Here is a 57,108-nt window from a genome sequence, read left to right on the forward strand (position 1 = left end):
TGAGGCATTGCCGCCCAGCGCCATGCCATAGAACAAGCGCACGCCAGAGATATAGCCGTAGACCAGCTCCACGCGATGATTGAAAAAAGACTGATTGATCGCGAATACCGACACGGTTTTAACCCGCATGTTGGCCGGGGTGTAGGTCGCGTCCGCCCATGTGCCGGCCAGCGTCAGTTGGGCGTCATTGGCAAAGCCGATGCGCGTCAGGTCGTAGGTCAGGTACAGATTGACCGACGTGTTGTAGCTGGGGTTTTGCCCGTTATACACCTGCTTTTTGGCGTTGTTGCCGAGCACGTCATAGGTGTATCCGTTATACGAAGTGGCCGTGATGCCGATGCCATGTTCGGCCAGTTCCTTGCGCAGCCCCCACAGGTCAGGTTTGATGCGCGAGCAGATTGATACGTTCTTGAAGGCTACTTCGGCGCGGGTCAGCAGCTTTTCGTACTGCGCGCACTCGGGCGCGGCAGGCGTGTCGGCGGCCAGCGCATGCTGGGTAAAAGCGAGGGCGGCGAGGCTGACGGCTAACGGATACTTTGCGTAAAACATAGTGAGAGGTTCCCATCCTTAAATTATTTTTTGAGGACGACGCCAAGATGTTTTTGGTGGTCGATGGGAATACTGCATTTTCATCACCAGCGGATGGGGCCAGCGGGGACTATCGATAGGGCCAGTGCTTGCCAGCTTTGGCTAAAAGCCCCTCACCCTAGCCCTCTCCCGGAGGGAGAGGGGATTGAATGGCGGTGAGCTTGCGGCCGAGTGCGGTCAGCTCCCTCACCCTAACCCTCTCCCGGAGGGAGAGGGGACAGATTGGCGGTGATCTTGTGGCCGCGTGCGGTCAGCCCCCCTCTCCCGGAGGGAGAGGGGATTGATTGGGGGTGATCTTGCGGCCGCGTGCGGTCAGCCCCCTCTCCCTCTGGGAGAGGGTTGGGGTGAGGGTATTGGCTCGCTAATGAGGCAATCGACTCAACCGCGCACAGTGCCGGGGCGTTTGGCATTAACCACCCGGCCCAACTCGACAATACCCGGCGCAATCAACGCGTGCGCAATAGACCCAAAACCCAGCCGCAAACTGGATTGCACCAACGTGTCGGGCTCATGGCAAAACGCATTGCCCGGATCGAACAACACGCCTTTGGCCGCACCTGCGTAATACAGGCTGAGCAAATCGTGCTGCCCCGCCAGCTTCAGCCACAAGGTAGCGCCGCCGCTGGGCATGGCGAACTCGGCATCGGGCAAGGCGTCACGAAGGGCATTGGCCAATGTAGCGGCGCGCTGCTGGAGGTTCTCCCGCGCCTGCTGCAGCAAGCGGTCGTAGTGCCCTTGCTGGATGAACAGCGCTGCCGTGATCTGGTTGTTGCCCGGAATCTGGCGAATCATCAGCCGCTGTAACTTACGCAGTTGTTCAATAACGGGGGCCGGAGCGACGATGTAGCCAATGCCCAGCCCCGGCGATAACAACTTCGACAGGCTACTGAGGTAAATCACCCGCTGCGCCGAGTCGATGGCTTTAAGCGCTGGCAGCGCACGACCGTCGTATTCCGTCTCCGGGTCGTCATCGTCTTCGAAAATAACCTGATCGTGCAATTGCACATGCTCAAGCAGCGCCTGGCGCCGACCTTGGCTCATGGTCACGCCGGTCGGGCATTGATAGGCAGGTGTGCAATACAGGTAATCGCAGCGGGCCAACGCCGGGGATACTTGCATTCCCTGCTCATCGACGGGCAGCGACAGCACCTGCGCACCTTCGTGGGTAAACGCATTACGCGGGTCCCGAAAACCGGGTTCTTCAACCCCGACCACGGTGCCGCTGCGGGCAAACAGACGGGCCAGCAAGTAAAAGCTTTGCTGGCGGCCCAAAGTCAGCAGCACTTGATCATGGGTGGCGGCAATTCCGCGTCGCGGCAGTACCCGGCGGATCAACTGGTCGATCAGTTGGCTGGTGCCGACGCTTTCACCTTCTTGCCACCAGCGATCCACCGCCTTCACTTCCAGTGCCTGACGGCTGCATTGACGCCACTGCGTGAGCGGAAATTGTTTAGGGTCGAACTGCCCGTAAATAAACGGGTAACGCACGTCCCGCCAGCTTGGCGGGCGCTCGGCCCACACGATCTGCGGATCGCAGGCCAACATGCGGGACGCCCAGTCAGGTGGCTGACAATGCTGGTCGGCATTGGGCTGGGCATTTTGCGTCGGGGTGATGGCCCCGCACACGAAGAACCCATCGCGGGGGCGCGCGTCCACATAACCTTCCGCCACCAGGCGTTCATACACCAGCATCGCAGTGTTGCGCGAAACGCCGGTCAGCATGGCCAGGTCGCGGCTCGACGGCAGCCGCGTGCCGCCGGGCAAACGGCCTTCCAACATGGCTGTGACGAAGGCGGTGCACAGTTGCACCTGCAAGGGTTCATCGTGCTTGCGCACTGTGGGCAGCAACTGGCGCCACATCAAATCATGCTGGCTTGTGCGCATAAAAATCCCTAAAGCTCAGAAGGGGAGCGCCACCCTAACCCAAGACTCTTTTGCAGGGCTATGTAGTCCTTGATCAACTGGCCATCACTGTGAACCCGGTCCTGCTCGGCACGGTAGCGGGTGCGTTCGGCGTCGAGCCAGTCCAGCACACTGCTGGTGCCCGCACGGTAACGTTGATCGGTCAGTTGCGAGGCGCGCACGGCACTGCTTTCGACCCGGCCCAGCGTGGCTCGGCGCTGACGTTCATTGCCATAGCGGGCCAGTGCCACGTCAGCATCGCGCAATGCGCTGAGCACGCTGCTGCGGTAGTGGGCCAAGGCTTCATCGCGTCCGGCTTCGGCCTGATTGACCTGTGCCTGTACCCGGCCAAAATCCAGCCAGTTCCATTGCAGGTACGGCACGCCCAAGGCACTGAGGTTGTCTTTGCGCAGCAGATGGCCCGGTTCGCTGGCGCTGAAACTCAGCGCGCCAAACAGGCTGACTTTAGGAAAGGCCGCGGCCTTGCGTTCGCCGATTTGCGCCGTGCTGGACGCCAGTCGACGCTCGGCGGCGCGAATGTCCGGGCGCTGTTGCAACAGCTGGGCGGGATCGCCAATGTCGACGGTGGCGGGCAGCACGGGCAGGGCCGTTGGCTGTTGCAAACGGCTGTCCAGTGCACCGGGCGGCAGGCCGCTGAGTACGGTCAGCTCATCGAGGGATTCAATCACCTCCAGTTCCAATGCAATGGACGCGGCCCGGGTGGTTTCTACTTGGGTGGCAATGCGTTCGCGATCCAGCTCCGACGCCGTGCCTTGGCTCAGACGTTGTTCGGTGAAGTCGAGCAATTGCCGCTCAAGGGCTTCGGACTCGCGGGCAATATGCAGGCGCTGCTGCTGATCGCGCAGGCCGATATAGGCTTGGCCAACTTCGGCGGCCAGTTGCACATGGACGTCCGCCAGGTCGGCCTGAACCGCATCAGCTTCGGCGCTGGCTGCTTCAACGGCACGGCGGCCGCCGCCGAAAATATCCAGCTCCCAACTGGCGTCAAACCCGCTCAGGTACAGGTGTGTGGCGTCGGTGTTTGTGTCCCCGGAGCCGGTGTACAACGCCGCCGCTGTGGCCGAACTTTTAGGCAGTAAATCGCTGCGTTTTTCCGACAGTCCGGCACGGGCCTGCCGCACGCGCGCTGCCGCGGCGTGCAGGTCGGGGCTGTTGCGCAGGCTGCTGTTGATCAGTTCATCGAGCAGCGGATCGTTAAGGCCGCGCCACCACTGGGCAACCTGCGGCGTACTGGCCCGAGTGCCGGGTACCTGACGTTGAAAGGCCGTGCCTTGCAGGGCGCTGTCGGGCGCGGCGTGGTAGTCCGGGCCAAGGGTGCAGCCCACCAGCAACAACGGGCACAACAGGCTCAGGGATTTGCTCGCGATCATGGTCAGTGTCCTGTGCTCAAAGGCGTACCGGCAGGCGGTTTTTTCAGAAAGAGGGCGAGGGGCAGGCACAGCAGCAGCGCGATGCCGAGCACGTAAAAGGTTTCGCTGTAGGTGATCACTTGGGCCTGTACCTGAATTTGCTGGGCCAGTTGGCCCAAGGCTTGAAGCTGGGCATGGGCAAGGTCACCGTGCTCAGCGAAAAAACCTTGGGCCGATGCCGCCAGCTGGGTCTGCGCTTCCACGGACTGCACGCTGACGGCATCGCGCAGGCTGTCATCGTGAAAGCTGCTGCGCCGTTCGATAAACGTCCCCAGCAACGCCAGCCCCACTGAGCCGCCGAGGTTGCGCGCCATGTTGTAAATACCGGCCGCTTCGCCCGCTTCATGGGCGGGCACGCAACTCATTGAGGCCTGATTGAGCGGCATCATCGCCAGCACTTGGCCCAGCCCCAGCAGCAGTTGGGTGCGAGTGAAATTGTCGCCCACGCTGTCAGCCGTCAAGCCGGTGGCCAGTAAGCAACTGCTGGCCAGACAGCCGAGGCCAGCCATGACCAGCAGGCGAGTGTCTACGCGGCCGATCAGGCGCGGCAGAATCGGCATCATCAAAAAGGCTGGCAGGCCCGACATCAGCATCACCGCGCCCGATTGCTGAGCGTTGAAGCCCGCGATGTTGCTGAGAAACTGCGGCAGCACAAAAGCCACGCAATACAGCCCGCAGCCGACCACAAAGACAATCGCAATCACGCTGGCAAACCGCGGGTTAAGCAGCAACTTGAGGCGCACGATGGGCGTTTGGGTGATTCTCTGTGCAAACAGCAGCAGGGCGATCCCGGCCACGGCCAACAGGCTGAGGGCGATGATGTGCGTAGACTCGAACCAGCGCTCGCGGTTGCCTTCTTCCAACACTACAGTCATGGCGCTCAGACCCACGGTCAGGCCAATGATGCCCAGCCAGTCGGCCTTGATAAACGCCTGCCAGTCGCTCGGGCTTTTTTTCAGGCCATGACTGAGCATCACCAGCAGCAAGGCGCACACCGGAATGTTCAAAAAGAAACACCAGCGCCAGCTGAAGTTTTCAGTCAGCGTGCCGCCCAACACCGGGCCCAGCAGCGGCCCGAGCAGAACGATCAGGCCGAATATCGTCATACCGATGGGCATTTGATGGCGCGGCAAGCGGGTCGCCACCAGTACTTGCGCCGTGGGGATCATGGCGCCGCCCGCGAAGCCCTGGCCGAGTCGGCCGATGACCATTTGCGGCAAGGTTTCGCTGATGCCGCACAGCACCGAAAACAGGCTGAACAACATCGCGTTGCCGATCAGGAAATTGCGCAGCCCGAACACCCGTGTCAGCCAGGCAGTCAGCGGAATCATGACAATTTCAGCCATCAGGTAGCCGGTGGAAATCCACGTGCCTTCAGTGCCCGAGGCGCCAATCTGGCCCTGAATCTGCGGCAGGGCGGCGTTGGTGATGGAGATGTCCAGCGTGGCCATCAACGCACCCAATGCCCCGGCGAAGACCACAATCCAGTCGCTGGTGCTGGCGTTTGCTCGGGGCGGGAACAGCGCTGCGGTGGCAGCCGCCGGGTTAGCCACGATGGGTGTCGACGTCGACCGTGGCCGACAGCCCCGGCATCCATTCGATGCTGGCGTCGGGCGAAGCCTTCAGGCGAATCCGTACCGGCACCCGCTGGACGATCTTGGTGAAATTGCCGGTGGCGTTATTGGACGGCAACAGCGCGAACTGTGAACCGGTACCGGGGGAGAGGCTCTCGACCTCGCCTTCAAACGCAACCCCCGGCCAGGCATCAATGTGCACCGCCACAGGTTGGCCGGTGTGCATACGTTCGATCTAGGTTTCCTTGAAATTGGCGGTGAGGTACATCTCGGTGAGCGGCACGATGGTCATCAGTCGCGTGCCGGGTTGCAGGTATTGGCCGACCCGCACCGAACGGCTGCCGACGCGGCCAGCGAGGGTGCTGTAGACCACTGTGTCCTGCTCATCGAGCTGGCTTTGACGGTTGCTGGCCTGAGCGCTGGCCAGTTGCGCGCGGGCCTGTTCAATGGCGGCGCGCTGGGTGTGTAACTGGCGTTGAGCAACGTTCAGCGCGGCGGCCTGCGCGGCGCGTTGGGCGCTGGCTTGACGCAAGGCATTGCGCAGCTCGGCCATGCGCTCCTGAGTCTCGGCGCCGCTTTGGGCCAGCGGCGCGTAGCGTTTGACCTGCGCAGCCGCGTACTGCTCGTTGGCGTTTTCGCCTTCCAGTTGCGCATGCACCTGAGCAATTGACGCGCTGTGCTGTTCAAGCTCGGCCTCGCCGCGGGCGATGTCGGCTTCGGCGGCGCGAATGGCCGCCTCGGCTTTCTCCCGCGCCGCCTGATAAGGCCGCACATCGAGGCGCACCAACGGCTGGCCGACGCTGACGGTTTGGTTGTCCGTGACGTACACCTCGCTCACCGTGCCCGACACCTTGGCCGCCACGCTTAAGCTGTCGGCCTGCAAGTAGGCATCGTTGGTGCTTTCAATAAACCGTCCGACGCTCCACCAGTGGGCGCCCCACAGCGCTGCTCCCACCAGTGCAGCCAGCCCGAGCCCGCCCAGCAGCAGTTTTTTCACCGGCGTACGCGATTGCCGCAGCTGGGTCGATTCGTCGAGCGGTTGATGTGCGGTCATGGCGATCTCAATTGTTAGCGGTTGTAACAATTATTACGATCGGTAAAATTATGTCAATCGATATAAATTGAGGCACACTCTTGGCTTCATCGATCAAGGAGAAGCCCATGACCACCATTCACCGGCGCCGACCGGCCAGCGAAGGCGGCTATACGTGTGGGGATGAAACCAGTGCGCGGATTGTCGAAGCCGCGCTCAATCTGTTTGGCGAGCGGGGCTACGAAGGCGCCTCGACCCGTGACATTGCCGAGCGGGCGGGTGTGAATGCGCCTGCGTTGAATTACTACTTCAACAACAAGGAAGGCGTGTACCGGGCCTGTACCGAGTACATGGTCGAGCGCACCTGGGATTATCTGGCGCCGACCATTGAAGCGGCTCAGGCGCTGTTGGGCACGCGACCGGATAGCGAACAACTGATCGAAAGTTTCTGCTCCGTGCAAAGCAAAATTGCCGAATTCATGCTGCTCTCCAACCGCACCACCAACTGGCGCAAGTTCTATGCCCGTGAACAGGCAGGCTTAGGCCCGAGTGCGGGTGAAGAACAGGTCGATCAGCGCATTGGCCAGCGCATTATTGGCGTCACCAGCGGCATTATTTCGCGGCTGATGGGGCCGGGCGCCAGCGCTGATGAATGCACCTTGCGCGCCATGACCCTGACCGGGCAGTTGCTGCCGTTTCACCTGACCCGCGCCAGCGTATTCAAGTCGCTGGGCTGGGACGTCATGACGCCGGAGCGTTATGCGCTGCTGATGGGCATCGTGCGCGAACAGACCGAAACCTTGCTGCGCGGACTTATTCGCCAATCCAACAACATTTAACCACGGCCTTTCCAAGGCACCAGTTTGCGTTCCAGCCAGCGCATGCCCAGGTCGAACAGCAGCGCCAGTAGGCCAATCACCAGAATGCCCATGATCACGACGTCGGTGGCCATGAATTTGGACGCGGTCAGCACCATAAACCCCAAGCCCGCAGTGGCCGCGACCATTTCTGCCGCCACCAGCGTGGTCCAGCCAAAGCCGATGGCGATGCGCATACCGGTCAGTATTTCCGGCAACGCGGCGGGCATGATCACGTACTTGAGCACTTGCCCGCGGCTGGCACCCATCGAGTAAGCGGCATGAATCTGTTCAATCGCCACCGATTTGACCCCCGCTCGTGCGCTCAGTGCCAGCGGCGCGAACATGGCGAGGTAGATCAGCAGCACTTTGGAGCCTTCACCAATACCCATCCAGATCACCACCAGCGGCAAATACGCCAGCGGTGGCAGCGGCCGGTAAAACTCCACCAACGGGTCGAACACCCCGCGAGCGACCCGGTTCACGCCCATCAAAATGCCCACCGGAATCGCCGTCAGCACCGCCAGCAGGAATGCGCCAAAGACCCGCAAGGCACTCCAGCCGATGTGGGTCAGCAGGCTGGCATCGGCAAAACCGTCGCGGCTGACTTCCAACACCTGCGCCCACACGGCCTGGGGTGAGGGCAGAAACAGGGGCTTGATCCAGCCACTGTTGGTGGCGATCCACCACAGGGCGAGCACACCTATGACCGTGACCAGACTCAGCTTCATGCTCGATCCGTTGCCCGGCGCACCATATTGCTCGCCCGGTTTGGCCGGGGCAGCGCGGCGCAGTTCGTTGAGGGTGCGCATTACCGCGTTGCGTTGTTTCTCGTCTAACAGGCTCATTACGCGGCCTCCTCGTCGCCGTGGATGATGCTCAGGATTTGCTCGCGCAGGGCGATGAAATCCGGGCTGGATTTGACCGCGCGGGCATCGCGGCAGTGCAGGAAACGCTGGCCAAAATCGACCTTGAATTCATGGGTGATACGCCCCGGACGCGGCGACATGATGATCAGCCGTGTGGCCATGAACAGCGCTTCTTCGACGTCATGGGTGATGAAAAACATCATCTTTTGGGTGCGCTGCCAAATCTCCAGAATCAGCTCCTGCAAGCGCTCGCGGGTCAGTGCATCGAGCGCGCCCAAGGGTTCGTCGAGCAGCAGCATTTTCGGGTCATTGGTCAGGGCGCGGGCGATCCCGACCCGCTGTTGCATACCACCGGACAGCTGATAAGTGGCGTGATCGCGAAACTCGGCGAGGCCGGTCAGGTGCAGAAAATGCAGAGCGCGCTCTTCGCGTTCGGCCTTGGCGATGCCGCGCAGTTTGAGGCCGAAGGCGACGTTGTCGATCACATTGAGCCAAGGCAACAAGGCGTGCTTTTGAAACACCACCCCGCGTTCGGCCCCCGGCCCGGTCACTTGATCGCGCAGTTCGGTGCCGTTGAGGTCAGCGGGCACCTGACCGTGGTAATCGCCCAGGGTGATGATCCCGTGGCTGGGTTGAATAAACCCGGCCATCAGATTGAGCAGGGTGGTTTTGCCGCAGCCGGAGGCGCCGAGCGCGACCACAAAATCACCGGCGGCAATGTCCAGATTGACTCCGGACAGGGCGCGCACCGGCTGGCCTTTGTGCTGCCCCGGATACAGCACCGAGACATCGTGAATTTTCAGGCTGAGGGTCATGGGGTGTTCCTTCTTCAGCGTTTGAAAAACCTCGTAGCAGCTGCCGAAGGCGGCGTCCGGCGGCAAAGCCGTCGTAGAAGCAGGCAGCGCGATATTTCAGTTAAACCCGACATGCAGGGTTTACGATTGCTGCGCAACCGGACGCCGCCTTCGGCAGCTGCTACGAGGGTTATATTCATTCGGGCGTTATTGAGCGGCTTGCACAAACGTCGGGTTGATCGCCGTGTTGTAGTCCGCCAGCAGTGCCGGGATTTTCTTTTGCGCTTTTAGAAACTCCGCCGTCGCACTCAATGCCTTGGCAGCACCGCCGCCCAGCCAGGTAGCGCTGGCCTGTTCGGGGGCCAGCGGGAACTGATACAGCGCCAGCACCGGCGGTACTTCCTCGGGCTTGGCCCCGGATTGGCGAGCGACGTTTATGACCTGCGCCGAATCAGCCGTCCAGGTTTTCGGCGCCTTGACGTAATCTGCCGTGCTGCTTTGCAACACATTGGTAAACGCCTGCATACCGGGGCCGTTGGCGGCGGCGAACGCCTTGTCCACCACCAGACCGTCAAACGTCGCCTTGCCCCAGTCAGTCAATTGGCCCGAGGTGAGCAGCACATGGCCGCTTTGCTTGAGGCGGCCCAGCGCCGGGTCCCAGATAAACGCGGCATCAATGTCCCCCCGTTCCCACGCAGCCGGAATGTCCGACGGTTGCAGGTTGATCACCTTGACCTTACCGGTCAGGCCGAACTGCTCCAGCGCAAACAGCGCGTGGAAGTGAGTGGTCGACACGAACGGCACGGCGAGGGTTTTGCCGGCCAGATCCTGCGGCGCGACGATGCCGCTGCCGTTACGCACTACCAGCGCTTCGGCGTTGGCGATGTTGTCGAGAATCCAGAACAGTTGCGCGTCGACCCCGCGACTGACCGCGGCAGCAATCGGGCTGCTGCCGGCCACGCCGATCTGCACGTCGCCCGAGGCCATGGCCATCATCACGTCGCCGCCGCTGTCGAAGTTGCGCCATTGGATGTCCCAGCCGGTGGCCTTCTCGAACTCTTTTTCTGCAATGGCGTTCTTCCACGGCGCAAACATGCTTTGCACGCCAATAGTGACGGTCTGTGCCTGGGCGTTAGCCATCAAGGCCAAGGCTGTGAGCGGCAACAAGGCAGCACGACGAATCCATTTATTCAGGGGCTTGAGCATGGTGTGGCTCCGGGACTGAGGACGGTTGATGTCAGCCCGATCTTAGGCGGCGGCCCAAAGCTTGCTTTAGATCCAGTTGCGCCGATCTGTGGTGCCAGAAGTGCTTGAAGGCCTTGTGTCGCAAGGGGTGTGGCCGAGTGGCTGCGTTAGATGGGTGCGTCATGGCGGGAGCTTGCACCATGCTGGAGCGTTATTTTCGGCCCTTTGAAGCAGGGCGTGGCCTACAGGAGCAACTGCGCGAAAATTTGCTCAGCGCGATCCTGGACGGCGCTATGCCGCCCAGTGAACCGATGCCCTCGTCGCGCGCGTTGTGCGAGCTGCTCAAGGTGTCGCGCAATACCGTGGTGCTGGTCTACGAGCAGTTGGTTCAGGATGGTTATTTGATTCCATCGGATCGTCGCGGCTTCTTCATCAACGAAAAATACCTGCGCCAACAACTCAACGTCAGCCTCAAACCGGCGACGCAGAAAATCTTCGAGCGCCCCGACCATGCACCCGACTGGGAAGCGCGTTTGCAGAGCAGTTCGTCGCAACTGCGGGCGATTGTTAAACCGCGCAATTGGCGCGAGTACCGCTATCCGTTTATCTATGGGCAGGTCGAGGCAGACGAGCAGACGGCTGCGCGTTGGCGTGACTGCACACGTATCGCCAGTACCGGCGCGCACATGCGCAGTTGGGTGGACGATCAGGTGATGCTCGACGACCCGTTGCTGATCGAACAGATCGTGCAGCGTGTGTTGCCCAAGCGCGGCATCAGCGTGTCGGCGCAGGAGGTGATGATCACCATTGGCACGCAGAACTCGCTGTACATGCTGGCGCAACTGTTGGGCCGGCCGGGGTTGGTGATGGGGCTGGAAGAGCCGGGGTATGTGGATGCGCGCAACATCTTTGGCTTGAGAGGGTGTGAGTTGAAAGCGCTGCGTATCGACCGCCAGGGGTTGGTGGTCAATGAGCAACTGGAAGGTTGCGAGATGCTGTTTTGCACCCCCAGCCATCAGTCCCCGACGGGCGTGACCATGCCGCTGTACCGTCGGCTTGAATTGTTGGCGAGTGCGCGGGAACGGGATTTTCTGATCATCGAAGATGACTACGAAAATGAGCAGAATTTTTTGGGCAGTAATCATCCGGCGCTGAAGAGTTTTGATGACAGTGGCCGGGTGATTTATCTGGGCAGCTTGACCAAAAGTGTATTGCCGGGTGTGCGCCTGGGGTTTATCGCTGCGGATGCAGAGCTGATCCATGAACTGCGGGCCTTGCGTCGGTATATGTACCGCCATCCGCCGTCGAACAACCAGCGTACGCTGGCGTTGTTTTTATCCATGGGGCATTACGACGCCCATGCCCGACGCTTGCGCGATCGGCTGGCGCGTAAGTGGCGGGTAATCAGCCGAGCGATGGCTGAGCATTTGCCTGAGTTCAATGCCAGTGGCATGGCCGGTGGTTCGTCGTTGTGGGTGACTTGCCCGCCGGGGGTGGATGCGTGGGTGTTGCAGCGGCTGGTAGCCCGGCGCGGGGTGTTGATTGAACCGGGGGATATTCATTACCTGAGCGAGCCAAGGCCGTTGAATTGCTTCCGGTTGGGGTTTGGGGCGATTGCTGAAGAATTGATAGAGCCGGGGATTGCGGCGCTGGGTGAAGCGTGGCGCGAGCTGAAAGCCCCTCACCCCAGCCCTCTCCCAGAGGGAGAGGGAGCTTGATGGGCTTTTGCTTCTAGTCCCCTCTCCCTCCGGGAGAGGGCTAGGGTGAGGGGCTCTTGATCTGCTTATGCTGAGGGACTTGCTTTAGCCTTACAAAACCTCCCGCCCCAACGTCTCTCTCAACACTTCAAACATCGCATCCAGATCCGCCCGCCCAGTCACCAGCGCCGGGGCAAAAATAATCGCATCCCCGGTCGTTTTGACATGCAGCCCGGCGTCATACAGCGCCCTCTGCACCCGCGCACCTTTGGCCCCCGGCGCATCCCCCGGCGTCAGCTGTATTCCGCTGAGTAACCCATACCCGCGCAAATCACTGACCTGTGCCAACCCCCTCAAACCGCTCAGTGACTCCAAAAAGTACGGCGACAAGAGCGCGCCCTTATTGAACACATCCTCATCCCGGTAAATATCCAGCGACGCCAACGCCGCCGCGCAGGCCACCGGATGCCCCGAGTAGGTGTAGCCGTGAAACAGCTCTGGGCCGCCACCTTTGCTCGCATTGATCACGGTGTCATACACCGATTCATCCACCGCCACGGCGCCCATCGGGATCGCGCCATTGGTCAGGGCCTTGGCCATGGTGATCAGGTCGGGTTTGACCTCAAAACTCTGCGCGGCAAACGCCTTGCCGGTTCGACCAAACCCCGTGATGACTTCATCGAACACCAGTAAAATCCCGTGCTTGTCGCAGATTTCACGCAGCCGTTTGAGGTAGCCCGCAGGCGGAACATAAACGCCAATGGACCCGGCAATCGGCTCCACAAAACACGCCGCAATGCTGTCGCCGCCGTGCATGGCGATGATCCGTTCCAGGTCCGCTGCCAAGTCCGCGCCCTGTTGCGGTTCGCCCAGTTGGTAACGCTGACTTTCTTGCCAGGTGTGGCGCATGTGGCTGACATGGGGCAGCCCACCAGCGGCAAAGGCCTGGCGGTTGCGCATCATCCCGGACAGGGCCACGCCGCCGAAGTTAACGCCGTGATAGGCCCATTCGCGGGACACAAAACGGGTGCGCTGGGCTTCGCCGCGGGCACGGTGGTAGGCCAGGGCAATTTTCATCGCACTGTCCACCGACTCGGAGCCGGAGTTGGTGAAGAATAGTTTGTTCAAACCTTCGGGCAACAGCTCGCTAAGGCGTTCGGCCAGCTCAAACGATAGCGGTGAAGCTCGCTGAAAGTGCGGGGTGAAGTCCAGCGTCAGCAGTTGTTTGCACACCGCTTCGGCAATCTCGGTGCGGCCATGGCCTGCGGCGCTGCAAAACAGCCCCGAACTGCCGTCCAGCAACTCGCGCCCTTCGTCGTTCCAGTAACGCACGCCCTCGGCGCGGACAAACAATTGCGGCGCCCGCTGGAACTCGCGGTTGTCGGTGAAAGGCATCCATTGGTGGTTCAGATTCGTCGCCATGCGGGTCTCTCCTGAGGATAGGTCTGGGCGGGCCAGTTGCTCGCAGACTAGTCACGGCCCCGGTCAATCCTTAGATCCAGATGGGGCTTTCGATGGGGCCAGTTCTGGCACCATCGAAAGCCCTGTCTGGCTCTAAGTCCCCTCGCTACAGCGCTCTACAGTGGCGCCATCAAGCAGCCTGGAGCCGCGTATGAACCCTGAAATAAGCTGGGCCCTCAGTGCCTGCTGTGTGCTGGTGGCGGCGGTTGTTCGCGGGTTGACCGGCTTTGGTTTTGCCGCCATTGCGGTGGTCGGGCTGGCGATGCTCGGGTCGCTGAAACAGGCGGTGCCGCTGGTGTTGTTTCTGGAAGTCGCGTCCAGCGTGATGCTGTTGCGCAGCGCCTGGCGCGAGGCGCATTACCCGTTGCTCAAACGCCTGCTGCTGGCGGCCGCCTGCGGGGTGCCGTGCGGCATCTGGCTGTTGACCGGTATCGACAGCGGTGGCCTGACAGTCGGCGTGTACCTGCTGGTGGGACTGCTGGCGATTCTGGGGCTGGCGCGTATCCGTTTGCCGATGGGTGAAGGGCGTGCCGGTGCCTGGCTGGTGGGCAGCAGCAGCGGCGCGCTGATTGCCGCGTTCTCCATTGGCGGCCCCTTGGTGGTGGCGTGGCTCACGCATAGCGGGCTGCGGGCCAGCACGTTGCGGGCGACGTTGATCATGTTCTTTTTTGCAGTGGACAGTGCGGCGTTATGCGGCTTGGCGGCGGCTTCAGCTATCCCCGCAAGCACCGGCTGGCAAGCGCTGTGGATGCTGCCCGCTTTGTTGCTGGGATTGTGGCTGGGCCAGCAGTTATTCGTGCGGATCCCCGCTGAACAGGCTGCGCGTTTTACCCAATGGCTATTGCTGGTGCTGGCAGGCGTGGGCCTGTTGGGCCGGGCGTGGTCCTGAATGTGTCCAAGGAGCTGTGTATGACCCCGACTGTATTTATCACCGGCGCGACGTCCGGTTTTGGTGAAGCCTGCGCCCGCCGTTTTGCGGCGGCGGGCTGGTCGCTGGTGCTGACCGGGCGCCGGGCCGAGCGTTTATATGCCTTGGCCGATGAGCTGTCGGCACACACCGAGGTATTGCCGCTGGTGGTGGATGTGCGTGACCGCGCCGCGATGGAGCAGGCGATCGGACAGTTGCCGCCCGCATTCAGCACCTTGCGCGGCTTGGTCAACAATGCCGGGCTGGCACTGGGAACTGCGCCAGCCCCTGAGTGTTCGCTGGATGATTGGGAAACCATGGTCGATACCAACATTAAAGGCCTGCTGTACAGCACGCGTTTGCTGCTCCCACGTTTGATCGCCCATGGCGCGGGGGCTGGCATCGTCAATTTGGGATCGATTGCGGGCAACTGGCCGTATCCCGGCAGCCATGTGTATGGCGCGAGCAAAGCCTTTGTGCGGCAGTTTTCACTGAACCTGCGCTGTGACTTGCAGGGCACCGGGGTGCGCGTGACCAACCTGGAACCGGGGTTGTGCGAGAGCGAGTTTTCACTGGTGCGCTTTGCCGGGGACAAGGCCAAGTACGACTCAGTCTACGCCGGGGCACAGGCGATTCAGCCCAAGGACATTGCCGAGACGATTTTCTGGCTACTCAACCAGCCGGCGCACATCAATATCAACAGCCTTGAACTGATGCCCGTCAGCCAGTCGTGGAGCAATTTTGCGATTGAGCGAGCTTAGGAATAAACAAACGCGCTGCGGTGCTTTTGCACAAAGTCTTCCCAGCGCACGGGCTGGCGGCCGGTGATTTCAGGGAAGTTGTCGAAGGTTTCTTCAACACCGGGGATCTGCCGCGCGGCCATGCGGGTGAAGTTGTCGTGTACGCAGGTCATGTAAGCCATTTCGGCCCCGGCGGCGCGCATGTTCTCCAGAAACACATCCGGCGATTGGGCGTCGTAGCGAAACGGCTGGCCGAGCACACGGGTCATGATGGCCGCGATGTCGCCGTAGGATTGCACGTCGTAACCCAAACGGTAGGTTTTGCCGCCGTGTTTGATTGGATGCAACAGAGTCTGCGCCGCAACACAGGCAACGTCTTCGCCGTCCACCCAGCTGAACCGGGCATCGCCGGTGTATTGCTCAATCACCCCGTTCTTTACGGCTTGGGTGCCGTCGTAGCTGAGCAGGTTTTGCATAAAGCATTCCGGGCGCAAATGGGTGAACGAGAAGCCGCACCATTCGATATAGCGTTCTACGAACTGATGCCAGGCCCAATGGCCGATGGTGGTGTCGTCCCGCCCGCAAGCACCCAGATGCACGATGTGCTGCACACCGGATTTTTTCGCCTGGTCGAGAAACGCTTTGCTCTGTCGCAGCATGTCGACGGTATAGCCGGTGACGAGAAACGCGCGGTCGATGCCTTCCAGCGCCGGGGCCAGGGTTTCTTCCTTATCGAAGTCGAGCATGACCGTGCGGATGCCGAGCGCTTCGAATGGTTTGGCCTTGGCCGCAGACCGCACGGCGGCCACCAGGGTGATGGTGTCGTCCGCCAGCAGGTTGCGCAGCGTGTCGCCGCCGATCTGGCCGGTAGCGCCGGTGATTAATACGGTGGGTTTATGCGAAGTCATACATACGCCTTTTGGGTCGTCAAAATCGAGACGTGTGAGGTTACTCGGGAATACAGGCGCTATTTGCGATACCTTTTACCGAATCACATGAACTGAATTCATCAATAGGTAAGGGTATGTTTTCATCCGAGCGCTTGAAGGGGATTGATGTGTTTGTCTGCGTCGCGGACTCAGGCAGTTTTCGCGCCGCGGCCGAGCGTCTCAATCTGACGGCATCGGCCATCAGCAAAGCGATCGCCCGTCTTGAAGGGCGGTTGCAGGTACGTTTGTTTGAACGCACCACACGGCGCTTGGCACTGACCGATGCGGGCACCGCGTTCTATCGAACCTGCACCGGGGTATTGGCTGAACTGGAAGAGGCCGAGCTGGCCTTGCAGGTGGAAAACACCGAGCCGCGGGGTCGAGTGCGCATAGATTTGCCCGCCGCGTTCGGCCGCTTGCTGGCATTGCCGGTGATTCTGCGCTGTGCGCAGGCCCATGCTCTGTTGTGGCCGCATATCTCGTTTTCGGATCGCTTTATCGACCCGGTGGAAGAGGGCGTCGACATTATGGTGCGGGTCGGTGGGCCACAGGTGTGGTCGGCGGCGCTGGAGCATCGTTACCTGGGCAGCGAACGGCATGTGTTCTGTGCGGCCCCGGCGTATTTGAGCCTTCACGGCACACCCACGACTGATCGTGAGCTGGAGCAGCACCAGTGTGTCGCATATGGCCTGGCAGACGGGACGGTCAGCCCGTGGCGATTTGCGGGCAGCCGAGCGGGGGAGGTTGAGCGACGGGTCATGCCTGCGCAGTACATCGTGGGCGACGGCGAAGGGCAGGTGATGGCGGTGTTGGCGGGGTGCGGCATTGCCCAATTGCCGACCTGGCTGATCAAGCAGCCTCTGGCCGATGGCTCATTGGTAGAACTGCTGCCGCATTTGGCCAGCGAGGGATTGCCGATCCATCTGGCGTGGCCCAAAAACCGTCAGCATCTGCCTAAAGTGCGAGTGTTGCTCGATGCGTTAACTCAGGGATTAACCGGCGGAATCCAAACTCCGTAGCAGCCGTGGGCCTTTTACTTTCAGATAGATCGCGTGCTCGGAACTTGCGACGATTGCATCGTCGAACGCAGCCTCGCATTACTCGACAGCTGCTACGAGCATGCTCCGTAGCAGCTGCCGAAGGCTGCGTTCGGCTGCGTAGCAGTCGTAAACCCAGGCACACAGTGGATCCCGTTTTGCGACCGCTGCGCGCTCGATCGCAGCCTGCGGCAGCGACTACAACGGCAAAACCCGGTCATTGATGACGTTTTTCATCACCAGCGTCGACACCAGCCTTTGTACGTTGGGCAGTGAGGTCAGGGACTCATCATAGAGCTGCTGAAACGCTGCAAGGTCTTTGGTGATGACTTGCAGCAGGTAGTCCGGATCATCAAACAACCGCTGTGCTTCGACGATCTGCGCCACGTCCAGCAACGCCGCTTCAAAGTCGGTAATCGCCTGACGCGTCACTTCGCGCAGGGTTACGAACACAATCGCGGAAAACCCCAGACCCAGCTCTTTGGGGTCCAGCAAGGCGCGATAGCCCAGAATCACCCCCGATTCTTCCAGTGCCCGTACCCGTCGATGACATGGCGAAAGACTTAAGCCCACCCGCTCAGCCAGTTCCGTGAGAGAAAGTCGGCCGTCCGCGTGCAGCTGCGCAAGAATCTTTCGGTCAATTCTGTCCACTGGCAATAACCTTCTAGTTGGATGCGGGGGCTGAGGAATAAACGAAAGATAATCCTATCAGCATTTCCCTATTCTTCTATCCATAGCGTGCGCACCCCTGGCGACACGCACTGGGCTTGTAGAAGGCAGGTATCCCGTGACTTTGCACATAGTCGCCGCATTTTGGGCGGTGTCGTTTCTGTTCATCATTACCCCCGGCGCCGACTGGGCTTACGCCATTTCTGCCGGGATGCGCGAGCGACGCGTCGCCCCTGCGGTGGCGGGTTTGCTTTCGGGGCATTTGCTGGCGACGTTGATTGTGGCCGCCGGTGTGGGCGCGTTGCTGGCCAACAGCCCGATGGTCATGTCGCTGCTCACGCTGGCGGGCGCCCTGTATTTGCTCTGGCTGGGTGTGGGCATGATTCGCCAGCCCTCAACCCCCGCGGAAGGGCAGGTAGAGGGCGCAGATTCATGGTTTCGCTGGGCCTGGAAAGGCACCTGCGTCAGCGGCATGAACCCCAAGGTGCTCTTGCTGTTTCTGGCCCTTTTACCGCAATTTACTGACCCGTTATCGACCTGGCCGATCCCGGCGCAAATCCTGGCGCTGGGCTCGTTGCATGCCTTGAGTTGCGCGGTGGTATACCTGCTGGTGGGCTTTGGCGCTCAAGCCGTGTTGCGCACCCGGCCCAGCGCTGCGAGGGCTGTGAGCCGGGTGTCCGGGGCGATCATGATCGTTATTGCGCTGATATTGCTGGCGGAGCAAGTGCTGCGTTGATTACAGGACGTGAAGGCCCAGCCCCGCCAGCAACATGCCCGCCTGGGCCTTGGAAATGATCGCGCCCTTGAACAGCTTCGCATCGGTGAGGCGCAAGCCATGCAGACTGGCTTCGCGCAAATCGGCCTGATCAAAGCGTGCGTTGTTGACCCGCGCCAGCGACAGGCTGCCCCCTTCAACAAAAACCGCCTGACGGAAATCGCAATAGCTCAGGTCAGCCTCGGCAAAGTCCAGCGTGCGCAGTTCGGCCTTGTAGAAGGAGATGCCCGACAGGATCGCACTGCGCAACACGCACTCCTTGAACACCAGACCCAGGGTTGAGGTGTCGACGAAGTTGGCGCCGGTCAACTTGCAGCCCTCGAACAGCGCGTGAGCCAGCTTGCTGCGTTGCCAAAGGGTGTTGTTCAAATCGCAATTAACAAACACCGCTTCTTCCAGCGTGGCAGCACGAAACACCGCTTGGGCGGCGCGACAGCTTTGCCAATGCGTATTGGACAGGTCGGCGGCCGTCAGGTTGGTGTCACCAAACAGGCAGCGCTCAAAGCGTGAACCGGCAAGGTTCACGCGGGACAAGTCCTGCCCACTGAAATCGATGCCTTGAAAGCAGAGGGGCTGGCCAGCGTCTTTAATGAAGTCCGCGAGTGCGGTATCACCCAGTTCAGAGGCGTCGACCGTGACGTAATGGTTTTCAGAAAGCATGACGCCTCACAAGAGATTCAATTAAGCGGCGGCCATAGTGAGTTACCGAGTGCGAATCATCAATATTGATAACCCGCGCGATGTGTGAGCAAGAATCCTTGATCCGCGTCTGCACAGCTCGCTTCACGGCCCTGTAACATGGTCCACCGGCCTGATACCTGAATAGAGAAGCCTTCATGCAAAAAGCGGCGATATTGACCCTGGTTCTGAGTTTCGCCAGCGCCTTCACCAGCACGGGCGCGTTGGCCGCTGGCGATGCCGTGGCGGGAGAGAAGCTGTACACGAAAATGTGCGGCGGCTGTCACAGCATCGGCGAAAACGCCCGCGATGGCTTTGGCCCACAGCTCAATGGCGTGATTGGCCGCGCGGCCGGTTCTTCACCGACCTACCTGTACTCTGACGCCATGAAAAATTCCGGCGTGGTGTGGACGAAAGACAAGCTGGCAGCCTACATCGAGGCGCCGAAGAAAGTGGTGAAAGGCACGCGGATGATTTTCTGGGGCATCAGTGACCCGGAGAAAATCGACAACATTCTGACCTATATCGAGCAGTTTCAAGATCAGTGATCACTGAATGTCTTTCAAGTAATCCCTGAGATGGGTCACGGGTGCGCTCAGTTGTTCAAGCGTTTGGGCGCGGGTGACCTCGTTGGCCAGCTTGAGCAGCTCGCGGCCCATCACCGTGTTCGGGCCGCCGAGCGCATTGAGCGCCACATCAAGGCATTGATTGAGCTTGAACTGAATGGCGCCCACCTCGCCGTTACGCGACAGCAAGGCAAACACTTCGCGCTGGTACTCGCCCATCACCGGATCGTCGCGCAACAGCGGGCTTGAGCCTTCAGGCTCATAAGCCAGTTTGAAGGCATAAAGGGCGGCGGTTTCCAGATGCGAATCCATGGGTGCTACTTAACCTCTGATGCAATGTGAGAAGCACGCTGGAAACATCAACGCTGAGACCATCACTTCTCAAACCACTGCTGGAATTTCAAGCGGTGACGAGCATAGCCGACTGTTGCAGGGTTTTGAAGGGCGGGCGCCTGCAAGCGCTCACCATTACACCGCAATAAATGCCAACGGCACATCGCGCACCTGCACCGGCGCAACCGGCTGATAATGACCGTCGTTGGTCAGTTCGTGCAGCAGCTCTTCACGCAGTTGATGAAACTCAAAACTGCTGCGCTGGCGGGGATGCGGCAAGTCGATGTTGACAACTTGTTTGATCTGCCCTGGTCGCGGCTCCAGCACCACGACCCGGTCAGCCAGGAAAATCGCTTCTTCAACATCGTGGGTCACCAGCACCGTGGTGATCTTTGAACGCGCCCGAATCGCCAGCAGTTCGTCCTGCATTTGCTGACGAGTGAGTGCATCCAAAGCACCGAAGGGTTCGTCCAGCAGTAAAATCCGCGGGCTGGCCACCAAGCCACGGGCAATCGCAACCCGCTGCGCCATGCCGCCCGACAATTGATGCGGAAAGGCCCGCGCAAAATCATTCAAGCCCACCAATTCAATAAACGCTGCCACCCGCTCTTGACGCTGCGCAGGGCTTAGCACGGCGTTGACCAGCCCCAGGCCGATATTGTCGGCAACGCTCAGCCACGGGAACAGGCGGTGCTCTTGAAACACAATCCCACACTCGCTGCCCACGCCCTTGACGGCCTTGCCATCCACTTCAATAGCGCCGCGAAACTCAGTGTCCAGCCCCACCAGCAAACGCAACAGGGTCGATTTTCCGCAGCCACTGGAGCCCACAATGGCCACAAATTCGCCCTCGGTTATGTGCAGGTTAAAGTCGCGGATGGCTTCAAGCTCCAGACCATCCACTTCGAACGATTTACCCACTTGGTTGAAGCTGACGATTGGTGCGTTCATGCGTGCCTCCAGCGAGTGGCGCGGGTTTCAATCATTTGGCCAATGAGGTTGAGGGCGGCACCGGTCACACCCACCAACAGCATGCCGCTGAAGAGGGTGTCCATGCGCAGCAGTTGTTGCGCGCCGATCATCAAGCTGCCGATTCCGCCGTTGGATGGCATGAAGTATTCGGCGCCGATGGTGCCCAACCATGCGTAGATCAAGCTCAGGCGTAGCCCGGCGAATATCCCCGGTGCAGCGCCGGGCAAAACCAGTAACCGCAAACGCTGCCACAGGTTCAAACGCATCACGAGCGCCGCCTCGCGCAACTGGGGGGAGAGGTGAGACACGCTGCGTTGAGTGGCAATAAACAGCGGAAAAAAAGCAGCCAGAGCGACGAAGACCCCCTTCGACAACTCGCCCAGACCAAACCATGCCGTGAGCAAAGGCACCCACGCAAAAATCGCAATTTGGCGCAGTGCCGACAGGCTCGGGCCCAGCAGTCGCTCGCAGAAAGGCGACAACCCCAGCAACACGCCAACGCCAAACCCCAAACTGCCCCCCAACAACAAACCGCCAAGGGTGCGTTTCAGGCTCAAGCTCAGCGCGGTGAGCAAACTGCCGTCGGCCAAGCCATGCCAGGTGCTTTGCAATACGGCCAGCGGGCTGAGCAAAATCTGCGGATCCACCCATTGCAGCTCAACCGCCACCTGCCACAGCGCAAACAACGCCAGCGGCAGCCACCACGACTGCGCACGCTGCCAGCCGGTGTAACGCGGGCCACGGGTCAACTGAGCGGTGGCGGTATGGGGCCAATGCACCCATTTTTTGTCCAGCCAACCGATGCCGCGATCCATCGCCACACCCACCACACCGATCACCACGATGCACACAAAGACGATGTCGAGCATAAACAGCTGCCGTGCATACACCATCAAGTAGCCAATGCCTTCACTGGACGCCAACAGCTCCACCGCCAATAACGACGTCCAGCCGGTGGCCAATGCCAATCGCACCCCGGACATAAAGCCGGGCAGGGCCGCAGGAATAATCAGGCGGGTGAGTTGCAGGTGCAGTGGTAAACGCAACACCTGCGCTGCTTCGCGCAACTTGGGTTGCGCGTCACGCACGCCCACCAGCGTATGCAGCGTCACGGGCACCACTATCGCCTTGATCAGCACCACCAGTTTGAGCACTTCACCAATGCCGAAAAACACCATAAACAGAGGAATCCACGCCAGCGTCGGAATTTGCGCCAAGGCGCTGAACGAGGGCAGCACCCAGCGCTCAGCACGACGGCTCAACCCCAATGTGGCGCCCAGCAGCGCGCCAAGGGTCACCCCCGCCAGCAGACCCACACACAAACGCTGCAGGCTGATCGCCAAATGGCTCCATAACTCACCCGAGCCCAGCTCCAGAGCGCTTTGCCACACCAACGACGGCGCTGGCAGGATCTGCTCGCTCATCCACTGATTACGACTGGCAAGCCACCACAGTGCCAGCACACTTATCGGAAGCAGCCACAGTATCAACCGCTGACTGAACGTAGGTAACCAAACCTTCAACCCGGATAGCGGGGCGACCAAGGGCAAATTGAGCAGCGAAGCCTTAGCCATCGCAGACCTCCGTTGTCGGCTGTGCGGGCAAAACCAAACGGGTTTTGATATTTCCGTTTGATCTATTAATTAACGTTACCCCTGCCTATCAGAGATAAAGACTGTTCTTTATGGCGTGTCTTTGCCTGCGCTTCCAATGCATTGAATGAATATTTTCAGTGCATTTCATGCATGCCGAGCCAGCAGCCGCAGGCTAGAACGCTTATTCCTTTTGGTTACTAAGTTGTGAATTCTTAGTATTTATTGATAAAAAAATCTTATGCCTACTTTTGCTCCTCAACGCCCCCGCTATCAGGAGCTGCACCCATGTCGATCCCTTTTCAACGCGCTTTACGCCACCTTGTCGCCCCCGTGCTGGTGAGTGTGCTGGGCAGCTTGCCCTTGCTGGCGCAGGCTGATCCGCTCACCCGTATCCGCATTGCCGTGCCCGACTTGAGTGCCGGTAGCCAACACAGCGGTGGCGGCGTCAGCGACGTGTTGCGCAGCCAGCAACTGCTGGAAAAAGCCTTCGCTGATGAAGACGTGACCATCGACTGGAAATATTTCAAAGGGGCTGGCCCCGTTATCAATGAGGCATTTGCCAATGGTCAGGTGGACTTCGCTTACCTTGGCGACCTGGCCGCAATCATCGGCAAAGCCAATGGTTTGGATACTCGTCTGCTAAGTGCAGCGGCCCGCGGCAACAAACAGTATTTGGCCGTGGTGCCGGGTTCAGGGATCAAAACCCTGCAAGACCTCAAAGGCAAACGCGTGGGCCTGTTTCGCGGCACCGCCACCCAACTGTCATTCGACGCGGCCTTGGCCAGCGTTGGGCTGAGCGAAAAAGACCTGAAGGTCATCAACCTGGACTTCAATGCTGCCGTCGCTGCACTGGCTGCCAAACAAATCGACGCCTCTTGGGGCGGCTCCAACTTAAGTTCCCTGCAAGCCAAAGGCCTGGCCGAAATCCCGCTGACGACCAAAGACATCAATAACGCCGGCAGCATTCAAAGCGTGCTGGTGGCTTCTGGCGCGTTTGTCGATGCTCACCCGCAAGCCGTGGCCAAGTTGCTCAAAACTCAGGAGCAAGCGGTGCAATGGCTGACCGACGACGCTAACAAGCCGGCCTACATCCAACTGGTATCAGGGCTGGCCAGTTACCCGCCACAGATTCTTGAGCAAGACCTCAAAGATCAACCCTTCAGCGAAGTCTTCCCCTCACAGCTAGACCCGGTGTTCCTCGCCACCCTGCAAGACTCCGTGAACCTGGCCGTGCAACAACGGCTGATCCGAAAACCGTTCCAGGTCAGCGAGTGGGTTGCACCCCCGCTGGCAGCTGCAGCCCGCTAATCCTTGCCAAAAAACCGTCAAACACGATGAGGTTCCTACAATGAGCACTGCCGCATTAGCTACTAAATCTGACGTAACTGCGCTTGAAATCCACCCGGTTGCGGGGCGCATTGGCGCTGAAATCCGCGGGATAAAGCTGTCTGGGGAACTGGATGCCAACACGGTCGAAGCCATTCAACAGGCGCTCCTGACCCACAAAGTGATCTTTTTCCGCAACCAGACCCACCTCGACGATCAAAGCCAGGAAGCTTTCGCACAGCTATTGGGCAAGCCGATTGCGCACCCAACGGTGCCTGTACGGGATGGCACCCAGTACGTAATGGAACTGGACGGTGCCCAAGGCCAGCGTGCCAATTCGTGGCACACCGACGTGACGTTTGTGGATGCCTACCCTAAAGCGTCGGTGCTGCGTTCCGTGATAGCGCCGGTCTCTGGCGGCGACACTGTGTGGGCAAACACTGCCACGGCTTACGCCAAACTGCCCGCTGACTTACAAGCACTGGCCGACAAACTCTGGGCCGTTCACAGTAATGAATACGACTACGCCAGCGCAAAGCCTGACGTCTCAGCTGAAAAGCTTGAGCGCTATCGCAAGGTGTTTACTTCCACGGTGTACGAAACCGAGCACCCAGTGGTGCGCGTCCACCCAGAGAGCGGTGAGAGGAGTTTGGTGCTGGGGCATTTTGTGAAGCGCATCAAAGGTTACTCACTGGTCGACTCGGCGCACCTGTTCAACCTGCTGCAAAGCCACGTGACCCGCTTGGAAAACACGGTGCGCTGGCGCTGGAGCACCGGCGATGTGGCGATCTGGGACAACCGCTCGACCCAGCATTACGCCATAGACGACTACGGCACCCAAGAACGTATCGTGCGACGCGTTACCTTGCAGGGCGACGTGCCCGTGAGCGTCCAGGGGCATCGCAGCCAAACCACCAAAGGCGTTTGAATAATCCAACTCAACCCTGGAGTCGCTGCTGCAGGCTGCGAAGGGCTGCACAGCGGCCCTTTTATTAAAGAAGGCCCTAATGAGGGCATTCTCGCAGCCTGTTCAGCGATGACACGGATTTACCACACCCCGATCTTCACCACTTTCTCGGTCTCGGGTTCGCCATAGCGAAAGCTCTCGGCTCTACGGTCCACTTCTTGATGGCTGATGGTGGTACGCCGCTTCAGCCCGCGCAGCCAGTCAAACAAATACCCCGCATGCTGCTCGCGCACCGCTGCGTAGGCAGGGTCTGCGCCAAGGTCATTCAGTTCCTGTGGGTCATTGTCCAAATCAAACAACTGCGCCCGGAAGCCGTCATAGGCCAAATACTTCCAACGCTCACTGCGCACCATCGTCATGCGGCAGCGATCAATGGGTTGGCCCAGACGTTCGCGGGCCGGGGCCTGGAAGGCGTAGTCGTATTCGCTGATTGCATACTCGCGCCAGGCCGGATTGTGCCCATGCAGCAACGGGATCAACGAGCGACCCTCCAACCGATGCTCGGCTCCGGTGATACCCAGCGCCTGTAAAAAGGTCGGCAGCGCATCGATGGTTTCGGCCAAGCGCTCATCCACAGTGCCTCGCGTCGCATCAGCCGCAGCACGCGGGTCGCGCACGATTAACGGCACCCCCACGGCGGGCTCCAGCAAAAACTCCTTTTCGCCTAAAAAGTGATCGCCTAAAAAATCCCCGTGGTCGCTGGTAAACACAATCAACGTATCGTCCCAACGGCCCGTGCTTTGCAGCAGATCAAACAGGCGGCCCAATTGATCGTCCACTTGCTTGATCAGCCCCATGTAAGTCGGGATCACGTTCAGGCGTACTTCATCGCGGGAGAAGTTCTGGCTCTCTTCGTGCTGACGAAACGCGGTGTACACCGGGTGATCGCTGGCCTTGGTCGGGCGAATCGGCGCCAGAACGTGTTCGTGGCCATACAACGCGTGGTAGGGCGCCGGGGCGATATAGGGCCAATGCGGTTTGATGTACGACAAATGCAGGCACCACGGCTGTTCGCCTTGCTCTTGTATGAAGTCGATGGCGCGGTCAGTGGTGAACACCGTTTCTGAATGCTGCTCCTGCACCCGAGCGGGCAGGTGAGCATTGCGCATGTGCCAGCCGCTCAGCACCTCGCCATCCTCTGCGGCGCCCGCGTTGGCCCAGTCGTGCCAAGGGTTGGCACCGTCATAGCCTAGATCGCGCAGGTAATGGGTGTACGGTGCGCTGTCACGCTTGTCATCAAACAGCGGACTATCGGGGTAAATACCGTCATGGCGGGCGTAGGCTTCAAATCCTACTTCATTGAAAATTTCAGCTTGCTGGCTGTCAGGGTCGATAGCCAAACGCTGCAAGGCATCGACGTTCGCAGTTGCATGGGTTTTGCCCACCAGCGCAGTCCGAATCCCGTGGGGGCGTAGATAATCGCCCAAGGTCAACTCTTCCAACGGCAGCGGCACAGCGTTCCAGGCCACCTGATGACTGCTGACATAGCGTCCGGTGTAGGCCGACATACGTGATGGCCCGCAAATCGTACCTTGGGTATACGCCCGGCTGAAACGTACGCCAGCCGCAGCCAAACGGTCGATATTGGGTGTGTGCAAATGCGGGTGGCCGTAGCACGACAAGTAATCGCGGCGCAGTTGATCGCACATGATGTACAGCACGTTTTTAACCGGTGGGAGCTGTGGCATGAGGGGTCACCAATGATTAACAGAGGTGATCGATTTCGGACGAGCACAGCCTCAGCGACAAGCGCATTTGGTGAATGGTTTTTATGCAATGCGCGCATGCCGATCTGACGCACACCGTGTCAGTGATGCCGCAGGTTAAATCGCGAAGTTCTCTAGCCCGCACACGTCGCTGTTATCCAGCTCTTTGATGTGTTCGATCATTGCCTGAGCCAACGGCGACAGACGCACGCCAGCGCGGCTGACGATGCCGTAGCGGGTGTAGAGCGCGTCCTGTTCTTCGGCCAGTTCATCTACCTGCAAACGCACTAAATTGCCACTGGCGTACAAAAAGACATCGCTGTAAGCCCCACAAATACCAATGGCGTCGCTACTCAGGACGACGCTCATGAGGCTAAACGGGCTTTCGCATTCCACGTTGGGCGCGTAATCCGGGCGGCCACTGAGCTGCACCAGCACTTTGCGCAGGTTAGGCGGGCGAATGGTGATGGCCTGTGGGTAACTCAGCAACTCGGCGGCGCTGACGCTGCCCCGGTTGGCCAGCGGGTGGCCGGTGCGGCAGCAAAAATACCATTTGCGCGGACGTAAACGCTGAGTGACATAGGCTGGGTCAGCTTCGAATTGACGTGTGTCAGCGACGAAAAACTCAAACTCCTCGCTCAACAAACGCTTACTCAAGCTTTGCCAATCGTCCACCTGAAACTGCACCCGCGCCTTGGGGTAACGCCCGATAAAACGCCCTATAGCTCGCGGCACCAGTCCCGATGCAGGCGCCGGGCCACAACCAAATTGCAGTTCCCCAGCCTCCAGCCCATTGAACTGGCTGATCTCATTGGCCATTTGCCGCGCCCCGCTGACCAGTCGCCGCGCATGTTCGAGCAGCACTTGGCCTTGCTTGGTGGGTGCCAGGTCTTTGCGTCCGCGATCGACCAAGGGGCAACCCACGCTGTGTTCGAGCGCCTGAATGCTGCGGCTAAATGCCGATTGCGAAAGGTTTACCGTCTGAGCGCCCGCAACAAAGCTGCGCTGCTCGGCGAGGGCAATGAAGTGTCGAAGTTGGCGCAGATCGATATGCATTTTTCACATCAAAAATATCGGGGAAATGCATTGGCTATGCACTAGGTGGGTTCCTTATAAAGGCAATCTCTTATGCAGTAAATATCTTTCAATGCATAAAATAATAACTTTTAGGAATATGCAGAGGTGTGTATTTCGCCCTACAGGAGCCGCCCATGAGCCCGTCCCATCTCGCCTTGCCGTTACCCCTAAGGCGTATTAAACGCCTGCCGCTGGCGCTGTTTATGGCGGGTTGTGCCACAGGTTCGATGGCCTGCGCAGCGGATCAAACCCCGGCCAATGACACCGCGCCAGCGGCCAAAACCACGCCGGCCAAAGCCGACGGCAGCCAATTGAAAACCGTCACCGTGACGGCTCGGCGGCGCGAAGAAAGCGCACAAAACGTGCCCACGCCTATGAGTGTGCTCAGCGGACAAACGCTGGAAACCCAGCGCATTTATCGCATTCAGGATTTGCAGCAACTGGTGCCCAGCGTGAACGTCGCCTACATGCACGCTCGCCAGTCCAGCGTGTCGATCCGCGGGCTAGGCAACAACCCGGCGAGCGACGGTCTGGAAGGCAGCGTCGGTTTGTATATCGACAACGTCTACCTCGGGCGACCGGGCATGGCCGTATTCGACCTGATGGACATTGAACAGCTGGATGTTTTGCGCGGCCCGCAAGGCACCTTGTTCGGCAAAAACACCACGGCCGGGGTAATTAACATCACCACCCGCGCGCCCACTTTCACGCCTGAGGGCAACATTGAAACATCGGTGGGCGAAGACGGTTATTTCCAAACCAAAGGGACGATTTCCGGCCCGCTTACCGATGAACTGGCCGGACGCTTTTCGGCGTACCGCACCCGCAGCGATGGCGATATAAAGAACGAATTCGACGGCAATAAGCTCAATGGCGGCGCTCGCGAGGGTTTTCGCGGGCAGTTGCTGTACAAGCCCAATGAAGACTTCAACTTGCGCTGGATTGGCGATTACAACGAAGAAGACTCCAGCGCCGGCACCCGCCCCTTATTCAGCACCGGACCCACCATCAACGGGGTCAACCGGTTTGAAGCCCGCGCGGCCGCTGTGGGGGCAACGCTGGTGGACGGATCGCACCGCAAGGTCAATCTCGATAGCCAGCAAGCCGTCACCGTGTTTCAAGGTGGCACTTCGGTGGAAGCCAATTGGACGCTGCCGAGCGACTTCACGCTGACCTCCGTCAGTTCCTACCGCTGGTGGGATTTCACCCCCCGCAACGACGATGGGCTGGATGTACCCGTGGCCTATAACGCAGGGGTATCGGTGAAAGACAAACAGTGGTCGCAAGAATTTCGTCTGGCATCGCCAACAGGCGGGGATTTCGACTACGTAGTGGGCGCGTATTACTTCGGCTCAGATCTGGATAACAAATCCTTCAACCTTTATGGCCCCAAGGCTGATATCTGGAACGGTACACCAGCGGGCGCTCTGGACAATGTCAGCACACTGGGCAAAGGCCATATCGAGACCAACAGCTTCGCGCTGTTTGCTCAAGGCACGTGGCACTTGACCCCACAACTGGATTTCACAGCGGGCTTACGCGGCACCTATGAAGAAAAAAGCGCATGGGTGACCCGCGATGCGCCTGTCGGTGGCGCCAGCGTTACCGGGGCCGCCGCCATTGCACGTCAGGCGCGGGTTGGCGCTTATGACTCCGGCGATTTAAACCAATACAGCACCAGCCCCTCGGGCCTGTTGAACCTCAGTTATCACTTCAACGACAACCTGCTGGGCTATGCCACTTTGAGCCACGGCGAGAAGTCTGGAGGGGTCAATTTGACGGTCGGTTCGGCGCCCACTGCCGGAGCCGATTCGCTGCTGATCGGGGCCGAGCGCGCCAATAACCTTGAGTTGGGCTTAAAGAGCACGCTGTGGGATCGCCGCTTGCAGCTCAACGCCAATCTGTTTTGGACGCAGGTCAACGGCTACCAAACCACCGCGTATGACGACTCTACCCGTGCGCAATACCTGACCAATGCCGGTTCAGTGCGCTCACGCGGGGCAGAATTCGAAAGTACGCTGATCCCCATACGCGGACTGACACTCAACATCAACGGCTCCTACAACGATGTGCGTTATCTCTCGTACAAAGATGCGCCGTGCCCGCCTGAAATCAGCCTGCAACCCGGCGCACCTGCCTCGTGCGACTTGAGTGGCCATCAAGTGGTCGGCGCCTCCAAATGGATCGCCAATGCCAACGGCGAATACAAGTGGAACCTCACTGACAGCCTCGAAGAATACGTCACCGCAAGTTACGCATTCCGTTCCAAAGCGGTGGGCACGGTCGAGGACTCCGACTATGCGCAGATCCCCAGTTACGCCGTGGTCAACTTATCCACGGGCCTGCGCGGTGACTTTCACCAAGGCCAGTGGGACGTCTCCCTGTGGCTGAAAAACGCCTTTGACAAAACCTATTACACCACCCTCTGGAGTGCTGGCAATGGCGGCTATGAAGGCCTGCTCGGCACTCCCCGCACGCTGGGTGTCACAGGCCGCTACGACTTCTAACTGACCAAGGAAGCTCACCATGCAACGTACTCACTCTGTTTTGTCGCTGCTGATTGCCAGCAGCGTGTTCAGCGCAGTTGCTGGCGCCCAAGGGGCACAGCCGTTCCCTCAGTCAACCTGTTCACTGAGCGGTGTACTTTTCCTCTAACACAATCACGTGGGTTCCTGAGCAGGGTGCAGTCCCAGAGTGACGTCATCAATCAGTGCTTTGGCCATCTCGCTGAGATAGTGCGAAGCCCAACGCATGGCGGTTGCTTCGTGGCCATCATCGACGGCGCCCATAAACGAGAGGGTGTTGACGCAGTTCATGAGCAGGGAGGCGTGTTCCAGCGCTTCCACGCTTGAAACCCCGGCGTTGACCGAAAACAGACGTTGATCCTGAGCATTGCACTTGCCGAACGTGGCACCGCCAACGGTAGGCATCAAAAGCGAAGGGGTCATTGCACACCCCCTGTTGCGGCAAGGGCGTGAATTTTGGATGGAATGAGGGCGTCTTTCATTTGGCGTAACTCCTGTATGTGAGGGAGCTGCCACAGTTCGCCGCGAAACGAATAAGGGTGGCAGCTGTGCGCGGGTTCGCGGACCGGGCATACAGGACCCCGGCAGACCCGAAGGTCTCCCACGCACAGCCGCCATAAAACAGAGTAGCGGGCACAAAAAAAGCGCCAGCAATCGTTATGGGGGCGCCTATGCGCCTGTATATGCTCGGACCGCGACGTCCGGTCGCTGAATGTGCAGCGACTGGCGGAGATTACCGCTCGAATTTCAAAACTGCAACCGTGGGTTGACCGGGTGTGTGGGTGAAGCAGACGAACACGCAACTGAGAGCTCACACCCACGTACTAGAACCAACGCCGAATCTGACGGATGCGGCGGTATTCACCGTCAAGGCTGTACTAATGGCGGAACTCAAGCCTATTAGGCTTTAGCTTTTAAATCGTTCGCCAACAAAAAGCCCGTCTTTATGACGGGCTTTTAAATTAGGCCAGTGCAGCCAGGACATTCTCAGGATCATTATGTATTGCCCGTAGAAGTGCTCGCGCTGGGCCTTCAGGCGCTCGGCGCCCTTGCTCCCAATTCCTCAGGGTCCCGACAGCCACGTCGATTCTCTTGGCAAAATTTTCTTGTGTCAGACCAGTGGCTTCACGGATAGCCTTTACCTGGAGTGCGTCGACATGGAACTCACGCGATGGCTGACGCTCACCACGGTCAATCTCATCCATCTCGGCCATGCTTTTGACAAGACGATCGAAGAGATTCTTTTCCATCATTTCCACCCTTGGTTAATGCTTCGTAGTAATGCTTTCTCTTTTTTCGTCAAGGTATCCTGGATACCCTTTCGATAGATCAGCAACATTCGTATGTGGCTTGCAGAGATCACGTGGTAGTAGATGATCCGTACGCCACCACGTTTCCCTTTTCCTTTCGCAGCCCATCGGATTTTGCGCAACCCGCCGGTTTCCTCTATGAGGTCACCCGCTTCGGGATGCTCGGCTAGGTAATCCTGCAGCCTCCCGTATTCTTCATCCACAAGGTGATCGCTCAGATCCTCAGTGAAGAATGATGTTTCTATGAAGATCATTGCCTTCCTTGTGTGTGCGTCATTGGCGTAGTCGGATTCTATGCCGTTGCTCAAATAGCCGCAACTTTTAGCTCATCAATTTTGTATTACATATCAAGCATGCAGTGGGGCAGCTTTGATTGGATGCTTGATGCGTTCGGCCTTCGCTTTTCGATGGCCGCTAAGCTTTCAGACCAGCCGCAAGTCTCGACTAAATATCTGAGGGAGTGTTTGATGCGGCCCAAAGTGCTTTTGCACAGTGGATGAACTGAGCGCCCCAGATCTTTGGCGAGGGGGAGACGGGTTAAATCGCAGGCACAAAAAAACCGGCGCTAGTGGCCGGTTTTTTTGTATTCAAGGTGCATTGAGCGGCACCTTGAGATCTTTGTTTGGTGCCCGAGGGAGACTCGTGTGTTCTATATAAAACGTGGCTTGTAGAGAGATTGGTCGGTCGGGGATACAGATAGGGATACATGGCCGCATTTGCTGGCGAAGTACAAAGTTCTATTCGGCAGTTGCAACCTCTCTGCTAGCTTGGCGTCATTGAACTGATGGTTCTGGTATCTCATTTCTACAAGGTGTTGCCGTACAGTGGCTCCGATGGGCACTCGGTCGGCAATCATCCATAGCCAGGGGCCTAAAGCCCCAGCGGATTAGTCTAGGGCTCGGGGAGCCGAGATAGAGTCTTAGGGCCAGTCTTGAAGGGGGTCAACGATAGCCCCAGGCTGCCTTCTGCTCTATAGGTTTTGGAGTCATTCAGAACAAGAAATTACATCTTGTGACCTGTTTTTATTGAGTTGCTCGCTGTTGTCGGGCTTAGTGAATGAGGTGTATTTTGAATTTCGGAAACTTAGCGTGGTGTGCACCTAACTTAAGCAAGGAGCAACAGCATGGATTGGCCCCCGGTTTTGAGAGAACTGCATTTGTATGGTGGTGGACGCGTTCTGAATGGGATGGATCAAAAAGCAGATCTCAGACCCAGTATGATTAGTGGGAAATCCGCAAGCTTTAAAATTAAAAGCTTTGGAAGTTTTTATGGCGATATAAAGCGCTTAGGGTTACAGGTTGTCGGGTGTGATTTTTTTCATACGGAAGAGCAGGCAAATAGTTTTGTCCCTCCAGAGTGGCGGTCTATCAATCCAGTAGCCTCTCTTGGGTGGCTTTGTACGGATCAAGGGCATGCTTGGTCTTTTATAGCAAATGCCGCATTCTTACAAAACAGTGGGTTGTTCTATGATATGGCTTCTCGTATTTCCCACCAAATAAGGGCTTGTGAGTGGAGGCTTCGACAGCTATCGGAAGCATACTCTGATCAATTAAGTGGGCGTCTACTCTCGAAATCTTTTAAAGCTAATGAGCGCTTTCTTGATGGCTACACTTCGTTGTGCTATCTGGCTCTACAATCATTTCTGGTAGATGCCTGTACCCTAAGAGATTATCTTTCTGAGTTTTATTATGAAGCAACGATAAGGAAGAATGATTCTTCTGTGCCAAAAATTACTGCATTAAGTGGTCTGTTAAAGACTTGGCGGTCTCAGCCACCTCAGGATAAAGCAGGTAAAGAACTGAGAGCTTCATCTCTGTCTGGTAGTTGGCTCTATGAGCTTGGCGCGTATCGCGATTTGGTCGTACATGTCGCTCCTTTAGCAAATGCAGGAAAAACTCTGTTAGCTTTTACGAAAACTATAGAGTTTCAGGGAGAGCTATTGCCTGCTGTGCAGTTACCTATCCCTTTGAAACCTGCTGAGGTAAAGAGTAGTCGCGCAACTGGGCAGTACTTTGATGACCCTGATTTGAATTTTGCGCGAAGTCTTAATTTTGTTAAAGATATGGAGTCTTCTAGGGATGCGCTTGAATATGCTCATATTTCTATGCAGCAGCTTGGTGCGCTTTGTAGTTCGATTTCTGATATATCTCCCTTCGCTCCTGAAGTTCCGATCATCAAGCCATTAAACTTAAAAATTACAAAGGGGTGACTCTGTCTCCATTTAGTTTTAGTGTGGGTGATATTTGTCACGTGGTTGAGGGCGCGAGCATCGAGAGACTAATCGCGGTCGAATTACGGGAAGCTACGATTTTTTGATCGAGTGTTTATCAACAGCTCTGCGAACAATGCAGCTATTCACTCGTTGGGGTTTGTAACGTTTTTGTGAGCTTAGCCTGAAGGATGTAGGTGCCAGATTCTGCCGGGGGCCCCTGAGGGATTCTAACCAATACGGGGCAGAAAACCCGCGGGATTTTTTTAGCAGCAGGTCACCCAGCTTATTGAAATTTCAATCGTTGAAATTGAAAGGTATTGAAGAAAAGAGGAGGGGGGGGGTCTTAGCCCGTAGCAGGGCACTGGATATGTTGCGGATAGTGAACACCTAGGTGAGTCAACTGGGTCAACCGGTCAAGTGTGGTCAACAAACTTTGGAACCCAGCCACTAACGATTTCCTGCGGGTTTCCTGCCCCGTACCTAGTAATAAGTTCCAGGGGCCCTCGGTACTTTTGACGCGCCGGGAGTGCCTCTGCTTTTATCGCTGAAGGCACTACCTGTTGGGGGGCTAGGGGCTGGTCTCTCGAAAGCTATGTTACGAGTGTTACGGATGTTACTGGTCAGAATAGGTATATGATTTTTAAGGGTTTTTAGTGGTTACACGGCTTTGAGTAGTACTCGTAGGTAAGTGTTACAAGAGCTGCGGGTGTTACATGTGATCTCCTCTAGGAATGGTCGCTATCGACCCCAAGCTTGTAGTTGGCCAGATACAGCAGTCGGCCGATTCTGTTGAAAAAGTCGCTCATCCAAAACTGCCTCATGATTAACCGGTGAAAACGTCTTTTTTGCACGCTGCTGCGTGAAATCTGTGTCTGGAAACCTCAGCCGAAAGTAAAGATTTCAATCTCCGACGCGTACTTTTCAGCGGCGGAAACCATGGCCGACTTTTTCAACAGAATTGGCCAAAAGCAGTCAGTCAGACATGCTTAAGGGTATGGTCGTATCACATTGACCAATCTGCATTGTCGGAAGTCTAGTAAGATGCGGCCACGAAGCCTGATCGAAATCGGGCTGCCCCGTCACGTCACAGATGGACTTCTATGTCGCTTAGGAAAGAGATAACCGAGGTGTTTACGCCTCGGCGCAGCGAAGTAAACGTGAATATGTATGTGCATCGACCAAGGCTTGAGCTGGAGCTTTCGCGTGCATTCAAGAGAAATTCCCATACGCTCATTTTTGGGGAGAGTGGCAACGGCAAGTCATGGCTTTACAAAAAAGTCCTTGAAGATGACGGGATCACCTACGTGATCGTCAACTGCGCGAACGCTGCACGTATCAAGTCCCTGACCGCCGAGATTTGCAACTGCCTTATTGCTCCAGGCACTGCCGTAAGTCTGGGATACAACGTGGAGAAAGTGGCAGAACTTTCTGCGGCTTTTTTAAAAGGTGGCCTGAAGCAGAGTGATCATTACGACTTCACTCAAGAAGAACCACTACTCAAGGCCTTTAAGCTTTACGCGTCTGCAAGCAATACGAAAAAAATTATCGTTTTGGACAATCTAGAGTCGATATTCAGCTCTGAAGATTTAATGGATGAGTTGTCGAATATCATCATCCTTTTGGATGATAGTCGATACGCCGAATGCAACATAAACTTTCTCGTTGTTGGGGTTCCAAATGGGGTTCTCCAATATTTCCGTGAGATTAAAAACGCTGAATCCGTCGCAAATAGATTGCAAGAAATTCAAAAAGTTAGTGGCTTAGATTCAGGCCAGGTATGTGAAATCGTTAGTAAAGGGTTCAAGCATCTTCAAATACCTCTCTCAGGGGCCTCGTTGATTGAGATATCGGAGCATGTATCGGATGTAACGCTAGGCATCGCACAGCGTGTTCACGAGTTCTGTGAGCATCTTGCATACGCGATCCAAGACAATAAGTGGACGTATACTCCGAAGACGCTCCAAATAGCAGATCTTGCATGGCTGACGGCTGGATTGCGGCATGCCTATTCGACCGTAGAGAAGAACCTGAATAGTCGTGAAACCACCGTCGCACGACGTAATCAGGTAATTTATTGCATTGCTAAGGTTAAAAGGCACGAGTTCGACTCAAGTGACATCGACAGGCTTGTCAGGGAAAATTTCCCTCGAACCGTACCCAATACCAACATGGGTATAGGCTCAATTTTATCGGACCTCACTGCGGGATCGAGCCCTCTTATAACAAAAAACGAGCACACTGGTGGCTACTCGGTCAAAGACCCTCGATTCATCATGTGCATAAAACTCATGCTGTATACCGATTCGGCCGAAAAAGTCCAATGTCGAAAATTCCAAATGTAAAGTAATCCCCAATTAAGTGGCGTTTTATGTCGGAACGCGACCGGTGTCGGTAGCAATCACCCAGGTGTTGCTGCTTACCCGTTCTGCAGTTCATCACCGAGTGCATGGCTCTAAAAGCGCCTCAAACGCTCTTCCAATAAGAACCTATAACCAACTTACAGCGCAGTGGTCCAAAGTGAAATATCGGATTCCAGGAAAAGATGCAACCTTATATCCCCCTGTCTTATTGACTCTTGAGTCGATCGAAAGCGAGAAGCTAGAGGCCGGTTCAAAATACTATCATCCCGCAGACACCTTCTTGCTGGCTTTTACAGACGCTGTCGAATGTCTCAGTCGGGTAGCTACAAAAGTTGAACACGAGATGGAGCTACAATTCGCAGGGGTACGGAGTCTTTCAGCGTCCGGAACAGTGGAAAGAATGGATGGCATTCGCTTAGATGTTTTTAGCATGATTTTTCATTGCGGGAATTTCATTGAGGCATGCCAAACGACTATCAAAACGATATTTCACGATGATAAAGAAAAGGCAGCTAAAGCAGCCAAGGAGTTCAATCGCAGCACGGAAAGCTATAGAGGGCACGTCTCAAAAATAATAAATGAAATCAAACATAAGCATCGCCGAATACGAGTGTTTTCAGCGACTTGGGACTTGAACATAATAATTGGATTTTATGTTGAAGGAGTCGTAGATATAAATGTAATTGGGCCAGATCCTTTGGTGCACAAACGGCACAACTTAATGTCGACAGGTTTTTCTTTAAATTGGGAAATTCAAAATCACCTTGTTAATATGTATCATGCATCGGGATGCCTAGAGTCTGCACTGAGGAACTTCAAACCCTTTGCGACAAATACAACCATTGAGAGCGGGATCGCTAGCAATTCCGCTCTCAATGAACGCTTATCCAAACATCTAAACGATATTGCTGCAATTCCAGCGCTATACTTGCCAAATGAATTTGTTGGTTCTCAATATTCCGTGGTAAAAAAAGGTGAAAATTACTTGCTTTCAAACGGCAAGGATAAAAAGCCATTAAACAACAAGCCGCACCCTATGAACATAAGTTTGTCGAGTCGCATAGGACTATTTAACCTTGGGATTGAAATGCCTTACTATTTACCACAGGAGATTACTCATAGCATCCTCTGAGGCCGTTACGACACTTAACTGACGCCAGTCATCTGCGATGGCCAATAAATTAAATCATGGGCTGAACGAACTCGGGTATCAAAAAATTTTGGAGACTTTTAGTTCCAGGCAGCAGTAACTGTTGCCACATGTCTGCTTTGGGTCGAAGCCATCCTTCAGGATTTACCGCTTATGGTCGATAGTTGCCTCTCTCGGGTAACAACTACCGGCCAGAGTCAGCTATGCTGCTGACCATCGCACGCACTGAACTGAATCATGGTCACGGCTAGCTGTTTTAGGCAAAATCATTAACTAAACACTGTACATGCGCGCCTAAATAAAAATAGGATTTAATCATGGCCGGAAATAAAAACTCAACTTTTTGTTGTTCAGAGCCTACATGGGCAAATGCCTGTGTAGGAAACAACGGCAGCCCTGGATATTTTGAGTACTCCAAAGGTTTCTCCACCGCTGCCAACTTACTAATTGATCAGGTTCTTTCCAAAAAAATGGATATGGAAATTGATGACTTAGTATATCCTGTTTGTTTTAATATGCGCCATTCTGTTGAGTTGAGATTGAAAGGAGCAATTCAGGAGTTGTCATTCGTAGCTAAAGCGAAAAATTATGAGCTTTTGTTCGATTTGTCCGGTTCACATGATATTGGAAATATCTGGAACTTCTTTAAGTGTAACTCAGAACTTCTGGATAACCGTTATAAGGGTGTTAATAGCCTAATTGCCGAAACTATTTCAGATATTGCAGAGGTAGACGCCACCGGGCAGACGTTTCGCTACCCTTTAAGCAATGAAAGCAAAAAACATCTAACTGACGTCGCATCTATTAATTTCTTTCGTTTAAAAGAAAAATTTGGGCAGCTAGAACACGACTTAGATAAGCTTCATGATTTGAATCTCTGGCTTAAAGACGAATATGCTCAAGGGACTTTTACATCAAAGCTTTCTCGCCCAATGATTTATAGGCTGGCCAGAGATCTACCCCCGAAATCTGATTGGGCAGCACCAGAGTTTAAAGATGTCAAACAACAGATCATGTGTAAGTACGGCATTGGCAGCAGAGATTTATCGAAAGCTATTGAAAAAATTAAAACGCACTACGTTCTTTCTTCTGTAATAGGCGAGCCTTTACCACTTAAAGGTATAAACCCAGATCAGCTATTTTTCTTCTTCGATCAGTGGGCGCCTCAGAATACCAAGAGCTTACTTCCAGAAACACCAAGCCTTGGCCTTGATTACTGGGATCGAAAGAAGTCGATGCTTGATAGCATAAAAGAAAGAGCAAGTACTAGACAGTCGGTTTGGAATGAATTTGATGAAAGGCTGACTCCTGAGTATCTTGCAGGGTTGCATACTTTATTCTATTTTGCGCGCGACATTTTGTATGCGGAGTTTTACGTCGAGCTATATGAAATAACTTTCTCGGAAATCAACAGTTATTTTAGGGTTGGCATTCAAGATGTTAGAGAAAGTTTTATGCACGTTTTTGAAAAAACAAATGCCTTGCGCAATATTGTAATGTCACTTTTTGCCTTAGGTCATAATTATTTGGCTGAGGCAATTGTTGATAGATATCAAGTTGATGCATCACTCAAATGGCTTGAGAGATCTAGGAGTGGAGAACTTTTCTCTTATCCGGATTTTGCCAAATACTAAATAGGTTTTTAATCTTAGATATCGACAGGCAGCAGAGACAGGTGACTGGTATGGGTTGATAGCTGGTGACCGCTATCGACCGAGGCTGTGTTAAAAAATTTTAGAGCAAGTTTGACAGTCAGAATCGGAACGAAAGTTGTGTTCCTATGCAAATTTCAGGTCTGCTGACTAACCAATGGCTCGCAGATTTTACTTAGCAACGCAGACTTCAAAACGGTGTATGTGTTTTCACACAGCCTGGACCCATAGCTGCCGTTCGGTACCTGCAGCCCTCGAAAATAAAAGCCGCTTAATGCTGCTTGGTGGGTTCCAATAGATCGGTATGACTATGCCACACTGCCTACTATGTCCAATCTCAGGCAATCATCGGCACGCGACGGTGTGTATGACTCATGGTGATTTCAACTTCCATGTTCGATGAGAACACCATGATTGATCGAGAACTCATTTCTTATTTTATGTGGCGCGATATGTAAATTTTCGGCTTGAGCGAATATCCTGTCACTAGTTTCTTCCAAGCTTCGACCGCTAGTAGAAATTGGATGGAATTTACGTCCGTGATGGTTTTAATATCTTCTTCGAAAACGAACCAAAGCGCCGCTGAAGTAAGTTTCTTGTTGAATTTTATTGCGTTGTTTTTGATAAGGGTTATGGAGTCTTTTGACTGTTCTATATTGTAAATTAGTTCTGTTTTCTTTTTTGAAATCTTTACGGATGTTATCTCTCCTTTGTAGTAAATATCTGCTACTTCAACTTGATAGTCCCTTCTTTTTTTTCCTAGCGAGCGAATTGCGGTAAGTTCTCGGTCTAAGAGCGTGTATCCGCGCTCGTTGCATATTTTTTGATTGAAATAGGCTTCGCGATAATCAACCTTGTCATCTCCGGCTTTTCGATGGGCTCGTTTGTTTGTCTGCCACGCAGCAAACTCTGTTTCAATTAGTTGTTCTTCTAGAATAACCTCAACAGCGATGAGCGATCGTTTTAGGTAGTCCATGAAAACCTGATTAAAAAAGAACCATTCGCCATTTTTCAAAAAATATTGTTGGTCGCCCCACACAATGGGCATATCCAGTAGTTCCTTGAGGTTTCTCGTGAAGCGTCCGATATCCTCATTTTTAAACTGCACTGTTACATTGTTTATGTCGTCAATATCTGGGTTGTCAACGAGGAACTCTGAAATTGCTTCAATGTCCATAGTATTGCCGAGCTGCTTGCTCAGGAGTTTTCCTTCGCTGTTCTTCGCTTTGATGACATAGTCATAGTCATGGAAGCTGAAACATATCGACACACCGCTTACATGAAACTGATCAATCCCCACGTTCCCTTCGCCATCTCTTAAATGAGTGAGAGCCTGAATATCCAGGTCTTTTGCAATCTCTGCATTGGCTGATTCGAGTTTGGGGAGGTGGATTATTTGATCATCTTTGAAGCTGGCTTCAATTATTTTGAATATTTCAGGGAGATGCATTGGCTGCTTGTCCATATCCATCTGGATAGAATCAGCAAAAATGATATTGCGGTTACCCCAGACAGTTTTGTTTGCTGCCTTTAGTTTTATATGATCCACGGACTCACCAGCTTCGTAGTTGTTTACCTGGAATTGCTGATAAGAGGAAACGTCTTGCCTTTTCGTGCCAGTAAAATATCTGCTTTTTTTGAGAAGTATTGAACTCTCATCGGCCATGTGCAGTGCGAGGTCAATACCAAAATCCAGCTGTATGAATTTAGAAAGATAAAAATGTGATTTGCCCAAGCTGACAGCAAATATCTTTTCAGGTTCTGAGATATTTTGGCAAATCAATACAGCAAAGTTGAAGGTGTTTTTTGGTTCTTCAATATTATCATTGAAGAAGTTTCGATATGTCTTCCTGAATCGCCCCTAGTTTCGTAGACACCTCCAAGCCTTAAAATGAGGCCCATTAGGAGGTGCCATGAGCAACCAGCGATATCCCGAAGAATTCAAAATCCAGGCGGCCAAACAAGTGACCGAAAAGAAGCTTCCTGTCTCGGAGGTGGCTGCACGATTGGGTGTGTCCGTGCACAGCCTCTATGCCTGGGTTAAGCGCTACACCAAGCCCCAGGAACAGCGCGTTGAGGAGGATGATCAGAGCGCTGAGGTTCGTCGTCTACGGGCCGAGCTGAAACGGGTGACGGAGGAGCGAGACATCTTAAAAAAGGCCGCCGCGTACTTTGCCAAGGAGTGCGGCTGAAGTACGCCTTTATTAAGCAGCAAGCGGGTCATTACGCGATTCGACGGCTTTGCCTGACGCTCAAGGTTCATCCCAGCGGCTACTACGCGTGGCTATCAGAACCAAAATCTGCGCGAGCCAAGGACGATCAGCGACTGCTTGGACTGATCAAACACTCCTGGTTGGAAAGCGGTGGTGTTTATGGCTATCGCAAGATCCATGATGACCTGCGAGAGGTTGGTGAGAGCTGTGGCCGTCACCGGGTAGCTAGGTTGATGCGCCTTGAAGGTTTACGTTCTCAGACTGGGTATCGACGGAGGCCGGGAAAATATGGCGGTAAACCAGCCGTTGCCTCACCGAACTTACTGAAGCGCCAATTCGATGTCAGAGAACCCAACAAAGTCTGGGTCACAGACATTACCTACATCCGAACATATGAAGGCTGGCTGTATTTGGCCGTGGTGCTCGATCTGTTTTCACGCCAGATCATTGGTTGGTCAATGAAGTCGCAGATGACCAGCGACGTAGCCATTGATGCACTGCTGATGGCGGTTTGGAGACGTAAGCCGAAGCAAGAGGTGATGATCCACTCGGATCAAGGCAGTCAGTACAGCAGCTCAGACTGGCGAAGCTTCTTGAAAGCTAACAACCTGGTAGCCAGCATGAGTCGTCGAGGTAACTGCCACGACAACGCTGTGGCGGAGAGCTTTTTCCAGCTGCTAAAGCGGGAGCGGATCAAGCGTAAAATCTACACTACACGCCAGGATGCTCGGGATGATGTGTTCGATTACATCGAGATGTTTTACAACCCAAAACGACGCCACAGTTTCAACAATCAGCTGTCACCGGTAGAGTTTGAAAAGCGTTACGCAGCGAGCCTGGAGAGTGTCTAGGAAACCCGGGGCGATTCATCCACCACCAAACTTCGTTTCCTTCTACTTTTTCAGAAAAATAAAAGGTTTTTAAGTATCCGTCCTTTTGTAGGGTTTTTTGCTCTACCAATCCAACTGAGATTAATTTCTCTTTTAGTTTGTCAAGTTTGGCTGGTTTGACTTTGTAGATATTATAAGTGTTAGCCATAACAATTCCCTTTGTACGTAACAACGTGATGGAATTCTGAGATTCGTCCTCAGCTGGAGCATTTTTGTCCCTTTGGATGCCATCGTGGTTAAGGCAGATGGACAGCCGACCTATCGTTACGTGTGAGGCTAAATGCTATCACTGCCTATGGCAATGACGCTGGTGGGTGTTTTATGCAGAACGACTGGAAAATGAGGCTCCCCAAATCAAAAGATTGATCCCATGATCACCTGCCACGTCAAATACATCATCGATTCTTATCAAATCACGGCGTTCGAACGCTACACACGCCAATTGGTCGTATTGGTTAACCAGCCGCCCCCTAGGTTGAACGTCCGGTATTGGCCGATAGAGACCTGTCGTGAAGGCCTTCAATCGGTCAAATTCGTCGCTTCGAAAGAGGTTGTGAAAGCATGAATATTTTCGGTGACGGGTTGTAAGGCTGTTGGCAGAAATTTGAAGTTCAGGCTAAGGCGGAAGCCCAGCGGGCTTCCGTCTAGGCATTAGCTCCGTTTTGCGAGCTGTTGTTCTATGACGCTAATCTCTGCATTGATTGCTGTAATCGTCATTGTTTCTATTTTTGTAGTTTTCTCTGACTTCGGCTTTACGAGATTGATCAGTCCGCTCAGGTGGGCTTTTCTTGCTTTCAGGGTATCTGAATAACTAATTTTGCTTTGTATGGCAGTGTTCATGCTTGAGCCTCTGGGTGATCGAAACGGCCCTGCATTAGGCCGTTTCGGGAGAGGTGAGGGGTTACATTGCAAGGACGTCCTGGACGGTGTGCTTGTAAGAGCGTTCCGACAAATCACTACTATCCCAGCTATAGAATCGTTCGCCTTCTTCAGGAAGCTGTAGCTTTCTTAGGCCGATTTGATCGCGATCTATTAGTCGATACGCAGCCCAGAGCTTGCCTCCCATATCCAAAAGCTCCTTAGCTTTTTCGTTCCATTTTTCTTCCAGCACCGTATGAGCCAGGAGCAGGGCCTGCCTTTCAATCGCTTTGTATTCCTTTCTTGCCTCGACGATGTGTTGATCGACGATGACCAGTTCCTGTTCCAGTGCGGCAATAATCAGATGTTGGCGACGATTATGCTCTGCTGCAGTTGCGAGGTTTTTTGCATGCTTTTGCGCGTCCGCATCGGCTTTTTTTTCACCCTCGGTGTCGCCCCATGCCACGGCCTGAGCATAGGCGGTTGCTGCATCGGTTTCTGCTTGACGGGCCTTTGCCATGTCCTCGTTTGTTTGCTGTTGAATTTGTTTCAAGCGGGTACTGAGGCTGTCCCGTTTTTCATTTAGTTCTTGCTCGTCGGCTTTCCAGTTACCCATCGACTCGGTGTAACCCGCCATCAAGGTTTCGTGATTAACGAGCTTCTCGCGACGAGCAATCTGATTGCTAAAGATGCTGACATGAAGCTGTCGAGAGTCGTAAGGGATTTTCAGTTGGTTGTACTGTTTCCGGATTTCAATTTCGCGATCATCATCCATGACCTCGTCACCCTCCAATAGCGCTTCCAGAGGAGACATCTCTGTATAGAGCTTTTCGGCTTCACTTAGGTGATTGTCGCGGTAGGTTTTCAGCTTTTCGATTTCATCCAGCAGATGGCGTCTTTTTTCACATTGCTCAGTTTTTTCAATGGCGTCAGAAATAGGCTCCGCAAGGTTTGTGTTCTCAAGGCTTTCCTGCTTATTGCTCTGTAGTTCACGTTGCTGGGTGGATGCTTGGAATTCGTTCACGTCTCTAGTTCCTTTCATATTTGATTTGGGATTGGATGAGCGGCTGGCGAGGCCGGGAGTGAGCCGGCACTACCTCGATCAATGGGCAACCGTCAGGCAGCCCTGGCCTCGCTCTCATCTTTCCCCGGAACCGTATTTACGATGTAGCAGCGTTGTGGCCCTAGTCCCGGCAGGCGGACGAGGCTAGACGCCTTACCATCGCTTCCCGGCTCGAGCACTCCACGACGCAGCAGCTCCTTGTTCACGGCATTGATGTTCATGCCTTTGAATACTTCGGAGCGCCAAGCCTCGGGCAGCACGTAGTAGGTGTTAGTGGTGTGCAGTTCGTCACCCAGGCCATGCTCCAACGATTTGCGAAATCCCAACCGGTCGATGGTGCGCGGACCGTGCTCATCGATCTTGGCTGCGGCAGACTCCCAGCGAGTGAAGCGGCTTTCACCAAAGCGCTCGATAACTTGGCGCAGTCGAGCAACGATGGCGTCACCTTCATAGTTACCGGCGCCGCCGCGCTCATTCAGCCATGCGTTGAGGCAGACACGGGCTGCTGTGGTCGCAGTGCCATCTGGCCAGCCAGTGATGCCCAGTGCGGTAGCCAGCTCACCAGCTGCAGCCGCAAGACCAAAGCGCAGGGCAGCACGATGGGCTTGGCCGCTCGCTGAGGCGGGCAGGGACTTGGCAATAAAACCTTCAAGTGTGCGGCGCAGGATGATCGCCCAGCCGTGCTTTTTTCCGGGCTCGCACAGCGCTGATAGAAAGGCTGTGAGCGGTGTGCCGTAGTATTTAGCCACTCGGGCTTTTAGTGCGTCAGAAAGGGCGGCAGCGTCCTCGAAACCGTTGAGCACGTCGAACATGCCAAGCCCTTTACTGGCGTCTGCAGGCACCGCAAGCATGCGTACCTCCATACCGGCCTTGAGCTCTTTGTTGGCCTCGGCCATATGTTGCGCCAAGGTTTTCTCGCCTGTGGATAGAAACAGCAGGCGCCACTCTTGAACCTGTCGGCCAGCTTGGCCGCGATCGTTAGCGCGGGCTTTCCCAGTGCCGTTGCCGAGCATGTATACGGTTTCGCCAATGATGCGGGGGTCGCACATGCCGATTTCGTCGAGTACGAGGAGGCCGTCCGAGTGCGCGGCAGCGATGGACTCCAGTGCGTTATCGGTCGAGCGCCATGACCGCACCAAGCGCGGCCCGCCGTAGATCGAGGCCGCGACTTGCAGGTGGGTGGTTTTACCGCCCGAGCTATCTCCGTATAGGTGAAAACCGCCTGATTCATGACCAAGCATGTGCAGCACTGGTCCAGCAAACGCCACGCTGGCCACAAATGCCAAGCGATGATTGCCAACGCACAAGGCGCCGATTTGCTCTTGCCATTGCTCCAGGGTGCCAGCCTCGCTAATAGGCGGCAGTTGGGCGCCTGCTTCGTAGAAGTGTAGGTGCTCAGTGTGGGAGCCAACCTGCTGCTCTGGAAGTAGAAAGGCGCTGTCATGCCAGCCCAGTCGTGTGACCAAACGGGCGCGCTGAGTACTGTCGAAACCTTGGAAATAACTTTGCAGATCATTACGGGCATTGCGGCTGGAGCGTGTTCCAGCGAGACGTAGGCCCATATCTACCAGCGGACCTAGAACGTCTTTTCCGAAGTCGCCGGTCATGGTGCGCGCTGGAATGTTCCAGCGTTTTTTGGCGCCGTCCGGATCGTCAAACTCGACCAGCAATCCCCAGTTATGACCTTTGGCATCACGGGTACGAGCGAGTATTTCCAGTGGCGAGCACACAGGGCGCGCCTCGCCATCTTCACCGGAATAAAACACACCCTCGTGAGTCAGACGAAAGCCGCTGGTTAGGGTGTCGGTTTTGGGTTTCGCCGCACGCTTAGCCGGTGTTTTTACCTTAGGCTCTGTAGCCGAAGCAGGCGCAACACCAAAGAGTTCGCCAGTGCGTTCCAGTTCAACGATGTGGCCCGACGTCCAACCTTTGGCGAGTGCGTCCGCTGCATCGTCGCCTTGCTCCCACATGCCGCCTTTGGCGAAACCGGGCAGGCCATTTTTGAACGTGGGTTTGCGCTTGAAGTGTTCCAGCACAATTACGCGAACTGACTCCGCGCCTATTACCTCCAGTTTTTTAGCAACGGCCCCCATGCAGGTTGTGCCGCTCGGGTCGTTATCGGGCCACAACAAGACAGTGCGATTTTTGAGCGGTGACAGGTCGGCTTTGTGCCAGGCATTCGAGCCATTTGGCCAGCAGGTAGTCACACAGTCTGGAAAGAGTTCGGCGGCAGCATCTGCAGCCTTTTCACCTTCGCACAGGACTACTGTGGCTTCTGCTTGCAAGCTCAGTTCGTGCAATCGCAGCAATGGGCGTGGCTCGGGCAAGCCTTGCCACCGCCACTGGGTCGATTGGTTATCCGAGTTCTGGCACCACGTCAGGGGTGCGAAGACTTTTTTGGTTTTGCCGTCTTCGTCATGGCCGAGGTCAAAGCGATATAGCGCCATAAGTGGCTGGCCTTGAGTATCGCGATAGATCCACACTTTGGACGGGGCGCCATGTTGCCGATGTTTGGCTGGGCACTTATTCATGGCCTCGACCGGTATCGGCAGAATCGCTATCCATTCAGGTGCTGAGCTTTTAGTCGGTGCTGGATTTGATGGTGAATCCTCAGCGCTCAGCCGAAGCAGATCCGCAAGTTTGTTGCAGGCCTCTACGTCCGTGCCGCCATCCAGGTAGCGCACCAAGTCAATCAAGTCTCCGCCTTTATCGCCGGTAGCAAAATCAGCCCACGTGCCTTTGCTCAGGTTGATTTTGAGAGAGCCGGGACGCTTGTCGGTGCGGGTTGGATTGGGTGCTGTGTATTCCTTGCCGCCGTCTACACGCCTGCCATTGGGCAGCCATTGAGTGAGTACGCGATCAATGTTGCGCAGAGCTGCGGCTTTGACTTGGGCAAAAGTTGGGCGGCGTGAATTACCTTTTTGGGGAGTATTCATTTTGCACCCCCAGCGGAATCACTCTGGTTCGATGCCGTATCAGCATGCATGGCCAGCGTTCTGATCAAGCCAAGCGTGCCGCGAACATCCCAAAGCACGGACGCGATGATGTGGTTGGAGAGGCGAGGGGTGTCACCTTCAAAGTGATCTTCCAGGAGGGTCAGCACAGACGAGGCGCGATCAATGGCGCAGGTGATGGCGTCAATCGGGATACCGGCTTCGGCCTCTTTGCTGACACAAAGCAGATCTTCCGGCAGGGCGAAATTCAGAAGGCTTTTCATTGGGCACCCCCTGTAGATTCGAGGGAGCGAGCTTTGGACATGTGAGCGTTGTAGCGGGCAAGACGTGTAGCGAGGCTGGAGTTTGCGTGTAAAGCGGCGAGAGCCATTGCTCGATGAGCAGCGGCGCGATTTTTGAACGGATTGAGGGCGTGCATTGGTGAAGCTCCTTTTGCTGGGGAGCTACCACCGTTCGCGACCAAACGAATTAAGGTGGCAGCTGTACGCGGGTTGGTCGACCGGGGCAAAAGGAACCCGGCAGGCCCGAGGGCCTCCCACGCACAGCCGCCATAAAACGGAAATGCGGACGCAAAAAAAGCGCCTGCAATCGTAATGGGGGCGCCTATGCGCCTTTTGCTTGTCGGGCGACCAAACCCGTTCGCTGAATTTGCAGCGACGGCGAGAGAGTACCGCCCCATTTTGGAAAGTGCAACAGTGTGTGGATCTTGCGCAATTTTCCGATGCGGCTTAAATTGAACAGGCATGTAGATATACCTCAACGCCTCCGGATCGCTCCCGGGGGCGTTTTCATTAGTGCTTGAAAGCGCCGGGCCGGGTGAGCATGAGCCATTGCATGTGGTTCCCTTCGCGTGACCGTTGCCGCATTTGCTCAAGAGCTTCGGGGTTGCGCAGCAATTTAGGAATCAGCTCGCGAGCGTCGTTAATCTCAACGTCTGCAGGCGGTTGAATAGCCAGCAGCGTCCACTCCATGTCTTGCCACAGAACGATCAAGACATGAGCGCCGGACGAGACAGCCAGATCACGAATGGAGCACAGTCGGCGGCGCGCTTTCACCGCGTCTTTGGATGGAAGGCCCGTTTCAATTACGCCGAAGAGATCCATGGCCTGGTGGTGAAGGAATATTGGCGTCATGCGGCCACCTGATCGCGAGCTTCGATACGGCCGCGTGCCCAGGCTTGAACTTCAGCAAGAACCCAAGCAACTGGCGCACCACGTGCGGTGCTCATACTGAGCTTCACCGGCTGGGGGAAGCCGCAATCAGAGCGTTGCATCAGTTTGTAGATGGTGGATCGCTTCATGCCGACGATGGTTTCGACTTCGCGCATGCGGATCAGCGTTGAGGCAGGATCAAACAGGGTGGGGGTATGTGTCGTAGTTTTGCTGGGATGGGTGGTTACATTGATGTTCATAGGCATTGCTCTCGCTTGATTTGGACTGACGAGGGCAATGTTCTAGAGATTTGGTTGGTGTGAGCAGTTCACTTCCACATTGAAATTTAGGCTTATACAACCCCATGCCGATTAAGAATCGCATCCACTTGCCTGCGAGTCAGTGCTTTATCAACTTCTGGGGGGAGCCAGTCTGGCCTTTGCTGTGATGGAAGGGATACTTGATTTTCCAGCCAGCGATGAACCTTTGTAGTCAGGTTGCGGCGGTGCAGGCCTTTATCTAGAAGGTGTCGTGCCTGATGCAGAATGGCCGCGTCGCGGACTGATATTTCTTCTTTGCGATCCATGCCGCTCAGAATGCCGCCCTTACGTTTTGTTGCGTTTTTCATGGCTGCGGATGCGAGTTCGGTGATGTCATTGTCGTAAACCGAAAGCAGTGATGTGATGACCTCTATGTGTGCGACATAGTTGTCTAGTGCCTCAATGCGTTCATAAGGGCTCACTTCTGCCACAACAGCGGTTTTGAATTCCTCCCACGGCAGCTCAAGAATCTTCCAGTTAGTTGATACGGCGTCCTCTGCGGTCGTCTGCATCCAGTCGTTGAGTGATTCAATTGCTCTGATCGCACAAGCGATTGCGTAGGCAGCATAAGCCTCCTCATCTGATGCTGACTCGCAGCAAGTGAAGTGGCGAATGCCATCAGCTAGGCGTGTTACGGGTGGAGTCGATACAAACTGGAAAATTGATTCTTCGTTTCTGATCGTCTCGATACAAAGCAACTTCAAGTCATCGGTTGCGTCGCTTACCACGAGCTGAGAGGTGCATTGATCGAGTATTCGGCACGCGTCCTGTATCTGCTCTCCGCAATAGGCGTAGAGGGGCAGGACAGATAGGTACTCGATCAGTTTAGCTGTGGGTTGCACGCCTGCCGTTAGATCAATGCCGTCAATTAAATCCAAGTGAGCCTCCGTTTTTCGAACGACTGGCATCTACCCCTGGCCCCGTGCGAAGAGCACAAGTCCAGCGTTGCAAACCTTGGCGTGCAGTTACCTGCAGGTCAGTAAATGCGTTTCGAGCGTTACACTAATTGTGAGCGTTACACGTTGTATATCTGGTGTGTACGCTGAGTGTAACGTCTTAATAGTCCTTTATTTTCAATGGTTTGATTGATGTTGTTACACGAGTAACACCCGTAACACGGTTTTTGAGAGGGGGTATGAGTTGGCAGGGTTAGATTGCCTTACCAAAATCTCCATGCACTACATTCCCAGCACTTAACTCTTCAAGATGGTCGGCGTACCACTGCATCATTTTGATGCGGTTATCGAGATACTGGGCCTTGTTGTAAATCCCGGAGATGCCTTGTTCTTTGTGTGCCAGTTGAGCCTCTACATGCTCTTTTGGCCAGCCATGTTCCCTCAGGAGTGTGCTCGCGGTGTGTCGAGTGCCATGACCTACAAGACGACCTTTGTAACCAATAGTGGAGAACACTTTGTTGATGGTGTTTTCGCTGATGGTCGGGTTCTTTGCGCCGACTCCGGGGAATAGCCACCGACTGCGACCTGTTAATGCCTGCAGCTCCTTCAGCGCCTCTATAGCTTGCTTGGGTAGAGGGCTGACAAAATCCCTGCGCATCTTCATTTTCTCTGCCGGTGTGGTCCACAGGGCTTTCTCAAGGTCGATTTCTTTCCACTCAGCAAAGCGGACCATGCCCGGTCTTGAGGCTGTCCACAGGCAAAGCCATGCCGCTGTGCGAGCGGTGAGTCTGCTAGGGGTGTTTTTGAGTGCCTGAACAAACTCACCCAGCTCGTGCTCGAGGAGGTGAGGGTGTTGCTGGGTCTTGGGAGCTTGCGCGGCAATATCCCGCAAGCGGCTCCCCGGATCGTTCTCTGTCAGTCCCAAGCCGATGGCTCGGCCAAATATCTGATTGACCCAGGTGCGACATTTCTCTGCAACGTTGTGGGCGTCACGTGCCTCAATGCTGGCCTGCAGGTCGGCGCAATCGGTGCGGGTGATGTCGTCGAGAAGTTTATCGCCAAGTGCCGGGAGTATGTCTTTGTCGAGGTAGGTCCGGATCTTGTTGAGGGTGGAGGGTGCCAGGCCCTTTCCTTCTTTGGCCTTGAGCCATGCGTCAGCGGCTGCGCGAAAGGTGCGGGCTTTAGCAATGTCGATGGCAGCTTTTGCTGAACGTTTCTGTTCCAGGGGATCGGCACCGCTACTCACTACTTTGCGTAGTTCGGCAGCTTTCTCTCGTGCCACGGCACCACTGACCTCTGGATAACCCCCGAGCCCCATCCAGGCCCAATTACCCGCCGGGCGTTTGTATCGCAGTTGCCACGATTTGCCGCCGTCAGATTTCACTCGAAAGTAGAGGCCGCTTCCATCGAGCTCTCGATATTCTTTTGGCTCTGCTTCTAGCCCGGCCAGCGTGGTATCGGCCAGGGGGCGGCGCTTGATGTCGGCGCGCTTCATCCTTGTATCCCAAAGTTAGGTATTTTTCTAAGGATACAAGTGGGGATACAGGGATACAACGGATAGGGATAGACAGGGGTAGATCGTCAGGCACAAAAAAACCGGCTCAGTGGCCGGTTTTTCTGTGCTGCAAGTCCTGGTAGAGACTTGCAGGTACTGCTATATGGTGCCCCGAGGGAGACTCGAACTCCCACTTCTTTCGAAAACGGATTTTGAATCCGCCGCGTCTACCAATTCCGCCATCAGGGCTCAATGGCGGCGAAGTATAGAGATGAGATGTAGGTCGGTCAACAACTTATTGGTCTATTTTTACTAAGTCCGTTAAACTCCCCGGCCCTGCTAGACGAAACCTATCATGCGCGTTGCTGACTTTACATTCGAGCTCCCAGATTCACTCATCGCACGCCATCCTTTGGCGGAGCGCCGCAACAGTCGCCTGCTGACCCTTGATGGGGAGAGCGGGGCACTGGCACATCGTCAATTCACTGATTTGCTTGAGCATTTGCGCCCGGGCGATTTGATGGTGTTTAACAATACCCGGGTCATTCCAGCCCGTTTGTTCGGCCAAAAAGCGTCGGGCGGCAAGCTGGAGATTCTGGTCGAGCGCGTGCTCGACAGTCATCGGGTGCTGGCACATGTGCGTTCCAGCAAGTCGCCAAAACCAGGGTCGAAAATCCTGATTGATGGTGGCGGCGAAGCCGAGATGCTGGCGCGCCACGATGCGTTGTTCGAGCTGGGCTTTGCCGAAGAGGTGTTGCCGCTGCTGGACCGTGTCGGGCATATGCCCTTGCCGCCTTATATCGATCGTCCGGACGAAGGCTCGGATCGCGAGCGTTATCAAACGGTCTACGCTCAGCGACTTGGCGCAGTGGCTGCACCCACCGCGGGTCTGCATTTTGATGAGCCGTTGATGCAGGCCATTGCCGCCAAGGGTGTCGAGACTGCATTTGTGACCTTGCACGTGGGCGCCGGTACGTTCCAGCCGGTGCGCGTCGAGCGTCTTGAAGACCACCATATGCACACAGAGTGGCTCGAAGTGGGTCAGGATGTGGTCGATGCGGTGGCTGCTTGCCGGGCGCGGGGCGGTCGGGTGATCGCCGTGGGCACCACCAGTGTGCGTTCGCTGGAGAGTGCCGCGCGTGATGGCGTGCTGAAGCCGTTCAGTGGCGACACCGATATCTTTATTTTCCCCGGTCGACCGTTTCATGTGGTCGATGCGCTGGTGACCAATTTCCATTTACCGGAATCCACGCTGTTGATGCTGGTTTCGGCGTTCGCCGGTTATCCCGAAACCATGGCGGCCTATAAGGCTGCGGTTGAGCATGGGTACCGCTTCTTTAGTTACGGTGATGCAATGTTCATCACCCGCAATCCTGCGCCGACGGCTCCTGCCCCGGCCCCAGAGGATCAAGCATGAGCAACTGTCGTATGTCTTTCGAGCTGCTTGCCACTGATGGCAAGGCGCGTCGCGGTCGTTTGACCTTTCCCCGTGGTGTGGTTGAAACCCCGGCCTTTATGCCGGTCGGTACCTACGGCACCGTCAAGGGCATGTTGCCGCGCGATATTGTCGATACCGGCGCGCAGATGATTTTGGGCAACACCTTCCACCTGTGGCTGCGCCCAGGCACTGAAGTCATCAAAAAGCACGGCGACCTGCACGATTTCATGAAGTGGCAAGGCCCGATCCTGACCGACTCGGGTGGTTTTCAGGTGTTCAGCCTGGGCGCCATGCGCAAGATCAAGGAAGAGGGCGTGACCTTTGCGTCCCCGGTGGACGGCGCCAAAGTGTTTATGGGGCCGGAAGAGTCGATGCAGGTTCAGCGCGACCTGGGCTCCGATGTGGTGATGATTTTTGACGAGTGCACCCCGTACCCGGCAGATGAAGACGTGGCGCGAGTGTCCATGGAGCTGTCGTTGCGCTGGGCGCAGCGCTCCAAGAATGCTCACGGTGATAACACCGCAGCCTTGTTCGGTATCGTTCAAGGTGGCATGCACCAGAATCTGCGCGAGCGCTCGCTTGAAGGCCTGAACAAGATCGGCTTCGACGGTCTGGCCATTGGCGGTTTGTCGGTGGGCGAGCCCAAGCACGAAATGATCAAAGTGCTGGATTACCTGCCGGCGATGATGCCTGCTGACAAACCTCGTTACCTTATGGGGGTTGGCAAGCCAGAAGATCTGGTTGAGGGTGTGCGCCGCGGTGTGGACATGTTCGATTGCGTGATGCCAACCCGTAACGCCCGCAATGGGCATTTGTTTATTGATACCGGTGTGATCAAGATCCGCAACGCGTTCCATCGCCATGATGATTCGCCGCTGGATCCGACCTGCGATTGCTACACCTGCCAGAACTTCTCTCGCGCTTATCTGCATCATCTGGACAAGTGCGGTGAAATGCTGGGAAGCATGCTCAATACCATCCACAATTTGCGGCACTATCAGGTGCTCATGGCTGGTTTGCGCGAGGCTATTCAACAGGGTACATTGGCCACCTTTGTCGACGCCTTCTATGCCAAGCGCGGGCTTCCTGTGCCGCCTTTGGACTGAATTTACGACCTTTAAGAAACAACATTGCAACTGGAGTGCTTAATGAGCTTTTTCATCTCTTCCGCTTTCGCGGACGCTGCTGCACCTGCCGCTGCTGGCCCTATGGGCGGTGGTTTTGAATGGATTTTCCTGGTGGGTTTCCTGGTCATCTTCTATCTGATGATCTGGCGTCCACAGGCCAAGCGCGCCAAAGAGCAGAAAGCCCTGTTGGGTAACCTGCAAAAAGGCGACGAGATCGTAACGACTGGCGGCATTGCCGGCAAAATCGTTAAGGTTTCCGACGCTTTTGTTGTGATCGAAGTGTCTGACACTGTCGAGCTGAAAATTCAGAAAGGCTCTGTTGCAGCCACGTTGCCTAAAGGCACGCTGAAAGCGATCTAAGTTTCAACTTTTAACAATCGACGGGGCGCGCAAGGCGCCCCGCGTTTTAAGCGGGCGGCGTGATTGATGCTGAACAAATACCCTCTGTGGAAATACATTCTGATCCTGGCTGTGCTGGCGATCGGTTTTATTTATTCCGCTCCCAATCTGTACCCAGATGACCCGGCGATCCAGATTTCCGGTGCGAGCACGGCGTTGCAGGTCACTCAAGCTGATCTGGATCGTGCAAGCAAGGCGCTGGCCGATGCTGGCATTGCCGTCAAGGCTGCGACTTTGTCCGAGAACGGCAAGGGTGGCTTGCTGCGACTGGAGAAGAAAGACGACCAGTTACCCGCCAAGGATGTTGTACGCAAAGCCTTGGGCGACGACTATGTTGTAGCGCTTAACCTGGCACAGACCACGCCGCAATGGCTGCGTAGCCTGGGTGCTCACCCAATGAAGTTGGGTCTGGACTTGTCGGGTGGTGTGCACTTCCTGCTGGAAGTGGACATGGACAAAGCTGTCGATGCACGTATGAAAGTGTATGAAAGCGATGTCAAAAGTTTGCTGCGTAAAGAGAAAGTGCGTTATCGCAGCCTGCCGCAACTCAATGGTGCCATTCAGTTGGGTTTCACTGATGAAGCCGTTCTTGAGCAAGCGCGTAGCCTGATCCGCAAGAACTTCAATGACTTTGACGTAACCACTGCGGACCTTAATGGCCAGCCGGTTCTGCGTCTGGCGATGACCCCGGCCAAGCTGGCGGAAATCCGTGAATATTCCATCAAGCAAAACCTGACAACGGTCCGTAACCGGGTCAACGAGTTGGGTGTTGCCGAGCCTTTGGTTCAGCGTCAGGGTGCCAACCGCATCGTGGTTGAGCTGCCGGGCGTGCAAGACACCGCCGAAGCCAAGCGTATTCTGGGCAAGACGGCCAACCTTGAGTTCCGTCTGGCTGCTGAGCCGGGCGCATCCAAAGCCACTTCCGAGACATTCGAATTCCGCGAAGGCAATCGTCCTGCCGCGCAGATCGAACGTGGCCTGATCATCACCGGTGACCAGGTAACAGACGCTCAGGCAGGCTTTGACGAGCACGGCCGTCCACAAGTGAACATCAAGCTTGATGGTCATGGTGGTGAGCTGATGAGCCGTTCGACGCGCAGCAACGTCGGTCGCAGCATGGCGGTTATCTTCATCGAGCAGCGCCCGGTGACGACGTACACCAAGAAATTGGTCGATGGTGTCGAGAAGGAAGTGCCGGTACAGACTTTCAAGGAAGACAAGAAGATCATCAGCCTGGCGACCATTCAGTCGCCGCTGGGCAGTCAGTTCCGGATTACCGGCCTGAATGGTCAGGGTGAGGCTTCCGAGCTTGCACTGTTGTTGCGTGCCGGTGGTCTGGCGGCGCCAATGTACTTCGCTGAAGAGCGCACCATTGGTCCAAGCCTGGGTGCTGACAACATTACCAAGGGTGTTGATGCATCGCTGTGGGGCATGCTGTTTGTGTCGATCTTCATCATCGCCATCTACCGTTTCTTCGGTGTGATTGCGACGGTGGCACTGGCGGGCAACATGGTCTTGCTGCTGGCTTTGATGTCGGTTCTGGGTGCGACACTGACCCTGCCGGGTATCGCCGGTATCGTATTGACGATGGGTATGGCGGTCGATGCCAACGTGCTGATCTTCTCGCGGATTCGCGAGGAAATTGCCAATGGTATGACGCCGCAACGGGCAATTAACGAAGGTTTCAACCGTGCCTTTACGGCCATTGTTGACTCCAACCTGACTACCCTGTTGGTCGGCGGGATTCTCTTTGCCATGGGCACCGGGCCGGTTAAAGGCTTCGCAGTGACCATGTCCCTCGGGATCTTTACCTCGATGTTCACGGCCATTCTGGTGACCCGCGCAATGGTCAACCTGATCTACGGCGGTCGGGACTTCAAGAAGTTGTGGATTTAAGGGGCTGCCATGTTACGTACAATCAACTTCATGGGCGTTCGCAACGTTGCGTTCGGCGTCACTGTGCTGCTCACCGTGCTGGCATTGTTCAGCATGTTCCACAAGGGCATGAACTACGGCCTGGATTTCACCGGCGGTACGCTCATTGAGCTGACCTACGAAAAGCCAGCTGACCTGACCAAGGTGCGAAACGAACTGACGACGGCGGGCTTCCATGACGCAGTCGTGCAGAGTTTCGGCGCTACGACGGACCTGCTGGTGCGTATGCCGGGCGATGATCCGTTGCTGGGCAACAAGGTTGCGGCTGCTTTGGGTCAGGCTGATACCAGCAACCCAGCGGTGATCAAGCGCGTTGAGTTTGTCGGCCCGCAAGTGGGTGAAGAGCTGCGCGATCAGGGCGGCCTCGGCATGCTGATGGCATTGGGCGGCATCATGCTGTACCTGGCTTTCCGCTTTCAGTGGAAGTTTGCGGTCGGCGCCATCGTGTCGCTGGTTCACGACGTGATCGTGACCATGGGTGTGTTGTCGTGGTTCCAGATTACCTTCGACCTGACGGTGTTGGCGGCGGTGCTGGCGATCATTGGTTACTCGCTCAACGACACCATCGTGGTATTTGACCGGGTTCGGGAGAACTTTCGGGTGCTGCGCAAGGCCAGCCTGATCGAGAACATCAACATCTCGACCACGCAAACCCTGCTTCGCACCATGGCTACGTCGATCTCCACCCTGCTGGCGATTGCTGCGCTGCTGATCTTTGGCGGCGACAACCTGTGGGGCTTCTCGATTGCCTTGTTCGTGGGTGTATTGGCGGGTACTTACTCGTCGATTTACATCGCCAACGTGGTGCTGATCTGGCTGAACCTCAGCGCTGAGGATTTGATTCCGCCAGCGGCGAGTGAGAAAGAGGTCGATGATCGCCCGTAACGGCTAGTCATCGGTCCACTAAAAAGGCGCGAGTATTGAACTCGCGCCTTTTTTTATGCTCCAACACCAGGATTGGTGTGGGACTGTCCCCACGTGTGATGGTCTGGAGGTTCGCGTGAACAAGTCTTTGCTGGTAGGTGCTGTTTTGGGTGCTGTCGGTGTAACTGCCGGAGGTGCTTTTGCCACCTACAGCTTGGTTAAATCCCCTGAGGCTGCACAGGTGTTGGCGGTTGTTCCGGTCAATCAGCAGATCAAGACGCCGCGAGAAGTGTGCAAGGAAGTGGCTGTGACGCGACAAGCGCCGGTCAAGGATCAGCATCAAATCGTCGGCAGCGTGATTGGTGCGGTTGCGGGCGGTTTGTTGGGTAATCAGATTGGCGGTGGTAGCGGCAAGAAGATCGCTACGGTCGCCGGGGCGGTGGGCGGTGGGTATGCCGGTAACAAGGTTCAGGAAGGCATGCAGAACCGCGATACCTACACCACGACTCAAACGCGCTGCAATACCGTCAATGACATCAGCCAGAAGGTTGTTGGTTATGACGTGCGCTATTCGCTGAACGGCAAGGAAGGCAAGGTGCGGATGGATCGTGAGCCGGGCAATGAGATTG

The 57,108-nt window shown here is 55.8% G+C and carries 51 protein-coding genes, 1 tRNA gene and 1 pseudogene (2 of these 53 cut by a window edge); 22 read left to right on the forward strand and 31 right to left on the reverse strand.

Annotation, left to right across the window (positions count from 1 at the left end):
• The 6 genes from GHN86_RS02085 to GHN86_RS02105 all read right to left on the reverse strand — a co-directional run.
• Positions 1 to 549, reverse strand: the beginning of a protein-coding gene (locus GHN86_RS02085) for a carbohydrate porin (RefSeq protein WP_153379003.1). The gene continues 750 nt to the left of window position 1, outside the view; the window shows 549 of its 1,299 coding nt (coding positions 1–549); its start codon is at positions 547 to 549; its stop codon lies off the left edge, out of view.
• Between the two features lie 417 nt (positions 550 to 966).
• Positions 967 to 2,472, reverse strand: a complete 1,506-nt coding sequence (locus GHN86_RS02090) for a PLP-dependent aminotransferase family protein (protein ID WP_153379002.1) — start codon at positions 2,470 to 2,472, stop codon at positions 967 to 969.
• 8 nt (positions 2,473 to 2,480) lie between these two features.
• Positions 2,481 to 3,881 carry an efflux transporter outer membrane subunit gene (locus GHN86_RS02095; protein WP_153379001.1) on the reverse strand — a complete coding sequence of 467 codons (1,401 nt, stop codon included), beginning with the start codon at positions 3,879 to 3,881 and terminating at the stop codon, positions 2,481 to 2,483.
• A gap of 2 nt (positions 3,882 to 3,883) precedes the next feature.
• Complete coding sequence (locus tag GHN86_RS02100) at positions 3,884 to 5,473, reverse strand: MDR family MFS transporter (RefSeq protein WP_323369321.1); 1,590 nt, start codon at positions 5,471 to 5,473, stop codon at positions 3,884 to 3,886.
• Entirely contained in the window at positions 5,466 to 5,720 is a 255-nt protein-coding gene (locus GHN86_RS23565; protein ID WP_228389586.1) for an HlyD family secretion protein, read from the reverse strand. Before GHN86_RS23565 ends, GHN86_RS02100 begins: the two co-directional genes overlap by 8 nt.
• Positions 5,721 to 5,729: 9 nt before the next feature.
• A complete protein-coding gene (locus GHN86_RS02105; RefSeq protein ID WP_228389587.1) occupies positions 5,730 to 6,548 on the reverse strand; it encodes an HlyD family secretion protein in 819 nt (272 codons plus the stop codon).
• 107 nt (positions 6,549 to 6,655) lie between these two features.
• On the opposite strand from GHN86_RS02105, the gene GHN86_RS02110 reads away from it, so the two are divergent.
• The gene (locus GHN86_RS02110; protein ID WP_153377865.1) at positions 6,656 to 7,366 is read left to right on the forward strand and encodes a CerR family C-terminal domain-containing protein; all 711 of its coding nucleotides are present in this window, start codon (positions 6,656 to 6,658) and stop codon (positions 7,364 to 7,366) included.
• Here GHN86_RS02110 and GHN86_RS02115 read toward each other — a convergent pair.
• From GHN86_RS02115 to tauA, 3 genes are all read right to left on the reverse strand, one after another.
• A complete protein-coding gene (locus GHN86_RS02115; RefSeq protein ID WP_397462633.1) occupies positions 7,363 to 8,196 on the reverse strand; it encodes an ABC transporter permease subunit in 834 nt (277 codons plus the stop codon). The two genes, GHN86_RS02110 and GHN86_RS02115, sit on opposite strands and share 4 nt — an antisense overlap.
• A 35-nt stretch (positions 8,197 to 8,231) precedes the next feature.
• Positions 8,232 to 9,068: a taurine ABC transporter ATP-binding protein gene (locus tag GHN86_RS02120; RefSeq protein ID WP_153377863.1), complete on the reverse strand. Its 837-nt coding sequence runs from the start codon at positions 9,066 to 9,068 to the stop codon at positions 8,232 to 8,234.
• Between the two features lie 186 nt (positions 9,069 to 9,254).
• A complete protein-coding gene (gene tauA, locus GHN86_RS02125) occupies positions 9,255 to 10,253 on the reverse strand; it encodes a taurine ABC transporter substrate-binding protein (RefSeq protein ID WP_153377862.1) in 999 nt (332 codons plus the stop codon).
• A gap of 179 nt (positions 10,254 to 10,432) precedes the next feature.
• On the opposite strand from tauA, the gene GHN86_RS02130 reads away from it, so the two are divergent.
• A complete protein-coding gene (locus GHN86_RS02130; RefSeq protein WP_153377861.1) occupies positions 10,433 to 11,950 on the forward strand; it encodes a PLP-dependent aminotransferase family protein in 1,518 nt (505 codons plus the stop codon).
• 90 nt (positions 11,951 to 12,040) lie between these two features.
• Here the strand turns inward: GHN86_RS02130 and GHN86_RS02135 are convergent, their stop codons facing one another.
• Positions 12,041 to 13,351: an aminotransferase class III-fold pyridoxal phosphate-dependent enzyme gene (locus GHN86_RS02135; protein WP_153377860.1), complete on the reverse strand. Its 1,311-nt coding sequence runs from the start codon at positions 13,349 to 13,351 to the stop codon at positions 12,041 to 12,043.
• 190 nt (positions 13,352 to 13,541) lie between these two features.
• On the opposite strand from GHN86_RS02135, the gene GHN86_RS02140 reads away from it, so the two are divergent.
• Together GHN86_RS02140 and GHN86_RS02145 are read left to right on the forward strand one after the other, a co-directional pair.
• On the forward strand, positions 13,542 to 14,279 hold the full coding sequence (locus tag GHN86_RS02140) for a sulfite exporter TauE/SafE family protein (RefSeq protein ID WP_153377859.1): 738 nt from the start codon (positions 13,542 to 13,544) through the stop codon (positions 14,277 to 14,279).
• Between the two features lie 20 nt (positions 14,280 to 14,299).
• Entirely contained in the window at positions 14,300 to 15,058 is a 759-nt protein-coding gene (locus tag GHN86_RS02145) for an SDR family oxidoreductase (protein ID WP_153377858.1), read from the forward strand.
• On the opposite strand, the gene GHN86_RS02150 is transcribed toward GHN86_RS02145, so the two are convergent.
• Positions 15,055 to 15,945: an SDR family oxidoreductase gene (locus tag GHN86_RS02150; protein ID WP_153377857.1), complete on the reverse strand. Its 891-nt coding sequence runs from the start codon at positions 15,943 to 15,945 to the stop codon at positions 15,055 to 15,057. The genes GHN86_RS02145 and GHN86_RS02150 overlap by 4 nt on opposite strands.
• A 116-nt stretch (positions 15,946 to 16,061) precedes the next feature.
• Between GHN86_RS02150 and GHN86_RS02155 the strand changes: the two genes are divergently transcribed.
• Complete coding sequence (locus tag GHN86_RS02155) at positions 16,062 to 16,985, forward strand: LysR family transcriptional regulator (protein ID WP_153386035.1); 924 nt, start codon at positions 16,062 to 16,064, stop codon at positions 16,983 to 16,985.
• Positions 16,986 to 17,201: 216 nt separating this feature from the next.
• On the opposite strand, the gene GHN86_RS02160 is transcribed toward GHN86_RS02155, so the two are convergent.
• Positions 17,202 to 17,654, reverse strand: coding sequence for an Lrp/AsnC family transcriptional regulator (locus GHN86_RS02160; protein WP_323369946.1), 453 nt, complete (start codon positions 17,652 to 17,654; stop codon positions 17,202 to 17,204).
• Between the two features lie 136 nt (positions 17,655 to 17,790).
• On the opposite strand from GHN86_RS02160, the gene GHN86_RS02165 reads away from it, so the two are divergent.
• Positions 17,791 to 18,408: a LysE family translocator gene (locus GHN86_RS02165; protein WP_323369189.1), complete on the forward strand. Its 618-nt coding sequence runs from the start codon at positions 17,791 to 17,793 to the stop codon at positions 18,406 to 18,408.
• Here GHN86_RS02165 and GHN86_RS02170 read toward each other — a convergent pair whose 3' ends face one another.
• Complete coding sequence (locus GHN86_RS02170; protein WP_153377853.1) at positions 18,409 to 19,107, reverse strand: pentapeptide repeat-containing protein; 699 nt, start codon at positions 19,105 to 19,107, stop codon at positions 18,409 to 18,411.
• A 176-nt stretch (positions 19,108 to 19,283) separates the two neighbouring features.
• On the opposite strand from GHN86_RS02170, the gene GHN86_RS02175 reads away from it, so the two are divergent.
• Positions 19,284 to 19,673: a c-type cytochrome gene (locus GHN86_RS02175; RefSeq protein ID WP_153377852.1), complete on the forward strand. Its 390-nt coding sequence runs from the start codon at positions 19,284 to 19,286 to the stop codon at positions 19,671 to 19,673.
• Here the strand turns inward: GHN86_RS02175 and GHN86_RS02180 are convergent, their stop codons facing one another.
• The 3 genes from GHN86_RS02180 to GHN86_RS02190 form a co-directional block, all read right to left on the reverse strand.
• Complete coding sequence (locus tag GHN86_RS02180) at positions 19,674 to 20,003, reverse strand: hypothetical protein (RefSeq protein ID WP_153377851.1); 330 nt, start codon at positions 20,001 to 20,003, stop codon at positions 19,674 to 19,676. It lies immediately after the preceding gene.
• Between the two features lie 156 nt (positions 20,004 to 20,159).
• A complete protein-coding gene (locus GHN86_RS02185) occupies positions 20,160 to 20,975 on the reverse strand; it encodes an ABC transporter ATP-binding protein (protein ID WP_153377850.1) in 816 nt (271 codons plus the stop codon).
• Complete coding sequence (locus GHN86_RS02190; RefSeq protein WP_153386040.1) at positions 20,972 to 22,570, reverse strand: ABC transporter permease; 1,599 nt, start codon at positions 22,568 to 22,570, stop codon at positions 20,972 to 20,974. The genes GHN86_RS02185 and GHN86_RS02190 overlap by 4 nt, the downstream gene beginning before the upstream one ends.
• 306 nt (positions 22,571 to 22,876) lie before the next feature.
• On the opposite strand from GHN86_RS02190, the gene GHN86_RS02195 reads away from it, so the two are divergent.
• Entirely contained in the window at positions 22,877 to 23,899 is a 1,023-nt protein-coding gene (locus tag GHN86_RS02195; RefSeq protein ID WP_153377848.1) for an ABC transporter substrate-binding protein, read from the forward strand.
• A gap of 40 nt (positions 23,900 to 23,939) precedes the next feature.
• Positions 23,940 to 24,845, forward strand: coding sequence for a TauD/TfdA dioxygenase family protein (locus GHN86_RS02200; protein ID WP_153377847.1), 906 nt, complete (start codon positions 23,940 to 23,942; stop codon positions 24,843 to 24,845).
• Positions 24,846 to 24,964: 119 nt separating this feature from the next.
• Here the strand turns inward: GHN86_RS02200 and GHN86_RS02205 are convergent, their stop codons facing one another.
• Together GHN86_RS02205 and GHN86_RS02210 are read right to left on the reverse strand one after the other, a co-directional pair.
• Complete coding sequence (locus GHN86_RS02205) at positions 24,965 to 26,572, reverse strand: alkaline phosphatase family protein (protein ID WP_153377846.1); 1,608 nt, start codon at positions 26,570 to 26,572, stop codon at positions 24,965 to 24,967.
• A 135-nt stretch (positions 26,573 to 26,707) separates the two neighbouring features.
• On the reverse strand, positions 26,708 to 27,646 hold the full coding sequence (locus GHN86_RS02210; RefSeq protein WP_153377845.1) for a LysR family transcriptional regulator: 939 nt from the start codon (positions 27,644 to 27,646) through the stop codon (positions 26,708 to 26,710).
• Positions 27,647 to 27,801: 155 nt separating this feature from the next.
• Here GHN86_RS02210 and GHN86_RS02215 point away from each other — a divergent pair, with 155 nt between their 5' ends.
• The gene (locus GHN86_RS02215) at positions 27,802 to 30,174 is read left to right on the forward strand and encodes a TonB-dependent receptor (RefSeq protein WP_153386042.1); all 2,373 of its coding nucleotides are present in this window, start codon (positions 27,802 to 27,804) and stop codon (positions 30,172 to 30,174) included.
• A gap of 19 nt (positions 30,175 to 30,193) precedes the next feature.
• Entirely contained in the window at positions 30,194 to 30,322 is a 129-nt protein-coding gene (locus GHN86_RS23845; RefSeq protein WP_267129084.1) for a hypothetical protein, read from the forward strand.
• Between the two features lie 5 nt (positions 30,323 to 30,327).
• On the opposite strand, the gene GHN86_RS02220 is transcribed toward GHN86_RS23845, so the two are convergent.
• The 3 genes from GHN86_RS02220 to GHN86_RS02230 all read right to left on the reverse strand — a co-directional run bounded on the left by GHN86_RS02220 (position 30,328) and on the right by GHN86_RS02230 (position 31,756).
• Entirely contained in the window at positions 30,328 to 30,615 is a 288-nt protein-coding gene (locus tag GHN86_RS02220) for a DUF3077 domain-containing protein (protein ID WP_153377843.1), read from the reverse strand.
• Positions 30,616 to 31,154: 539 nt separating this feature from the next.
• Entirely contained in the window at positions 31,155 to 31,442 is a 288-nt protein-coding gene (gene nadS / locus GHN86_RS02225; protein ID WP_153377842.1) for a NadS family protein, read from the reverse strand.
• Positions 31,442 to 31,756, reverse strand: coding sequence for a hypothetical protein (locus tag GHN86_RS02230; protein ID WP_153377841.1), 315 nt, complete (start codon positions 31,754 to 31,756; stop codon positions 31,442 to 31,444). Before GHN86_RS02230 ends, nadS begins: the two co-directional genes overlap by 1 nt.
• Positions 31,757 to 32,625: 869 nt before the next feature.
• Here GHN86_RS02230 and GHN86_RS02235 point away from each other — a divergent pair.
• The 4 genes from GHN86_RS02235 (at position 32,626) to GHN86_RS02250 (ending at position 38,858) form a co-directional block, all read left to right on the forward strand.
• The gene (locus GHN86_RS02235; protein ID WP_153386044.1) at positions 32,626 to 33,711 is read left to right on the forward strand and encodes a hypothetical protein; all 1,086 of its coding nucleotides are present in this window, start codon (positions 32,626 to 32,628) and stop codon (positions 33,709 to 33,711) included.
• A gap of 1,166 nt (positions 33,712 to 34,877) precedes the next feature.
• Entirely contained in the window at positions 34,878 to 36,056 is a 1,179-nt protein-coding gene (locus GHN86_RS02240) for an ATP-binding protein (protein WP_228389593.1), read from the forward strand.
• A gap of 43 nt (positions 36,057 to 36,099) precedes the next feature.
• Entirely contained in the window at positions 36,100 to 37,206 is a 1,107-nt protein-coding gene (locus tag GHN86_RS02245; RefSeq protein ID WP_153386048.1) for a hypothetical protein, read from the forward strand.
• 335 nt (positions 37,207 to 37,541) lie between these two features.
• Complete coding sequence (locus tag GHN86_RS02250; protein ID WP_153386050.1) at positions 37,542 to 38,858, forward strand: hypothetical protein; 1,317 nt, start codon at positions 37,542 to 37,544, stop codon at positions 38,856 to 38,858.
• 451 nt (positions 38,859 to 39,309) lie between these two features.
• Here GHN86_RS02250 and GHN86_RS02255 read toward each other — a convergent pair.
• A pseudogene (locus GHN86_RS02255) lies at positions 39,310 to 40,698 on the reverse strand (DUF6119 family protein); the annotation flags it as partial.
• Positions 40,699 to 40,789: 91 nt separating this feature from the next.
• Between GHN86_RS02255 and GHN86_RS02260 the strand changes: the two are divergent.
• Positions 40,790 to 41,940 (forward strand): IS3 family transposase gene (locus GHN86_RS02260; RefSeq protein ID WP_153386052.1). Its coding sequence is split into 2 segments (ribosomal slippage): positions 40,790 to 41,024 and positions 41,024 to 41,940, totalling 1,152 coding nucleotides; the frame shifts between segments, so codons are not numbered across the junction.
• A 690-nt stretch (positions 41,941 to 42,630) separates the two neighbouring features.
• On the opposite strand, the gene GHN86_RS02265 is transcribed toward GHN86_RS02260, so the two are convergent.
• The 9 genes from GHN86_RS02265 to GHN86_RS02305 form a co-directional block, all read right to left on the reverse strand.
• Positions 42,631 to 42,819 carry a hypothetical protein gene (locus tag GHN86_RS02265; protein ID WP_153386054.1) on the reverse strand — a complete coding sequence of 63 codons (189 nt, stop codon included), beginning with the start codon at positions 42,817 to 42,819 and terminating at the stop codon, positions 42,631 to 42,633.
• Positions 42,820 to 42,880: 61 nt separating this feature from the next.
• Positions 42,881 to 43,723, reverse strand: a complete 843-nt coding sequence (locus tag GHN86_RS02270) for a chromosome segregation protein SMC (protein WP_153386077.1) — start codon at positions 43,721 to 43,723, stop codon at positions 42,881 to 42,883.
• Positions 43,724 to 43,953: 230 nt separating this feature from the next.
• Positions 43,954 to 46,836 carry a DUF927 domain-containing protein gene (locus GHN86_RS02275; protein ID WP_153386056.1) on the reverse strand — a complete coding sequence of 961 codons (2,883 nt, stop codon included), beginning with the start codon at positions 46,834 to 46,836 and terminating at the stop codon, positions 43,954 to 43,956.
• Complete coding sequence (locus GHN86_RS02280) at positions 46,833 to 47,117, reverse strand: hypothetical protein (RefSeq protein ID WP_153386057.1); 285 nt, start codon at positions 47,115 to 47,117, stop codon at positions 46,833 to 46,835. Before GHN86_RS02280 ends, GHN86_RS02275 begins: the two co-directional genes overlap by 4 nt.
• Before the next feature lie 528 nt (positions 47,118 to 47,645).
• Positions 47,646 to 47,987 (reverse strand): hypothetical protein, encoded by a 342-nt coding sequence (locus GHN86_RS02285; protein ID WP_153386059.1) that lies wholly within the window; start codon positions 47,985 to 47,987, stop codon positions 47,646 to 47,648.
• Positions 47,984 to 48,265 (reverse strand): helix-turn-helix transcriptional regulator, encoded by a 282-nt coding sequence (locus tag GHN86_RS02290; RefSeq protein WP_153386061.1) that lies wholly within the window; start codon positions 48,263 to 48,265, stop codon positions 47,984 to 47,986. The genes GHN86_RS02285 and GHN86_RS02290 overlap by 4 nt, the downstream gene beginning before the upstream one ends.
• Positions 48,266 to 48,357: 92 nt before the next feature.
• The gene (locus tag GHN86_RS02295) at positions 48,358 to 49,203 is read right to left on the reverse strand and encodes a hypothetical protein (RefSeq protein ID WP_153386063.1); all 846 of its coding nucleotides are present in this window, start codon (positions 49,201 to 49,203) and stop codon (positions 48,358 to 48,360) included.
• Between the two features lie 271 nt (positions 49,204 to 49,474).
• Positions 49,475 to 50,716 carry a tyrosine-type recombinase/integrase gene (locus GHN86_RS02300; protein WP_153386065.1) on the reverse strand — a complete coding sequence of 414 codons (1,242 nt, stop codon included), beginning with the start codon at positions 50,714 to 50,716 and terminating at the stop codon, positions 49,475 to 49,477.
• Positions 50,717 to 50,880: 164 nt separating this feature from the next.
• A tRNA-Leu gene (locus tag GHN86_RS02305) sits at positions 50,881 to 50,965 on the reverse strand.
• Between the two features lie 106 nt (positions 50,966 to 51,071).
• Between GHN86_RS02305 and queA the strand changes: the two genes are divergently transcribed.
• The 6 genes from queA to GHN86_RS02335 all read left to right on the forward strand — a co-directional run.
• Positions 51,072 to 52,133 (forward strand): tRNA preQ1(34) S-adenosylmethionine ribosyltransferase-isomerase QueA, encoded by a 1,062-nt coding sequence (gene queA / locus GHN86_RS02310; RefSeq protein WP_095001476.1) that lies wholly within the window; start codon positions 51,072 to 51,074, stop codon positions 52,131 to 52,133.
• Positions 52,134 to 52,144: 11 nt separating this feature from the next.
• The gene (tgt, locus tag GHN86_RS02315; RefSeq protein WP_133075983.1) at positions 52,145 to 53,260 is read left to right on the forward strand and encodes a tRNA guanosine(34) transglycosylase Tgt; all 1,116 of its coding nucleotides are present in this window, start codon (positions 52,145 to 52,147) and stop codon (positions 53,258 to 53,260) included.
• A gap of 42 nt (positions 53,261 to 53,302) precedes the next feature.
• On the forward strand, positions 53,303 to 53,641 hold the full coding sequence (gene yajC, locus GHN86_RS02320) for a preprotein translocase subunit YajC (protein WP_003443398.1): 339 nt from the start codon (positions 53,303 to 53,305) through the stop codon (positions 53,639 to 53,641).
• A gap of 66 nt (positions 53,642 to 53,707) precedes the next feature.
• Entirely contained in the window at positions 53,708 to 55,576 is a 1,869-nt protein-coding gene (gene secD / locus GHN86_RS02325; protein ID WP_153377829.1) for a protein translocase subunit SecD, read from the forward strand.
• Positions 55,577 to 55,585: 9 nt separating this feature from the next.
• Entirely contained in the window at positions 55,586 to 56,500 is a 915-nt protein-coding gene (gene secF, locus GHN86_RS02330; RefSeq protein ID WP_153377828.1) for a protein translocase subunit SecF, read from the forward strand.
• A 115-nt stretch (positions 56,501 to 56,615) separates the two neighbouring features.
• On the forward strand, positions 56,616 to 57,108 hold the 5' portion of the coding sequence (locus GHN86_RS02335; protein WP_323369186.1) for a glycine zipper 2TM domain-containing protein. Its footprint extends 35 nt past the window's final position; 493 of the gene's 528 nt are visible here — the first part of the coding sequence; the start codon lies at positions 56,616 to 56,618; its stop codon lies off the right edge, out of view.

The organism is Pseudomonas helleri (assembly GCF_009600315.1).
In the GTDB taxonomy this organism is placed as follows: Bacteria; Pseudomonadota; Gammaproteobacteria; order Pseudomonadales; family Pseudomonadaceae; genus Aquipseudomonas; species Aquipseudomonas helleri_A.

Excerpts from the sequence above, each read along its gene's own strand:
- GHN86_RS02145 (WP_153377858.1), top strand. The coding sequence starts at position 14,300 with ATGACCCCGACTGTATTTATCACCGGCGCGACGTCCGGTTTTGGTGAA.
- GHN86_RS02180 (WP_153377851.1), bottom strand. The coding sequence starts at position 20,003 with ATGGATTCGCATCTGGAAACCGCCGCCCTTTATGCCTTCAAACTGGCT.
- GHN86_RS02115 (WP_397462633.1), bottom strand. The coding sequence starts at position 8,196 with ATGCGCACCCTCAACGAACTGCGCCGCGCTGCCCCGGCCAAACCGGGC.
- GHN86_RS02240 (WP_228389593.1), top strand. The coding sequence starts at position 34,878 with ATGTATGTGCATCGACCAAGGCTTGAGCTGGAGCTTTCGCGTGCATTC.
- GHN86_RS02235 (WP_153386044.1), top strand. The coding sequence starts at position 32,626 with ATGGATTGGCCCCCGGTTTTGAGAGAACTGCATTTGTATGGTGGTGGA.
- GHN86_RS02175 (WP_153377852.1), top strand. The coding sequence starts at position 19,284 with ATGCAAAAAGCGGCGATATTGACCCTGGTTCTGAGTTTCGCCAGCGCC.
- GHN86_RS02110 (WP_153377865.1), top strand. The coding sequence starts at position 6,656 with ATGACCACCATTCACCGGCGCCGACCGGCCAGCGAAGGCGGCTATACG.
- GHN86_RS02210 (WP_153377845.1), bottom strand. The coding sequence starts at position 27,646 with ATGCATATCGATCTGCGCCAACTTCGACACTTCATTGCCCTCGCCGAG.
- GHN86_RS23845 (WP_267129084.1), top strand. The coding sequence starts at position 30,194 with ATGCAACGTACTCACTCTGTTTTGTCGCTGCTGATTGCCAGCAGCGTG.
- GHN86_RS02105 (WP_228389587.1), bottom strand. The coding sequence starts at position 6,548 with ATGACCGCACATCAACCGCTCGACGAATCGACCCAGCTGCGGCAATCG.
- GHN86_RS02275 (WP_153386056.1), bottom strand. The coding sequence starts at position 46,836 with ATGAATACTCCCCAAAAAGGTAATTCACGCCGCCCAACTTTTGCCCAA.
- GHN86_RS02195 (WP_153377848.1), top strand. The coding sequence starts at position 22,877 with ATGTCGATCCCTTTTCAACGCGCTTTACGCCACCTTGTCGCCCCCGTG.
- GHN86_RS02150 (WP_153377857.1), bottom strand. The coding sequence starts at position 15,945 with ATGACTTCGCATAAACCCACCGTATTAATCACCGGCGCTACCGGCCAG.
- GHN86_RS02170 (WP_153377853.1), bottom strand. The coding sequence starts at position 19,107 with ATGCTTTCTGAAAACCATTACGTCACGGTCGACGCCTCTGAACTGGGT.
- GHN86_RS02230 (WP_153377841.1), bottom strand. The coding sequence starts at position 31,756 with ATGATCTTCATAGAAACATCATTCTTCACTGAGGATCTGAGCGATCAC.
- GHN86_RS02185 (WP_153377850.1), bottom strand. The coding sequence starts at position 20,975 with ATGAACGCACCAATCGTCAGCTTCAACCAAGTGGGTAAATCGTTCGAA.
- GHN86_RS02155 (WP_153386035.1), top strand. The coding sequence starts at position 16,062 with ATGTTTTCATCCGAGCGCTTGAAGGGGATTGATGTGTTTGTCTGCGTC.
- GHN86_RS02200 (WP_153377847.1), top strand. The coding sequence starts at position 23,940 with ATGAGCACTGCCGCATTAGCTACTAAATCTGACGTAACTGCGCTTGAA.
- GHN86_RS23565 (WP_228389586.1), bottom strand. The coding sequence starts at position 5,720 with ATGCACACCGGCCAACCTGTGGCGGTGCACATTGATGCCTGGCCGGGG.
- GHN86_RS02130 (WP_153377861.1), top strand. The coding sequence starts at position 10,433 with ATGCTGGAGCGTTATTTTCGGCCCTTTGAAGCAGGGCGTGGCCTACAG.
- GHN86_RS02280 (WP_153386057.1), bottom strand. The coding sequence starts at position 47,117 with ATGAAAAGCCTTCTGAATTTCGCCCTGCCGGAAGATCTGCTTTGTGTC.
- tauA (WP_153377862.1), bottom strand. The coding sequence starts at position 10,253 with ATGCTCAAGCCCCTGAATAAATGGATTCGTCGTGCTGCCTTGTTGCCG.
- GHN86_RS02090 (WP_153379002.1), bottom strand. The coding sequence starts at position 2,472 with ATGCGCACAAGCCAGCATGATTTGATGTGGCGCCAGTTGCTGCCCACA.
- GHN86_RS02140 (WP_153377859.1), top strand. The coding sequence starts at position 13,542 with ATGAACCCTGAAATAAGCTGGGCCCTCAGTGCCTGCTGTGTGCTGGTG.
- GHN86_RS02120 (WP_153377863.1), bottom strand. The coding sequence starts at position 9,068 with ATGACCCTCAGCCTGAAAATTCACGATGTCTCGGTGCTGTATCCGGGG.
- GHN86_RS02190 (WP_153386040.1), bottom strand. The coding sequence starts at position 22,570 with ATGGCTAAGGCTTCGCTGCTCAATTTGCCCTTGGTCGCCCCGCTATCC.
- GHN86_RS02135 (WP_153377860.1), bottom strand. The coding sequence starts at position 13,351 with ATGGCGACGAATCTGAACCACCAATGGATGCCTTTCACCGACAACCGC.
- GHN86_RS02250 (WP_153386050.1), top strand. The coding sequence starts at position 37,542 with ATGGCCGGAAATAAAAACTCAACTTTTTGTTGTTCAGAGCCTACATGG.
- yajC (WP_003443398.1), top strand. The coding sequence starts at position 53,303 with ATGAGCTTTTTCATCTCTTCCGCTTTCGCGGACGCTGCTGCACCTGCC.
- queA (WP_095001476.1), top strand. The coding sequence starts at position 51,072 with ATGCGCGTTGCTGACTTTACATTCGAGCTCCCAGATTCACTCATCGCA.
- GHN86_RS02095 (WP_153379001.1), bottom strand. The coding sequence starts at position 3,881 with ATGATCGCGAGCAAATCCCTGAGCCTGTTGTGCCCGTTGTTGCTGGTG.
- GHN86_RS02285 (WP_153386059.1), bottom strand. The coding sequence starts at position 47,987 with ATGACGCCAATATTCCTTCACCACCAGGCCATGGATCTCTTCGGCGTA.
- secF (WP_153377828.1), top strand. The coding sequence starts at position 55,586 with ATGTTACGTACAATCAACTTCATGGGCGTTCGCAACGTTGCGTTCGGC.
- tgt (WP_133075983.1), top strand. The coding sequence starts at position 52,145 with ATGTCTTTCGAGCTGCTTGCCACTGATGGCAAGGCGCGTCGCGGTCGT.
- GHN86_RS02205 (WP_153377846.1), bottom strand. The coding sequence starts at position 26,572 with ATGCCACAGCTCCCACCGGTTAAAAACGTGCTGTACATCATGTGCGAT.
- GHN86_RS02215 (WP_153386042.1), top strand. The coding sequence starts at position 27,802 with ATGAGCCCGTCCCATCTCGCCTTGCCGTTACCCCTAAGGCGTATTAAA.
- GHN86_RS02300 (WP_153386065.1), bottom strand. The coding sequence starts at position 50,716 with ATGAAGCGCGCCGACATCAAGCGCCGCCCCCTGGCCGATACCACGCTG.
- GHN86_RS02290 (WP_153386061.1), bottom strand. The coding sequence starts at position 48,265 with ATGAACATCAATGTAACCACCCATCCCAGCAAAACTACGACACATACC.
- nadS (WP_153377842.1), bottom strand. The coding sequence starts at position 31,442 with ATGGAAAAGAATCTCTTCGATCGTCTTGTCAAAAGCATGGCCGAGATG.
- secD (WP_153377829.1), top strand. The coding sequence starts at position 53,708 with ATGCTGAACAAATACCCTCTGTGGAAATACATTCTGATCCTGGCTGTG.
- GHN86_RS02220 (WP_153377843.1), bottom strand. The coding sequence starts at position 30,615 with ATGACCCCTTCGCTTTTGATGCCTACCGTTGGCGGTGCCACGTTCGGC.
- GHN86_RS02265 (WP_153386054.1), bottom strand. The coding sequence starts at position 42,819 with ATGAACACTGCCATACAAAGCAAAATTAGTTATTCAGATACCCTGAAA.